This window comes from Vibrio sp., from assembly GCF_984391705.1.
In genome coordinates, this window is the sequence record NZ_CFHWOM010000021.1 from 1 (window position 1) to 56,370 (window position 56,370).

Below are 56,370 nucleotides of genomic sequence, written 5' to 3' on the forward strand. Positions count from 1 at the left end.
TGAACGGCGAATTATAATTCAGGATAGTCATTTACTAGCGTGTCGGTTCGCAGGTCCTTGGTGAATTTAAAGATCGACTAAGCATGTAGTACCAATGATGAATGGTTTTTGGACGCGGGTTCAACTCCCGCCAGCTCCACCAAACGTTTGGAAAGGCGCTAACTCTTTGAGTTAGCGCCTTTTTTGTATTTAACAACTTAAACTTATCGCTGTTGGTACTAAAAATAGGTACTAAACCTGAGTCTTCTCAAACCGATGAAACTAAATCCAAAACATCAATTATTCCAACACAAAAATGCCGAATGATTTGTTCCTTGATGTCTTTGATTCTCTACTAGAATGCTTTCACCGTTTTGTAAGCACACATCGCTCTCGCTTTCTCTACCCCTTGCGTTTTGTTTTGCAGGTAGCACATTCGGTACGACTCGACATAACGGTTAAACAGTTTCGTCGCTTCAAGCTTAGGTTTGGAAACTAATTGGTTTACGAACTGCCTTGAGCCAACTTCAAAGTGCTGAGTATCGATAGGTGTGTTCCAATCCCCGCCCCAAATTAGAAAACCATGATAAGCAAAGAGATCAACCACCTCTTCCGCCATGCCTGTTCGGCTTAGTTCTGAGCGAGCACGAAACTGAGTTCGGTTGATGTACTTGGTCGCTGACTGAATCGGCTTAACCTTAATCGTACCGTTATCACCAAACTCTAAGAATGGGTTTTGCACTGGGTTAATGTCAATCGCGACACCATAGGCATGTTTAGACCAGCTGGAACCACCGGTTATTGGCCTCGCGTTGAAAGCACTGCTGTTATTGGCGTTCATTGAGGCATCATCATCGCCTTTGAACTCTCGCATTAAGCGAGCAGAGTGTAGAGGGAAATTTCGCTGCTTGAGATCAGAAAATATTTTCTCAACTGAAGGCGCAACGACATCAAGAACAATCACACTCCCCTGCTTTGACTGCCCCTGAAAATCGATAAACTCAAAGTCTACTTTGGATAGGCGTTCACACCCCACTGGCGCGCCGTGAGCTAACACGCTTGTCTTACTCATCATGTCACATTGCCATTGTGAGATAGGAGCGACTTTAGCAAGGCTTGAAGCACTAAATATCGAAGCAGCGAGCATCATAGAAGCTGGCTTGAGGTTAAACATGGCATTCCCAAAAAAGATAGACTTGTATCGAGGTAGTGTGCCTTGAATATCGAATTTTGCAATGCTCTCTAGCCAAGTCGCAGGCTGCTAATCGTTATTTAATACGTCGATTACATCCACACTAAATTGAGGTATTCATCGAATGAGTATTTCCCTGAATACAAAAAAGAGCCTGCTTACATAGCAGGCTCTTTGGTTGATATAGAAAGCTATTTTTTACGCACTTCAGAAGTATTGCTGTACCCTGAAACTTCACCAGATTTATACGCTTGAACACGATATGCATAATTGCCGTTTGGCAATGAGCCGAATTCACTGTCCGTAAAGCTGGTTTCATTCGCACCGACTTGACCTATTGGTGCAAAATCAATTTGACCTTTGCGTTTTAAGCCTCGCTCAATATAGAAACCTAATTCGTCGCCAGAATTATCTGACCAACTCAGATTAACATTGCCTCCGCTTGAAGCCGCAACAAGATTGGTCGGCGCAGCTAAGCCACCTGGCTCAGGCTCTGGATCAGTATTGGAATCCACCGTTACTTTAATGGTATCCGAAGTGGCTTCATCGTTTGTGTTTCTCGCAGTGATACGATAGCTGAACTCCCCTGTATTTGGCACGGTATCAACATAACTGGTTGAATCCATGGGTAGCACGGCAACTTGTTCAAACCGGACTCGGCCACGATATTTAGCCCCGCGCTCGACCACATATTCATCTTCATTGGCGCTATTATCTTGCCAGGTAAGTGTCACGGATAAGCCGTCAACACTCGCGGTTAATCCTGTTGGCGCATTAACCACAAATGGATCGACTATCGTCACCATCACATCGGTACTATTTGCTGAGCCCGCATTATCTGTAACCGTTAAAGTCACGGTGTAAGTCCCTGCGGACGCGTAGGCATATTCGGGGTCCATGGATGAGCTGGTAGCACCATTGCCAAACTCCCATAGGTAGCTAACAATGTTGCCGTCAGGGTCGGTTGAGTTAGATCCAATGAAGAAAATAGCCTCACCGATGTCGTAGCTACTTGAAGGATTACTGATCTCAAGCACCGGCGTTGGAAGCATGTTCGTGACTTGAATATTAGTTAACGCAGAGTCACTAAGCCCATCATCATCAGTTACCGTTAAGCTCACTTGGAAGCTGCCTGCTTGATCATAGGTGTGCGTAGCCATCATACTCGCGGATGTGTTGCCATCACCAAAGTCCCATAGATACGACACAATAGTACCGTCTCCATCTGTTGAACCCGAGCCATCAAAATCTACCGAACTGCCAAATGGCACAGAGTTACTGCTCACCACAATATCAGCCACAGGTGCCTCTAAGTTATTGAGGTTCATTGCGTACATCACAGCAGCGTATGCATCAACAAGACCATGACCAAACACATTATCATCACCCGCTGCGCCAATATCGACCGCGGTAGAGAAAAGCCCTGTTTCAATTTCCGCTGGGGTAATCGCAGGGTTAGCTGCAACCATCAACGCAGCAATACCAGCCGTCAGCGGAGAAGAAAATGAGGTACCACTATAGTAGACGTACTGGTTATCTGGGTAGGTCGTTGCGATATCGACGCCAGGTGCAGTAATGTCTACGTAATTACCCCAGCTTGAAAAACTGGCTCTGCTGTCATCTCTGTCTGTTGCGCCAACGCCAATAAAGCTGGTGAAATCTGGATAGGAGTGCTCTTGGCCGCTATTACCAGCCGACATAAACAGTAAGCCATTTTTCGAACGCAGATATTGGGCTGCCGCATCTATGGTGTCATATTGAATACCACCATAGCTTAGATTGACCACTCGCGCGCCATTATCAGCGGCGTACTCAATACAAGTCGCCATAGTAGAAATATAAGCTGAGCTGTTACCATCACTAATGGCAATTCGAACTGGAATAATATCTACCTCCCAGTTCGCACCTGCAACGCCAATACCATTATTGCCAACCGCGCCTAGCGTACCCGCGCTCCCTGTACCATGGCCATTAGCGTCGTAAATATTGGTCGAGCCATCATGGGCGTTAAAAGCAAGATCTGTACGTAGATTAGGACCTAAATCAGGGTGATTCACATCAAAGCCAGTATCACATACACCGACTAAAACTGTGTGGCTCCCAGTAGTAATATCCCATGCTTGCTGACTATTAACGTTGTTGTGGTGCCACTGATTAGCAAAAAAAGTGTCATTTGGCTGTAGAGTAGGTTCGACCACATAATCCGGTTCAGCAAACTCAACATAACCACTCTTATCAATGATGTTGGCAATCGCTGTTTCTCGGCCATGATGCTCAAACGTCGCAATCACTATTTGGCTGCCTTCCAGTGTACGCTCTGAAACCAGTCCCTGACTTTTCAATAAGGCGTTAAGCCCTTTGAGATCACTGGGGGATGCGTTTGCGTCTATTTTGTAAATTACTGTGCCCGGTCGAAGTTCTACTGACTCATCCTTTTGTGCTAGTGCACTGGTTGCCAAAGGGAGGAGTAGAATTAACAACCACTGCTTCCATCGAAAGTTCATGTATATCACTTGACGCATATCCAATCTCCCATCCATTTCTTGGCGTTATAAATAGTTTGGTCAATAGTGTTGGATATGTAAAACAGGCTCTTTAAGCAAATCCTTTACTTTTATAGCCATAGATACGGTTTTCTCCATTTGGGCACTTTTAAACCCTAATAAAGTCATTCACCTAGAGGGCTCGGTAACAGCGATCTTTTGGCAACATATGTACAAAAATAAATAAAATAATTTTCTTAAACTTTAGTTTTAGTTCCATTAACCATTTTTTAATCATGGTTAATAAATCAGCGAAAAATGCATACTCTTTCATAGTTAACCTATGCAAATCGTACATATACTATTAATGATGACCAAACAGAGAGCTGCTATGCGCTTTTTATCCCCTCCGAGAATTCTAGCTATTGATCATGTGGTATTAAGAACATCAAAACTTAGTGCCATGCTTGAGTTCTATATCGATGTACTAGGCTGTACACTTGAACGAGAGCGCCTCGACATTGGCCTAACCCAACTTCGCGCAGGCAGTGCACTGATCGACTTGGTGACCGTCAGCAGTGAGTTGGGAAAACTTGGTGGAAAAGCACCCAGTCAAAATGGCAGAAACATGGATCACTTTTGTCTACAGGTTACTGCGTTTGATGAGCAGCAGCTGCTCGACTATTTTGCTAGAAAACAGGTTCAAGTAACGGAGTTTACTGAACGCTACGGTGCCCAGGGATTTGGTCGTTCTATCTACCTCACCGATCCTGAGGGCAACATCGTTGAGATAAAGCCGAGTAAACCAATAACGGATAACGGCGAAAACCCTGATAGTTTATCTTAAGGTCCCCCACTACACTCTCAATAATTCTTCCTTTATAGAGCAAACCATGTCCAAGATTGAACTTATAAATGGCGATATCACAAACGCCAATGTTGATGCGATAGTCAATGCTGCAAATACACGAATGCTTGGGGGCGGCGGAGTAGATGGGGCAATACATCGCGCTGCGGGGCCTGAACTTTTGCGAGCCTGTTACGCAGTAAAAGAAAGCAACGGGGTTCGCTGCCCTTTTGGCGAGGCACGTATTACTGCTGCGGGAAACCTGAATGCTCAATTTGTGATACACGCGGTGGGGCCAATATACGATAGATTTGCAAACCCTAGCGAAGTGTTACGGTCAACCTATCAATGTGCTCTTAATCTAGCTGTTGAACACCGGTGTGAAAACGTAGCTCTTCCTGCAATTTCTTGTGGTGTTTATGGTTATCCGCCTAAAGAAGCCGCCCAAATAGCCCTCACTGTATGTAAGCAAGAGGAGTATCGCCACATGACCCTCTCTTTCTATCTATTTGGCGAAGAGATGCTATCGATTTGGCAAAAAGAGTTAGAAGCTTTAGGCGAATAAGTATATCTCAGCCAAGCCGGGCAGATTCAATAATCAGAGCCTCATCAATGTCTGAGGTTTTGGCTCGGCGTATAGTCAAAACCTTATTGCTCTGATCCAGAACTAGGAACCGCCCATGCTTACCCACGCTCAACTGACTGACTTACGAAAGGAGCTTCATCAACACCCTGAATTATCGTGTTGTGAGGCAAATACAGCTGCACGCGTTGAATCACTATTCGAGCAATTTTCGCCGGATGAAACCTATCGAAACTTGGGCGGTCATGGTTTAGCCTTTGTGTTTAATGGCGCGCAGGCGGGCCCTACTACATTGATTCGTAGTGAACTCGATGCGTTGCCCATCCAAGAAATCAATCAGTTTGATCACCGCTCAGTCGTGGATGGGGTTTCCCACAAATGTGGTCACGACGGTCATATGGCGATTGTTTCATCGCTAGGAGCAGCGTTAAGTCATCAAAGACCGAAACAAGGGCGCGTTGTGCTTTGCTTTCAACCCGCAGAAGAAACCGGAACGGGTGCCATTGATGTGGTAAAAGATGCGCAATTTGCCAAGATTCTGCCAGACTACGCCTTTGCATTGCACAATTATCCGGGGCTAGCGCTTGGCAAGGTGGCAGTAAGAAGCGGCACCTTCAATTGCGCCTCTCGTGGGCTGATCATCAAATTGAGTGGAAAAACCTCACACGCAGCCCATCCAGAAGATGGCATTAGTCCAGCGATTGCCATGTGCCAAATTATTCAACAGCTCAACCTACTGCCAACACTACTTACACAGCAAGGGCTCAAGGGTAAAAGTTGGGTGACGGTTATCCACGCCAAACTTGGGGAAGTGGCGTTCGGCACCTCCCCAGGTGAAGCGGTGGTTATGGCAACGTTACGCAGTGAAACAAACTTGTGCATGCAAACCTTGGTTGAGCAGGCAGAAACTTGGGCTCGTTTGTATGCTAAGGAGTCTGGGCTTGAGGTGAGCTTTTCTTACGATGATGTCTTCCAAGCGAGTGTGAATAGCGATGAAGGATGCGAAAGAGTCTTGGCTGCATGTCGCCACACAAATACTGACTATATATTGATGGACGAGCCAATGCGCTGGTCAGAAGATTTCGGCCAGTTTACCGCGGTCGCGAAACAAGGTGCCATGTTTGCCCTAGGCGCAGGAGAAACTAGCCCACAGCTTCACAACCCGGACTACGACTTCGATGACCAACTGATTCCGATTGGCAAAGCGCTGTTTTTAGATCTAATTAAGCAAATCAATGGATTAGACTGAATCTCCAAATAGAGCCCAAGTTTCGGCTCAGGCTCTATTGTTCAGCTTTTAACGAACGACAAACACCGAACATGGCGCATGACGCACCACTTTGGCGGCATTCGAACCCAACAAATAGGAACGTAACCTAGGTTTGGCAGACGCCATCACGATGGCATCCGCATTTGAACGTTTGGCTTGAGCCACGACTTCATCAAACACAACGCCATTTCTGACGATGCTTTTGCCCCGATGTGGCCGAGGAACAAGCTGTTCAAGCATGGTTTGTACGCGGTCAAAAGCACTAAGGTGGTGTTCAGAAAACGCGTTTCCTGTCACCGTCGGAACCATACTGTGGTGCACTCTGGCATCATCCACATACAGCATGTCGATCACCCCGTCTTCAGCAATCAATTTGAGTGCCATTTCGACCTCTAGTTTAACAACATCTGGGTAAGCCAAATCTACAGGCATTAAGATTCGTTGCAGGCTCATATCAATTTACTCCCATCACTTTATTAGGCAGCCACATCACCACTTCAGGGAACAGCATACAGAGCACCAATACACAGAGCTTGAGCAAGATAAATGGCAATATCGAACGGTAGATATCCATCATACTCACCCCCGGTGGCGCAATACCTTTGAGATAGAAGAGGGCAAACCCATATGGCGGTGTTTGGACCGCGATTTCGATGTTCAAAATCATCAAAATACCAAACCATATTGGGTCATAGCCCAGCGATACGACAATCGGTGTGAAGAGTGGTGCACACATTAAAACAATGATCAGCTCATCAATGATGAAGCCCAGCAGCAGCATGATAACCTGCAGTAATATGATGACGCCAAGCGGAGGCAAGCCGAGATCTTGGGTAATTTGCGCCACCATATTTTGCACGCCACTGAGCATGTGGAAATTACTAAATAAAGATGCGCCAAGAATGATCCACATCGACACGCTGACCAACATGGCCGTTTCAAACCCAGAAGACTTAAACATCTCAAAACGGAAGCGTTTAAAGATCACCGCAAGCAAAATGGCGCCAACCACACCAATTGCTCCCGACTCTGTGGGCGTCGCAATCCCCGTTATAATGCTGCCAAGTACAGCAACAATCAGCAACAATGAGAACAAACCATCACGAGCCGTTCGCACCTTCTCTTTGCCTGTCATGCTGCTTTCCACACCTGTGCCTAACGGCGCTTTTTTTGGATTGAGCTTGCAACTAATAATGACATAAGCAATCAGTAAGCTGATCGAGATAAGCGCGGGGATGATGGCGGCAAGAAACATACGCCCAACCGAGTTTTGCGTCGTCGCGGCATACATTATCATCGGGATGCTCGGCGGGATCAGAATCCCCAAACCACCGCCCGCCATAATGACCCCGAGAGCCAATCGCTTGTCATACCCTCTTTCAAGCATTGGCTTGAGCGCGATACTGCCTGAAGTCATGATGCCCGCACCGATGATGCCAACCATCGCCCCAATCATTGAGCAAACGCCGATCACGCTGATCGCCAGCGATCCTCGCAAACGGCCTATCACCATTTGGCTGGCGTTGAACATCGCATCCCCAATACCAGAGCGAGTCAGCAATTGCCCCATGTAGATGTAAAGCGGAATAGCGAGCAAGATAAAACTGAAAAAATTACTTTCTATCGTAGTGGGTACAAGGTTAAAAATTCCCTCTCCCCACGTCATGTACCCCATTCCCATAGCAATGCCGCCCAGAGCAAGGCCAACCGGCGCACCGAGTGCAAAACTAAATAAAATACAGCCGATTAACAGCAGGGTTAATACTTCAATACTCATACATCCCCCGCCTGTTCAAGTAAGCTTTCGCTTGGTTGTTGCTCTTCAACCTGCTGTTCAATCAGCGACTTTCCCGTCACCACGTAGTAAAGGTCTTGGAGCATGTCACTGGTAAATTGAACAATAAATGCGCCGCATGCCACCATCATCATCACCCAGAAATGAGCCATAGACGGAGCCCACTCAGATTGGCGTCGATAGTTAAACTCAATCGCTTCTTCAAACTTGCCCAGTGCCATCATCAGCACAACCGACAAGAAGAAGATTGCCAGTGAATAAGAAACGAGATTAAACAGCGAGCGAACGCGCATAGAAACGGAAAGGTAGAACACATCCACATTGATGTGCGCTTTATTCTGCTGGGCTAACGCGCCACCCAACGCAGCAATATAGCCAAACAGAAACAATGACACGTCATATGCCCAAATAGTGGGTTTACCAAGCACGTAACGAGAGAACACTTCAAAGGCAACGGTGAGTGCTAATATCGGCATCAATACCGATGCGGACACACCAATCCAATAAACCAAGCGATTAATACCAAGGCAATACGCTGCCAAAACCTTACTTAACATAGACGCTATCCCTGCCAGCAAATGAGAAAAGGGGGCAAGCCCCCTAGATTGACCACTTCGCCTGTAATTCGACATCTACCCCAAGATTTGAACAAAGCGAAGTGGGCAAATTATTAGGGTGTGTTAACCTTTAGCGGTTAAATTTTGTTCGAGATAAAAGCGTTTATTTGCCGAGAGAAGCGAACGACTAGTTGTTTTCCGCCTAGTTACACCAAGCAAAATACCTCTCAACAAAAAGTAAAACGCTTTTAGCCGAACCCTTCGGGCAGCATTTGTGGGCGCTTTCTACAGCGTTATCGGCTTATCAGGTAGAGTAACTACAGTTCAAAGCCTCTGCCTTGTATAAAACACCCACAAACAGCTGCAAAAGTCAGCTCAAAAGGTCAGCACACCCTAGTTATTTTGTACAATCTTAATTAGACGTTGGCTGTACTTGTCTGAGTCGGCGTATTCGGTCCACAGTGAGCCTGCCGCATCGTTCCATTTCGCCACATCTTCAGCACTTGGCTCTGGGCTCCACTTCATGCCTTTCGCTTCCATATCTGCGATAGCTTGAGACTCCCACAGTCTCGACTTCGTCATCTGCTCACGAGCGTGTACTGCGCTAGCCGCTCGAACGATCGCTTGTAGATCTTCAGGAAGTTTGTTCCACGCGCTTTTGTTCACCACGATTGGCAACGCTTGAGCGCCAGCAATCGGTAAGCGGTACATGTACTTCGCAACTTCGACGTGGTTACCATCTCGGTGGTCGATGAGGTTACTGCCAATTGAGCCATCAATAACCCCAGTGGCTAGGCTGGTGTAGATTTCACTCCAAGAAAGTGAGGCAGGTGAAGCGCCCAAATTGCGAAGGAACTTACCGTATGCACCCGGCGCGCGGATCTTCAGCCCTTTAAACTCTTCAACGGAGTTAATCGGCTTTTTGGTTAATACGTAAACTGGCAACTGAATGTAAGGTTCTAGCCAAACAAGGTTTTGTTTGTCATAAGCCTCTTCTAAAACGTCACCCCAACCTTTTTCGTGAAATAGCGCGCTGAGTTCACCGACATCGTCCGTCATTCCCGGTAGACCAACTTCCACCACGCCGGCAGGAAACTCACCCGCATGCATTGGCTGAAAAGGCGCTCCCATAGTCATTAAGCCAGATTTCACCGAGCCAAGAACGCCAGTTTGTCCAACGCCTTCTCCGGCATAGATAACTTGTACTGAGATTCGGCCGTTCGACATCGCTTCAATATTTTCCGCAAAGCTTTTATACACCTCACCATAAGCGGTACCGCGTGAATAAAGGTTTACAAAACGCCAGTTATGCTCAGCGGCAAAGGCTTGCGACGCAGTAAAAAAGGTACTGGAAATGGCCAGTGCGTACCCTGCGACCGTCTTGGTAATGCTTTTTGAGTGCAGCTTGCGTAAGGTTTTAAACATGAAGGTTCTCCTTGAATTATTCCTGTTTACTCTGACTGAGTCAGGCACAGTATTGACGTGACATTTCTCTTCCTCGTTGTCACCTTGTTAGAAATAATTACAATTCATTTACATTTATTAAATTCATATTTATCCACCTAAAGTTTTACCATCATCAAACCTTTTCATTTTTGGTGCTTATCTATGCATCTGTTGCAAAATACAAAAACAAAAAAAGCAGCACCGAAGTGCTGCTAAAAGCATGAACCCCAAGGGGCCTGAACAAACTAACAATGATAGGGAAACTGTTTTAAACGAGCTGATTACAACCCGTGACAGAGGTATTTGATCTCTAAATAATCATCAATACCGTATTTGGATCCTTCACGCCCGCTACCAGACTCTTTCACTCCACCAAACGGCGCAACTTCGGTTGAGATAATGCCTTCATTGATGCCGATAATGCCGTATTCCAGCGCCTCACTCACTCGCCATACGCGGCTATGGTTTTGGGTATAAAAATAGGCAGCCAGACCAAATGGGGTGTCATTGGCTCGGCGGATCACATCTTCTTCATTATCGAAGCGGAATATCGTAGAGACCGGGCCAAACAACTCCTGATGCGCAATATCCATCGCTTCGGTCACATTAGTTAAAATCGTCGGTTGATAATAGTGCTCACCGACCGATGAGACCGCGCCGCCTAGCACTAACTGGGCACCTTGTTGCTGCGCCGTTGCCACCAGCTCGTCCACTTTGTCGATGGCTTTTTGATTAATCAGAGGCCCGATGTCCGTTCCCTCAGCGAGACCTTGGCCAACTTTCAGCTCACTCACGGCTTGGGTATAGCGCTGTACAAATTCATCGTAAATCGCATCATGGATGTACAAACGGTTGGTACAAACGCAGGTTTGACCGGCATTACGATACTTGGAAATCAACGCGCCCTGCACTGCTTTGTCTAGATCTGCGTCCTCAAAAACAATAAATGGCGCGTTACCGCCTAGCTCAAGGGAGACCTTTTTCACCGTATCAGCCGCTTGACGCAAAATCAGTTTGCCAACGGGAGTGGACCCCGTAAATGACACCTTACGAACTAAAGGATGGCAGCACAGTACCTCGCCAACTTCGGCTGGGCGAGACGTAGTCACCACGTTAATCACCCCTTTAGGAATGCCTGCTTGCTCAGCAAGAGAAGCCATCGCCAATGCACACAGCGGCGTATCTTCACCAGGTTTTACCACCACAGTACAGCCCGCCGCGAGCGCAGGGCCGACTTTGCGGGTGATCATCGCAACCGGAAAGTTCCACGGCGTAATGGCACTCACAACACCGACGGGTTGTTTTATGGTCATGTAGCGATTGTTAGGGTTGGCAGCAGGAATCACATCGCCGTACATTCGCTTCGCTTCTTCAGCGAACCATTCGATAAACGACGCGCCATACATCACTTCTCCGTAGGCTTCCTTATAAGGTTTGCCTTGCTCACTGGTCAGCAACTTAGCGAGCCCATCCGCGTTTTCAACAATCAAGTCAAACCAACGTTTGAGTAATCCCGCACGATGCTTCGCTGTGGTTTTACGCCACTCTTGGAATGCGGTATGTGCTGCGTTAACCGCGGCTTCCGACTCCACTTTTCCCATATCTGGAACAGTGGTAATGACATCTCCGGTCGCGGGATTGAGTACCTCGACTCGCTTACCATCGTTAGCATCGACCCATTCTCCGTTTATCCAACCTTGGGATAGAACCAAATCTCTCATCACTTAGATTCCTACTGTTATAAATATTATCAACGTCAAAGATTAATCAATCTAAATCGCGCATAATCACCAAAACACATAACAAAATAATAACAAACAGCCGAGGAATATAAATGCCCTTGGCTAAACATGAAGTTTTATGAGCCTAAAACTATGACTAAAAACCCTTCGCCTGTCGGTCAAATTGGTGACTACGAAATCAAACAACTCAAAATCTTTAAAGTTGTCGCAGATTGCGGTGGCTTTTCTGCGGCGGAAACCGAGCTGAATATCAGCCGCTCCACCATCAGTATCCACATTTCAAACTTGGAGTCTCGACTTAATCTCATCCTCTGCCGCCGTGGCCGTTCTGGCTTTGCGTTAACCGAAGAAGGCGTGGTTGTCTATGAAGCGACAGTCAAACTGCTCGGCGAACTGGAGGATTTTCGAAACACGATCAATCACCTAGACATACAGCTGTCAGGCAGCCTGACAGTCCTGTTTAGTGACACCATCAGTTTAGATCAACGAGCCTGCATTCCTGAGGTGGTTGGTAAGTTTTCAAAATTGGCACAAGAAGTTTATCTCACCGCTGAAGTCGCTCGGATGACAGAAATTGAGCGCATGGTGATGCAAGAAGAGGCTGATATTGGCTTTATTCCTTTTCACCGTGAGTTGGATGGATTGGAATACGAACATATCTATACCGACATTTGCTACCTTTATGCGAGTAAAGAGAATCCGTTGGCGGCGCTGTCTGATGACGAACTGACTGATGAGATCATTGACGGCTTCCCCGTCGCCTATGCAGGAATGAAAACCCAAGAGCGCATTAACGGCCATCTTGCCAACATGAACCTCAAAGCCACTGCATACAACTATGAGTCTCGCATGGCGCTGTTGCTCTCTTCGCGCTTTATTGGTTACTTGCCAGAACACTACGCCAAACCTTACGTTGACTCTGGTGAGCTGGTAACAATCGCACCAGAGCGTCGCTACTACCACCTTGAGATCATGGCCATTACCAAAAAGACCAATGCGCTTAACAAGGTACGCTCACTATTTATTAAGACCATGCGCGATTACTACCGCAAGCATAATAAATAGCGGTGCGCCGTGTGCACCAAAAAGCAAAAAGCCTGAAGTGATATTCAGGCTTTTGACTCATGGGAATTTAATCGTTATGCGACCTCTGGGATAAGCTCACTTGCATCTTGCTGAGGATTGCCTATCCCCTGTTTGGTGGCAATTTTGTCACAAATATAACCGCCGATAGGAATGGCGGAGGTGGCCGCAGGCGATGGCGCATTGCATACATGTAAGCTGCGATCACTTTCCGCAAACAAAAAGTCATGCACTAAGGTGCCATCTTTTAACACGGCTTGTGCGCGAATACCCGCTGGGTAGGGCTGCAGGTCCTCTACGGTGATCTGCGGGCAATATTTATTAACCAGCTTTAAATAGCCCGGTTTCCACCACGAGTTTTTTGTTTCAATTAAGCCTGTTTTGAAGTGTTTGGCGCTCACTTTCCAAAATCCGCTGAAACTCACCATGTCGAGCACATCACGCAAGTTGAAATTAATTTTGCCGTAACCTTCACGCTTCCAGCCTTGAACCGCGTTGGGGCCAACCGTCACTGAACCATCGATCATCCGTGTTAAGTGAACACCCAAAAACGGCAAATCAGGATCAGGGATCGGGTAGATAAGGTGATTAACGATGTTGTTGTACTTCTCAGGCAAGCGATAGTACTCACCGCGATAAGGCACAATTTGGAAATCGGTTTCGAGGCCCAGCATACGGGTTAATCTGTCGGCCATTAGCCCAGAGCAAACAACCAAGAACTGACCATGAAAATCGACGCTATGCTGCTGACACTCACCATGGACCGTAATCTTCTCGGGCGTTTCCACCAGTCCCGTCACTTGAGTGTTGAGCTGTACTTCGCCACCCGCGGCAACGAACTCCTGCGCCATTTTTTCCGTCACTTGGCGATAGTTGACAATACTGGTGGTCGATACTGCAATCGCGCCTAAGCCCACGATGTTCGGTTCGCGCCTTTTCAGCTCAGCTTGATCGATCAGTTCTACGTCTAAGCCATTTTGATGGCAACGTTCGTACAGCGCTTGCATCCGCTCGACTTCTTGCTCTGAGGTAGCCACCAGTAACTTGCCACAGTTCTCCACTGGAATATCGTGTTTGGCGCAAAAATCCGTTGTCGCTGCCACGCCTGCTTTACAAAACTCTGCCTTTAAACTGCCCGGAACATAGTAAACGCCCGCATGAATCACGCCGCTATTGTGACCAGTTTGATGGTGCGAAAAGCCCGATTCTTTTTCGATCAGCAATATCGTTTTCTCTGGATAGCGACTTTGTAACTGCCACGCTGTCGAGACACCCACAATGCCACCACCAATTACGATGTAGTCATACATTTTTTCCACGCTTACCTGCTCCTTCACTGCCGTTGTTATTGTTGTTTATAGCGAAACGACTTCACCACTCCCCAGCAAAGCCGTTTGACTATACGCCCCATTTCTGAGGCTAGCCGCTAACGCGTAAAGTGACCGCGTTGGCGCAACAGTTCACGCTTCAAGCCTTCGTGTGCGACGAACTTATCGCGACCATGCAGCCAACAGTGGTTTTGTACCACCAGCATGCTGCCAACGTTGACACGAACATTGAAACAGTTGCTGTCACTCTCTAGTGACTCGCTCATCTGATGCAAATAGAGCCCTTGCTGCATGTTCTGTGGTTGAGCAAACTGGTCAATGAACAACATGTGCGGTTTACCATTCTTGTCCTCTTCAAAGAACACTGGATGCTCGATGGTGTAGCCAACGTTTTTACTCGGTGGCGCCCCCCAAACAATGTTTTGCTTCGCCATTGGGTGATGATAAAAACGCTCAAGGTCTTGCCAATCATCCACATGAAGCAGCAGCGAGTCCCCCATCTGCATGTTCTTCTCATCCATTTTCATCATCAGGACAAAATCGGTACGCTCATTCACGTAAGTACCATCATTGTGCAGCTCCATACGACGATGCGCTTGACGCAAGTAACTATCACTGTTGTCGTCATTTTTTACTGTGAAGCGCGCGTAATATTTGCCATACATGGCGTCGAAGTTAGGAATCCCGATAAGGTGAGAAATCGCAGTGGATAAGATGACAAAGAAGTCGCGCTGCTCATCACTGTCGTCAAATGCCGCTTTCGCCTCTTCAGACGGCTCCAGTAGAAACGCGCCAGTTTCACGATCTTCCATCGTTTCAACTAAGAACTTACCAAGTTGATAATCACACGCTTTGTCCAATGCATCAGCCACTGCAAAGCGGAGAAATGGCTTGTATTCCAACGATTGCAAATTGTAGTTTTGGATTAAATCGCTAAAGGCATCCAAGGTTTCTTTGGCTAACGTCACCACTTGTAAACGTGGGCTTTCTGGGTGCAAAGAGATGGTAAACCCGCTACGTTCTTCGACGTTTTGATTAAAAACCTTCGCAATGTTCATTGTTTCACTTCCTTATTTGGCTGAGCAGCAAACCTGCCGTAGTCGTCATTTGTTGTTTTGGCTAAGCGTCGACACTTGAGTTAACAAAACTATAACGATTGCGAGATCATATTAACAATATATGGTATGTATAGTTTTCATATACAAAATAGATAGTGAGTTAATAATGGATCTCAAACGCTTGCACTATTTCAATCAACTGGCCAAGACCGGTAACTTCACCAAGGCGGCGGATCAACTAGGGATTGCGCAGTCCGCTTTAAGTACTAGTATCAAAAAACTTGAGCAGCAGCTCGGTCTAAAACTGGTGAACCGCACCGAACGACAAATGAGCCTGACCGCCGAAGGCCAAGTGCTACTGCGCCACGCCAAAATCATTTTGGAAGATGTCGAACAAGCGGAAAAAGAGCTCCAAGAGCTCAAAGGGCTGACAAGCGGAGTGATCAAGTTTGGTGCCCCGGCAATGCTCGCCTCTTACTTTCTGCCCGATGCGTTAGAGCAGTTCAAAAAAGCCTACCCTGGTATTCAAATCAACATTCACGAGGCAGGGACCGCAACATTGGCACAAATGCTGGTTAACGGTGAGCTTGACTTGGCCCTTATTCGTGGCGATCGCGAGCACGAACAAATCCGCCAAAGTTTGCTCGCTCAAGATCAAATCGCCGCTTGTGTACCTATCTCTCACCCTTTCGCAAAGCGCAGCGCCATCACCCTTGATGAGTTTTGCCAACAACCTTTAGTGCTGTTTAAAAACGGCTACTTTTTGCGTGAAACGGTGAACAGCTATTGCCAGCAAAACAAACTCACCCCGCAAGTGCATTTTGAGACCAACCTCCCTGAACTGCTCAAATCCATGGTTAGGCGACAAGTCGGAATTGGCACCTGCCTGCCCATTTTGGTCGCCGATGATCCCGAGCTAAAAGCGATCCCATTTGACCCGCCGATCCCTTTGCAACTGGGCATTGGTTGGAAATCGAGCCACTATCTATCGACCGCTGCAAAAGCCTTTGTCGATTTTCTCCAAGGCACGATAAAGCAAAGCGAAACAGAGAAAGTTTGATGCCTCTAAACCTTTATATTTATCGCACGTGATTTTACCGCTCTACTGGCATCGATAACATCTCTGCAACATTAACAACCGCAGAGCTTGTCGAACATGGAAAGAAAAGTCAGTTACGATGCCTTCTGGATGCCATTTACCGCGAACCGCGATTTCAAACAGAACCCTCGTATCATTAATCGTGCTGAAGGCATGTATTGCTACTCAGACCAAAATACCCAACTGCTTGACGCTACCGCCGGCCTTTGGTGTGTCAACGCCGGTCATGGGCGCAAAGAAATTGGCGAGGCGATGGCAAAACAAGTGGCCGAGTTGGATTACAGCTCGCCGTTTAACTTTGGTCACGACATTGGGTTTGAGTTCGCCGAGCGATTGGTTAAATACACACCGCCGGGGCTAAACAAAGTCTTCTTTACTAACTCTGGTTCTGAAGCCGTCGAAAGCGCCCTAAAAATCGCACTGGCTTACCAACAAGCCAAAGGCAACACCGGAAAGTTCAAATTGATTGGTCGCGAGCTTGGCTACCATGGCGTGAACTTTGGCGGCATTTCTGTGGGAGGTTTAACGCCAAACCGCAAAGGCTTTGGCCCACTGCTGCCAACCGACCATCTGGATCATACGCTCGATATTGAACGTAACGCCTTTAGCCGCGGCCTGCCTGAACATGGGGTAGAAAAAGCCGAGCAACTAGAAAGACTCATTCAATTCCATGGCGCAGACTCCATCGCAGCCGTGATTGTTGAACCTATCTCAGGAGCGGGCGGTGTTATCCTCCCGCCAAAGGGTTACCTGCGCCGTTTACGCGAAATCTGTACTCAACACGATATTGTTTTGATTTTCGATGAAGTGATTACCGGATGGGGGCGCCTTGGCTCTGCATTTGCGGCCGAGGAGTTTGATGTGATTCCTGATTTGATTACCTCAGCGAAAGGCATCAGTAGTGGCGTTGTGCCACTCGGCGCGGTATTCGCTCAAGACGAGATCTATCAAACGGTCGTCAACAGTGCCCCACAAGGCAGCGTTGAGTTCTTCCATGGTTACACCTATTCCGGTCATCCGGTGGCTTGTGCGGCGGGTTTGGCGACGCTCGATATCTACGAGCAGGAAGGACTACTTAATAGAGCCAGTGGTGAAATCGGCCAATACTTTGAGCAGGGTCTGCACTCACTTAAAGGGGTCGGCTCTATCGTCGACATTCGTAACTATGGCTTGATTGGCGCGGTACAGTTTGCCCAGCCCGCTCATGGTAAGCCGATTGGTTTCGATATTTTGAAGCGTTGTTATGACAAGGGCGTTATGGTGCGCAGCATGGGTAACACCATCGCCTTGTCGCCGCCGCTTATCATCGAAAAACAGCACATCGATGTTATTATCGACACCCTTGGTCAAGTCGCCAAAGAACTGCCAAGCGAATAGACAAGAGACGAAAAACGCCCCAAACGGGGCGTTTTGCTTATTGAGAGTACAAACTGCGGATGGGCTCGGGCTCAATGTAATCAATGAACTCACTACTGATGAGCTGATCGAGCTTATCTTTGTTTCCCTTCACCACAAACACCTCTTGCTTGCTCAGGGTTTCCACAATCTCCAGTTGATGTTGCTGAAGAAGCGCACGCGCTTGCTCTTCTTTTTCTGGATAATACTTCACAAAGAAACGAGGCATTTGCTGCTCAGCCTCTGCGACGCGGTCATCCACCGGAGGAAACGCCGAGTTGCCCGCGACAACCAGTGTCGTTACACCACCAGCAAGCACCATAAACAGCGCACTTGCCACGATTTGCTTCTTCATATTGACTCCTTACTGAAAGGATAGTGTCCAACTGTTGATCGTACCGGTATCTTGGCGAGCACTGTCGACTGCTTTAAGCTCCCACTTACCTTTGGACTCAAAACCAGTGAAATCCACTTGGTAGCTGGTGTTAATATCGTTTGCCGAACCACCCGTATTTTCGTGCAGCACCACTTGACCGCCAGTTGGCGACGTCAGCGTTACTTTAAGGTCACCAATGTAGCTGTGGCTAATATCAACATCAATCGAAACCGTGCCTGAATCGCCCGAGCGCAAAACATCAATATCGCTAACAACACCTAACGCACTGTTATCTGGGATGCTCACCGCGTTGGTATTGCTGTAGCTTGATGGCGCTTCACCACCAGAGTTGCCACCGCCCGTACTGCCATTGTGAGTTGCCGTTAACGTCGCACCAGAATAGGCAGAGTAACCATCAATCAGAACTTGATAAGTGCCTGCTGACGTCACATTGAGCGTGCAGCTCTCATTGTTACCACTTTCCCATGAACGACAGTCGTAAGTGCGCGTTGTTGGCGTGCCTTCAAAGCGTACGTACATGTCTGCATCACCACTGCCGCCTGCTAGCGTAAAGCTGGCTTGCGTGGCATCGGCTGGAACGTCAAAGGTAAATAAGATGCCTGATTTAGATGCGCCTGATAGCGGGCCTTTTGCAACACCGTTTTCCAGAACATTGTCCGTCTGACCACCATCTGGACCATTACAGCCCGCGTCTAAATATGTCTTGGCGGCATCAGCATTCACTAGACCATAACCAGTACGGTTATCACGACCTGCGACATCAATATCTGTCGCACTCGCGGTTAGCGCTTTACGCACTTGCTGCGCGGTACAGGTTGGATGGTAGCTCCATACCAAGCCAGCAACACCCGCCACGTGCGGCGTTGCCATTGATGTACCGTTGTAGTACTCGTAATCTTCCCCTGTCGTCGTCGATACCGTCACCTCTTGACCTACTTGGCCAGCAAGCTCGAGACCAAACTCTCGGTCAACCGTAATCGACACCAAGCGGTAGCGATCGTAATCATCGAGTACAAATGGGTTCTGTAAACCTGGCAAATCAGCGTTACTGTAAACAATCGCCGCTTTCGCGCCTGCGTTGTAACACGCTTTGACAGGATCAATTTCCGGGCGAACGCCGCTGCGTTGGTTTTCGATACGTTCAGTCAAACAGACTTTGTCGCTCATATCACCACAGTTGTAACTGCCCGATGAGATATCACAACTTGCCAGCGCGCCAGTCACGCTGCCAGCAACAGGATCCGACACATAGCTGCCCGATGTTTTGCTCTTACGGTTATGTGGCACCACACCGCGATCAAAGTTGCTCACACCGCCGATGGTAATATCAGAAAGAACCCCCTCGCCAACCGTAACGGTCGACAGTACCGCAACACCCGGAGCTGCGATGTCGACTTGGTCAGTCGCTTGAGAGAACGCTGCGTGATCGTTATTAGTATCGACCGCTGCAACTGACATCACCGCATCGTAAGACGCAGGATAGCTGTGTGCGGTATTACCAGAGTTACCCGCCGCCGCGATCAGCAATACGCCTTGGTCATACAGATCTTGCAACGCGTTTTGTTCCGTGCGGCTCGACTGACTGCCCCCTAGACTCATGTTGACCACATCTGCATTGTTGTCCGCACAGGTTTGAATCGCTTTAACTAGGCTTGACGAGTAGCCCCAACCCGATTCATTGAACACTTTTACAATGTGCAGATTAACGTTTTGATTTGGCATCACGCCTTTCACACCTTCCGTGTTAGCGATAGCCGCGATGGTGCCCGCAACGTGAGTGCCGTGCGCATTGTTGTTACCTGGAGAACTCCAAGAGCCCGTGCCACTGTCGTTGGTTCCAGTCACACGGTTACCGCTCAAATCGTTGTGGCTAAGATCGTAGCCCGAGTCGATAATACACACAGTGCGATTTCCCGCATTGGCGTCACTAAGAAGCTGCGCGTTCACCGCGTTAAAACCCCATGGTGTTGTCTCACTCAGTAGGTAGCGCGGCGGATCCACCTCGACATACTCAACTTGCGTGTTACCACGTAAGTTAGACACTTCACTGTCATCCATCTCGACGCTGTAAATCGTGTCTGAGCCTAGCCTCTCAACCTGACGTGCTTGCACCGCTTGCAATATATTTTCACGCACCTCTGTTGGGGCCATTAAAGCCTCACCTGAGCGTGAAAACGGCACTGGCGCATCTTCCTTAAATTTAACGATGTATTTAGTTGGCAAGTCTGCCTCATTAAACCCCATTAGAGGTGAAGCATTCACCACTGAAGAGCCAAACATGGCCACTGCGATTGATGAAAGGGTGAATAACCCTTTGGTTTTATTATTGATGTTGTGCATCTGCTCGTTTCCTTATTGAGCTATTTTTATTCATTTATTTGCCATGCCTACTCATTGAAAATGAAATTGCATAGGCGCATTAGCTATAAGGCGGATTGATGAAATAACCAATAATTTATAGAGCAAATACACTATATACAGACTGAATATCACCAAATAAATAAAAAGAGTGAACACTCAACAAGGAAAATAAGATTTACAAAGCAATTACTTAGTAACGCTAAAAGTGGGTAAATATACAACTAGCTGAAAAGCGAGGAACTCTTTGGTATCTGCGAATAGTGATAACAACCGACAGCTCGAACAAAAATTGTTGCAATTTCGTTAAATAGAATTAAAACTCTAACCTTATTCAACCTATTGAGTTCTGCCGCTGTAGAGGGAGAGCGGATAAGGAGAGAGTTGTGCTTGCTGTTGTTCGTTTAATACTGGCGACGTTTTTTGTCGTCTTTACCACTTTGTTTGCCTTTATCTATTGCTTGTTTAGCCCTCGAAATCCGAAACATGTCTATTTCTTCTGTCGCTGGTTTAATCGTCTGCACAAAATAGTCGGGTTAAGGCTCATTCAACGAGGTCTAGAAAAGGCACCGACTCCGAAAAACAGTGTATATATCTCCAATCACCAGAGCGTATTTGATTTTGTCACTGACCCAGGGATGTTACGACCTCGAGCGGTATCCCTCGGCAAGCGAGATCTATTGTGGATTCCTTTTTTTGGCCAGCTTTATTGGATCACAGGTAACATTTTGATTAATCGTGAAGATAAGTCCAAAGCTCGCGATACCATCAAGCAAGTCGCCGAAGCAATTCATCAACGAGATTTATCCGTGTGGGTTTACCCTGAAGGAACACGCAGCAAAGGACGCGGATTACTGCCTTTTAAAACTGGCGCATTTCGTATGGCCATCGAAGCTGGCGTGCCGATAACTCCAATGTGTACCAGCACTACACACAACAAAATTCAGCTGAATCGAGCGAACAACGGCATCGTAATAACCGAGATGTTAGAACCGATTGATGTTTCAAACTATGAACTCAAGGATGCTCGTGCACTTGCTGATCACTGTCATCAACTGATGGCTGAAAAGATCGCTCAACTTGACGCAGAAGTCGCGCAGTTGGAAGCGCAACAGATAAATAGCCGAGAAACTCCAAGCCCTTCAGCTTGATAGTTCGACTTCCGATGGTGCGCCAAGGCACAACATCCAAATGACCAACAAGCCTAGTGGCTTGTTAAAGTGTGAAACGTTCGTATTTTTAGCAAGTTAAGTTGCTTTAATCTGACGCAATAAGCACTGTTCAAGCAACCAACATAGGAGTTGCTCATGGATGTTATTCATCATGGTGGTAAACATACTGTAACCGGTTCGTGCCATGAGTTACGAGCCGACGATCAAGCCATTTTAATTGATTGTGGCTTATTTCAGGGCGCAGATAGCCGACCATTAGACATTGACTTCGACACTAAGCCTATCGATGCCCTACTCCTGACTCATAGCCATATTGATCATATAGGTCGTCTTCCTTGGTTACTCGCCCGTGGATTTAGCCAGCCGATCTATTGCACCGAGGCAACCGCTGAACTAGTGCCGTTAATGCTCGAAGATAGCTTAAAGCTACAAATGGGCTTAAAACGTAAGCAGGCTAAGCGACTACTGGAACGAATTCAATCTTTGTTGGTCACGCAACCATACAACCATTGGTTTCCGATTGATAAACGTTGCCCAAATGGGTTGTATGCTCGATTCCAGCCAGCGGGCCATATTCTCGGCTCTGCTTACCTTGAAATTCAAGTGAGCAATGGTGAAGTTGTCGTTTTCTCAGGTGATCTTGGCCCAAGTAACACACCACTGTTACCCGATCCGATATCACCTGAGCGAGCTGATTATCTGTATATTGAAACTACCTACGGAGACAGTCTGCACGAAGATATCGCGGCACGTAGTGAACGTTTAAAGAGTATCATCGATCGTTCACTTCAAGATGGCGGTACTATTTTAATTCCTGCGTTTAGTGTTGGCCGAACTCAAGAGTTATTGTTCGATATAGAGCAATTAATTCATGCGCGCCAAATTGACATCACCATGCCCATCATTCTTGATTCTCCAATGGCACAGAAAGTGACCAAATACTATCGACGCTTTAAAGCTTTGTGGGGACAAGAAGCAAAACAGCGACTACAAGCCCACCGCCATCCACTTGCTTTTGAGCAATGCATTACAGTAGAAGATTATCGAACCCATATGCGATTAGTTAACCGACTGCAATCAACCGGTGAACCTGCCCTTGTGGTTGCTGCTTCAGGTATGTGCCAAGGGGGGCGAATCATGGATTACCTGAAAGCTCTGTTACCCGATGAACGTACCGATGTGATTTTAGCGGGTTACCAAGCGGAAGAAACTTTAGGGCGCGCCATTCAATCGGGGGCAATGGAAGTTGAGATCGACCAAGAACCTGTGCAAGTTAACGCGCAGATTCACACTATGTCGGGCTACTCTGCTCACGCTGATCAACGTGATTTGCTCAAGTTTATTACCGGAATAGAAATCAAACCAAAGCAAGTACATTTGATCCATGGTGAACCCGATGCTCAAGCCCGTTTTTCCCATGAGCTCAAGCAACAAGGATACAAAGTTCAGTCAGCAGATTAGCCTGACTGAACTTATCTTTCTCTGATTACCAGCTCGCTTCTTTCATGTGAACTTTTGCGCCAAGCTCTAGGCTAAAATCGGAACCGAATTGAGGGTAGTGCTTTACCATCGCATCGATCACCTCTGCGCTATTGTCACTGCGCTTCTTCGCCTCTTCAAAACGTTCAATCCACGTATGAGTAAACGAAATCGTGCTTGCATCAAGTTTACCGTCTTCCATCATATGACCCGGAACCACCAGCTTAGGTTTTAAGGCTTGCATCTCTTCCAGCTGAGTTAGCCATGCATCCACTTCTTGCTGAGATTGGGTGTCTGCCATCCAGACATGCATACCCTGAACAATACCTACATTGCCTAAGATGGCTTTCTCGCTCGGTACCCATAAGTAAGGGCGATGCGCCAGTACACCCTCCGCATCGCGAATCTCGATAATTTGGTTGTCTACGGTGATCTGACGAGCATTAATCGCAGTTGGTAACTTAGGATTCTCTGGCGCATTGAGCCCCATTTTCGGTCCCCAAAAGCTCACTTTGGTTGCGAGCTTTTTGGCAATGGCTTCTCGAACCGCCTGCGTGGTGATCACGTTGGCTTCAGGGAATATCTCTAATAATTGAGAGGCACCAAAGTAATAATCTGGATCCGCTTGGCTAATAAAGATCGTCTTCAGTGGCTTACCCGCATCCAATATTTTCGCCGCGATACGCAGGGCATCCGCTCGAGTAAAGCCCGTATCAATCAGTAAGGTTTCCGTCTCGCCAATGACTAACGTCGATGTCACGTTAAAGCTGTTTTCATCAGCGTTGTACACGTCAAACGTTAAGTCGCCTTTCGCCATCGCAACCTGAGAAGTCGCAAGTAGTAGTGCCAAAGTGGTGATGTTTTTCATAGCCTGTATCCTAATTCGAAGGTTTTCTGTTCAGTCGCCGCCATAGTAGCGACTGGTTTTATTTCGAAATAGAGCCTATTCTTTGCATCATTATTTCTTAATTCGAGCAAGTTAATGGATAAACTCACCGCAGCCAAAGTGATGCTGGATGTCGCACAGACTGAAAGTTTTACTGCCACAGCCGAACGACTCGAGATGTCTCGCCCTATGGTTACACGCTACGTGGAAGCGGCTGAAAATTGGCTAGGAGCTCGATTATTGCAACGCACCACGCGAAAAGTTTCCTTAACCAGCGCGGGAGAGCAGTTGCTACCAAACTTGCAGCAATGGGTAGAACAAGCGCAAAGAATGGAAGAGAGCTTAATGCCAGAACAAGCTATTCGTGGGTTTGTTCGCCTATCGGTGAGCATGTCTTTTGGCTTCTCTCAATTGATGCCCGCTCTGCAGGCGTTTCGCCAGCGCTACCCTGGTATAAAATTGGATATTGATGCTCAAGATCGAGCTGTCGATATGGTAGCGGAACGAATTGATTTAGCTATCCGTACCACTAATGAGCCCAATCCTGCTTTGATTGGCCGGCCTTTTTCTGTCTGTTACTCCAAGTTAGTCGCCTCTCCAGAGTATTTGGCCTGCCATGATCCAATTACCCAGCCTAATGACTTAGTTCATCATGCATGTTTGGGTTACAAAAATTTTGGTCGCCAGATCTGGCAACTTACACAGGGTGAGCTGCAGCAAGAAGTTGAAGTGAACTGTGACATTACAGCCAATGAAGCGACGGTGTTATTACACGGCTCTTTGGCAGGAATGGGAATCTCAATGCAGCCCGATTACTTGGCTCAAGAGTGGCTAGACCAAGGCAAACTTGTGTGGGTGCTACCTGAATGGCAGTTAATGACACTACAGATGTATTTGCTTTATCCATCACGCAAGCATCTATCCCCGCCAGTAAGAGCTTTGATCGACTTTATTCTTGATTACTTTAACTAACAATACATCTATTCGTACCTAGCGGAATGTGAGCCACCTGTTGAACAATAGGTGTGACAAATATCATTGATGATTCAATCATATTGCTTGGTTTCCAACTATTGTTACAACTGAATGACTGAGATCCGTTCCACACTTGGGTTGTTCTAAACCAACAACAAAGGTGTGGCTATGAGTGATACAAACAGCAATTTCGTTATTTGTGTACGTAACGTGACAGGTAAAGGTAATAGCGCCAAGTTTGGCAATGAGCCCGGTACAACCCGATACTTAGAAGTTCCAGATGAACAATCTCCTCACCCAGAAAACCACAAATTGACCCGAACTGAATGGGTCAAACGCTTATTGGCCCGGGCGCGAACTGGTGAACATAAAGTTATCGAAAAGTCCCCTGTGTCAGGCTATACCTTTGGCGACATATTGATCTTTGTTCACGGCTACAACAATTCCATCACCGCCATCATGAATCGCCATAATCTACTACAAAAACGGCTTAGAGAAGTCGGCTATCAAGGTGCGATTGTCAGCTTCGATTGGCCTAGTGCTTCTTTTACTCTTAACTATTTAGAAGACCGCTGCGATGCTAAGAAAACTGCCTTGAAGTTAGTCAAAGATGGGATTGCTATTTTAGCCAGAGCCCAATTAGATCAAGACAAAAATCATTGCGATATCGACGTCCACTTACTTGGTCATTCAACTGGCGCTTATGTCATCCGTGAAGCATTTTATGAAGCTAGCCATGATCGAAGCTTACAAAGAATCAAATGGAACGTAAGTCAAATAGCTTTTATTGGCGGTGATATCGCACGTAAATCTACCCATAGGGAAGACTGTAAATCGCAGGCGCTGTTTGAACATGCCGTGCGAATCACTAACTATCAAAGTCCTCATGATAGTGCTTTGAAAGTCTCTAATATAAAGCGGCTCGGCACCGCACCAAGAGTTGGTCGTGTTGGGCTAGATGAGGATGCCCCAGAGAACTTAGTGAATGTCAGAGTGGACAATCACTGGAAGTTACTCGATGAAGATAAAAGTGCCGTTCATCCTGACGCGAACTGGTCACACTCATGGCATTTCGATGATAAACAATTTGCCCAAGATCTACTTTATACCTTACAGGGGGATGTAGACCGAGGAAGCATTGAAACTCGCCACTACATCGGTGGTGAGCTGCACCTCAAAGTCGCTCAGCAAGAGGCTGATTAAAGCCATAAAAGGCCCATCCCAACCTTTGATGGGCCGACTTGTATTGCCGTTTACTTTCAATGCACTGCGTAACATTATAGTTACCAATCGTCACGGTAAAAATATTTACTGATCAATCCGCGTTAGCCCCATATCTTTTAAATGTCACTCTAGCTATGCTGAGAAGGTGTTTATTATTGGAACAATCAATGGATATTTTCATACTGGTGGGGCTTATCACCCTTAACGGCATTTTTGCCATGTCAGAACTTGCGCTAGTCGCAGCTAAATCGAGCCGCTTGAAAAAGCTCGCAGAAACCCAACCTGCCGCTCAGCTCGCTATTGAGCTAAAGAACAACCCAACTCGATTCCTCTCTACGATTCAAATTGGTATTACTGCGATTGGTATTTTGAGTGGTATCTTTGGTGAAGCGACCCTATCCGGCCCATTTGCAAAATGGTTAACCTTGCAAGGTTTAGAGCCTGAACTCGCATCCATCGTTTCCACTGCAAGCGTGGTCGTTTTGATCACCTATTTTGCTATTGTAGTCGGTGAACTGGTCCCGAAACGCTTTGCGCAGAGAAACGCGGAACGGATTGCCGTAATAGTGGCGTACCCTATTCATTGGTTGGCCATCCTGACGACGCCATTTGTGGTGTTATTAAGTGCCTCAACAGACGCCTTATTAAAACTGTTTCGTCAAAACGGAGACGACAACGACCAAGTGACGGAAGAAGATATTTTCGCTGTCGTAACTGAAGGTTCAGAATCTGGAGCCATTGAGCCTCAAGAGCAGCAAATGATCCGTAACCTATTGCACCTCAATGACCGTTTGGCAACATCCTTAATGACGCCAAGGTGCGATATCGAATATTTAGATGTCACCCAGCCTGTCGAACAGATTTTAAAACGTATTCGTCAGACTCAGCACTCTGTGTGGCCTCTAGTCCATGGCAGCTTAGATAAAATCATTGGTACAATCTCTTCCAAGGTCTTGCTCGACCAGTATGAAGAGTTATCGGTCGCGACATTAGTCAGACAAGCTCGTCGGCCGCGCTATGTACCTGAATCAATGAAAGGACTTCCTCTGCTGAATGATATGCAGAAAACAAACTGCGAAATGGCCTTTATTGTCGATGAATATGGCGATGTTCAAGGCTTAGTTACTCACTATGATTTGCTTGAGTCTATTGCAGGTGAGCTGGGTATGGCTCCGCAACACACTTGGGCTAAACAGCAGCAAGACGGTAGCTGGGTAATGGATGCCATGATTCCACTCAATGAGCTTAAACACCGTATTGATATCGGCATATTGGATGGCGAAGAGAGTGAAGGTTTTCAGACCCTAAACGGCTTTTTAACATGGAAAGTTGGCCGCGTACCCGAACGAGGAGAAATCGTTAAAGAGGGAGAATGGCTGTTCGAAGTGCTCGCCGTTAGCCATAACCGAGTCCTGCAAGTACGCAGCTATCACGCATAGGTAAATAAGCCCCAACTTGACGGTTGGGGCTTTGTTTTTATGCGTTAAATGCTTGTTCTAAGTCTGCAAGAATATCATCAATATGCTCAATACCCACAGATAAGCGAATCATTTCTGGCGACACACCCGCTTGTTTTTGCTCTGCTTGATCAAGCTGTCTATGGGTTGTCGATGCAGGGTGACAAGCTAACGACTTTGCGTCACCAATGTTGACTAATCGCTTAAAGATTTTTAGAGCATCATAAAAACGTACGCCTGCGTCGTACCCATCTTTGAGACCAAATGAGAGAATGGCAGAAGGTTTACCCTGCATGTACTTTTCAGCCAGAGGGTAATGCTCTGAGCTAGATAAACCGGCGTAACTCACCCAACTGACTTTCTCATGCTTGTTCAAGTATTCTGCCACTTTAAGAGCGTTCTCAGTATGGCGCTCCATACGCAACGAAAGAGTCTCTAGCCCCTGAAGTAACATAAAGGCATTCATTGGTGACAACGCCGCGCCGGTATTTCTAAGCGGGACAGTACGAGCTCGGCCAATAAAAGCCGCCTCGCCAAATGCTTCGCTATAAACAACCCCATGGTAAGACGGCTCAGGCTGGTTAAATACTGGGAATCTAGCTTTATGTTCGGCCCAAGGAAATTTACCCGAATCAATGATGATTCCACCTAAGGTAGTTCCATGACCACCGACGTATTTTGTCAGAGAATGTACGACAATATCCGCGCCGAACTCAATTGGCTTACACAGTGCAGGCGTTGCTACCGTATTGTCGACAATCACGGGCACACCTTGCGCATGCGCAAGCTCGGCGACACGCTCTAGATCAATAATATTCCCCGCTGGATTACCAATACTTTCACAGTACACCGCTTTGGTGTTTTCATCGATGAGTTCAGCCAAGCTCTCCGGCTTATCATCTTTCGCAAAACGAACTTCAATCCCCTGATTCGGCAACATGTGAGCAAACAGAGTGTACGTACCACCATAGAGCTGAGGAGTAGAGATAATGTTATCGCCTGCCTGAGCTAAGGTAAGAATGGCATAATTAATTGCAGCACTTCCCGCACTTACAACTAAGCCAGCAATTCCCCCTTCCAATGCCGCCATACGTTTTTCCAAAACATCATTGGTTGGGTTCATGATGCGAGTATAAATATTCCCTGGAACTTCCAGGTTAAACAAGTCTGCACCATGTTGAGCGTTGTCGAACTCGTAAGCGACAGTTTGATAAATAGGTGTGGCGACAGATTTTGTTGTCGGGTCAGTCTCGTAGCCAAAATGAATCGATAGCGTTTCGTCTTTCATGCGCTTTCCTTGCTAATAGGTTGGACACTTTTCATTCACTTAACCTGATTCAAAAGGAAGGTGCTGATTATTTATGCAAATATGTGGAATAACTCACATTCAAATAGCTAGGTAGCTTGAGGGCGTGTTCACAAATCCTGCAAACGTTCGACATAACAATTACAGCGAGACTCGCGTCACTTTACATTTAGAGCATTCAAACTAACATCCCCTTGAAATTCATAACCAGAATGCTTCTCAGATGAAAAAGCTTAAAACCTCATTGGCTCTTGCAGTAACCGCTACACTATTAGCAGGCTGTGGTACTACTGCCACTCAAACAACAGAACCACAAATGACCGAAGTAAAGATTGCAACTTACAACCTCTCCTTTGACCGAGCAACTTTTCAAGACTTGGTAAAAGAGATGCAATTAACACCAGAGCAACAGACCTCTTTAGTCATACGCTACCTGGACGGAACCATTGAAGGTGCCGATAAGCAAACAGCGGAGAAAGTCATTCAAATCCGCAACGTGGCCGCAATTATTCAGAAGAACCGCCCAGACGTGTTAATGATGGCCGAGTTTAACAACGACGGTACTGGCAAAGATAAATCAGCTCTAATCGGTTTTCAGACCAACTACTTATCAGTTGCGCAAAGCCTAAAAGGTGCGGGAGCCGAGGCAAACTTAGCGCCGATTAAGTATCCGTTTTTTGAATCCTACTCGACCAATACTGGCTTACTAAGTGAATTTGACTTGGACAACAACGGTCAACAAGGACAGCTACCGGGAGATGCTTGGGGATTTGGCTTCTATCATGGTCAATACGCATTTGCCCTAATGTCAAAGTATGAGGTTGATACCAAGAACACTCGGACTTTCCAAGAATTCAAATGGAAAGATCTTGCGGGCGCGACTATTCCTACCATCACCAAATGCAATGATAAATACAATAAGATCCCACAAGGCATGAAGTGTGGCGATGAATGGTATTCTGAGGCGGAATGGCAACAGGTTCGCCTATCTTCTAAGAACCATGTTGATGCACCTATCATCGTCCCAACCGAGAACGGGGAAGAAGTCATTCATTTGTTGATGTCTCACCCAACGCCTCCGGTATTCGATACTGGCAAAAACCAGATGCAGAACGCTGCAGAAGTGGCTTTTTGGCATCAATACATTCAAGACCAACCTTACTTTTATGATGATGCAGGCAACACAGGCGGCCTAGAGCAAGGCAAACACTTTGTGATCATGGGAGACCTAAACCTCGACCCAGTAGCTGGGGATGGCATTAGCTCTGTAATGCAAGAGCTACACGATGACCCGTTACTGAATCAAAAAGTGATGAATGGTGAGCTCTACCCTTCAAGCCAAGGGGCTGTAAAACACATAGAAGAAAATGGTAAGAATCACCCGAAACCTGAACATGTCACATCTACCTTCGGTTTAGGGGTAGATTATGCTATGCCATCAGCCACGCTAGAAGTCATCGACTCAGGAGTATACTGGGCAACACCAGCCGAAGAAGGCTACTCCTTGTTTAACGATAAACGTGTCGGTAAATACGGCAATGGTAAAGATGTCTCTTCTGACCACCGTATGATTTGGATTAAAGCCCAGTTTTAACATCACTACGCCCTGTCTTGAATGATGGGGCGTATTCTCTTACCAAGGGCAAAGTTCCGTTCGGCAAGTGAGCAAGAGCTAGAATGGATCTTTATACTGACAAACAATATCGATGAATTATGAACAACACTCTCTCTTTACCACTATTGACCTTCTGTCACTCAGAAAGTAGTGATCAGCTAACAAGCTTTATTGACCTATTTTCCCACCATGAAAAGAGCAATACTCAAAGAAGTCTTGAGCTATTGCGTGCACAGCTCAATGATCTGCCTCATTTAGCTGGGCACATTTTTGTCAACTTTCCGGTGCCAGCGACTTCAGAGTGTGTAACCAGTGTGATTTTGTATCGCGGGCTTATCTTCGTTGTATCCATAGATCATCATGGGTTGGAACACGATCCAAAAAGCCAATCCCAAGTGCACCACTTTGCTCGCCAATTTAAAGAGCACCACACAGCAAGCAAAGATAAGTTTATTATTCCCGTTTTACTTACCCCTAATGCACAACCACAAGGCGCTGCGATCCATGTATCAGAGGATTTAGTCGCTAATACAATGTGCGACAGCGGAGAAAACCTTGCTGCATTAATCGAGCACTTCTCTAATCAATACAAAGATGATGAAATTATTGCTGAACAATGGAAAGCGGGTAGCGAGCACTGAGTCTCGCTCCAGCACTAAACCCGATTACGACGGTATATAAAAAGCAGAGCCAGTAAACTGAGTAACCCATTACTCCCACCACCTCCACTAGAACTAGAGTCACAACCTAATTGCGCAGTCCCCCCTCCTACCCCTACGTTCGCGGTTCCTGAGCAGTTAGCTGATGTGTCTGATTCCACCTCATCTGGAGTAATAGTATCGTCCGGAGACTCTTCTGGCTCAGGTGTGGTCGTCGCGGTTAGAAACAGAGGTTTAATCACCTTTTCCGTCGGAGGTTGCGGATCATCAGTATACGACGCAATCCAATCAAGATAGTGGTTTATGTTGGTGTACCAAGCGGGAATTGTTGCAGAACTACAGACCGTGTTACTGATTGGACTAGCACTGATAATACCGACTTGATAGACGTTGGAGTCAGCCCCAGTAAAGGTCAGTGGCCCTCCAGCATCACCGATACAAGCACCAAGGCCATAGGTTTCATCATTTATACTCACTTCATCGTAAGGAAGAGAACACAGTTTAGTTTCATCAGACTCAGAAGCTATATAGAGCGATGTATCATTCGCCCCTTCGAGCGTGGAATAGCAGTTGGAAATTGGATAAAACGCCACATCAACTTCATCTAACCTTGAGTCGCTATTACCAATTACAGGGTCTTCCTCATTTGCATCACCATCTCCCCAACCGATAACTTGAAGGTTAGGCTGAATGTTATTTGCGTCCCATAATGGCTCTAGTGCTAGAAGCTCGTTGTATCGAGTACTATCAACTAGTCTAACGGGCGTCCCAGTTAACACGCGCTCAACACGCAGCAATGCAATATCATTTTGATAAGCGGTGGTCGTTGCACTGGCAGTAGGAAAGTAATCAGGGTGTATCACTACGTGAGTAACACGGAATAGATGACTAATTTCAGTATCCGCTAAGTCAGCCACACCAGAGGTAATTGATACCTCCAAAGGTTTTGCCACTTCATATTGGGTGATGTTTTCTGGGTTAGTCTGAGAGTCTTCCTGTGTTGAGCCTGACGCCACTAAGCAGTGAGCTGCCGTCAAAACCCACTGACTAGCAACGATGGTCCCACCACAATAATGATCTTCTGCCTGAACAGCCGCCCCGACAGACACCATGTAGCTGTATTCGCTGTCATATTCTATCTGGGTGATTTCGTTGCCTGCTACAATCGCATGCGTAGAAAATGGCCACACTAAACAGGCAGCCAAAAATAGACGATGTCGTAACATGTCGCCCCCTTGCCTAAACTGAACGAAAGTTCCAGCCTTACTCAACTAGTTTCTTAATCTACAGTATTGACCAGTTGTGCAGATATCGCACAAAAATATTATTTTCAATATTCATTACCGCTTCTCATCTGGATAGACCATTTAACCATGAACCTTCATGTATACTTCGCTCCAGTTATAGCCACACGAATTTAAGTATGTTTCTGACACCGTATTTTTCGCAAAATAGCGACCAGTTCCAATTCACTCGCCAGCAAGCAAGTCATTTTGCTAAAAAGGTGGCGGGTGATTTCAACCCGATCCATGACGAAGACAATAAACGCTTCTGTGTACCTGGTGATTTACTCTTTGCTGTTCTATTGAGCAAAGAAGGCATCAGCCAGAAAATGCGCTTTAATTTTTCGGGAATGGTGAATGATGGTGTTGCATTGTCGGTTGAAAACAAATGCGAAAAAGAGAGTGCAGTTGTAGACGCCAATGGTAAAGAATACCTACACATGTCTCACGAGGGTGAAGTTAACCGCAACCCTGAATTCATTGAGCATGTCGTCACTAGCTACGTTCAGTTCTCTGGCATGAACTTTCCACACATTATGGTTCCATTAATGGAAGAGCAGCAGGCTATGATTAACTGCCAGCGTCCATTGGTTATCTATGAAAGCATGGAAGTTGAATTTGACCGCTTAGATTTGACTCACCCAGAAGTTGATTTTACCGGAGCGACATTTGATGTTGATGGTAAGCGTGGTGTGGTGACTTTGAACTTTGCATTCAAAGAAGACGGTAAAGTGGTAGGTAAAGGTATTAAACGTATGGTGGCAAGCGGCCTCAAACCGTATGAGCAAGCCTCAGTCGACGACTTAGTTGAGCGCTTTAACGCTCGTAAAGATGCGTTTTTAGAGCAATTTGCTAACGCAGCGTAAAAACATCCTATCTAAAAAACGCCAGCAACTCGCTGGCGTTTTTATTCACTAAGCCCCATTGCTAACGGGTCATCTTCTTTACAAATACCACCACAAACAATGCCATTGTAAAGCTGCCCAGAAAGGCTTCAAACGCGGCGATAAAGCGAGCTACCCCAACAGGTGAAATATCGCCATACCCTAACGTCGTAAACGTCACAACGCTAAAGTACAAAGAGTTAAAAAACTCTAGGAGATAAAACTTCCACCCAGTGACTCCCTCGTAGATGGGATGAGCGCCCGTGGTATCCAAAAAGAAGTACGCTAATGCACAAACAAAGATGAGAAAAATGGAAAACAGCACAACTCTAAGGGGATCTTCTCCATAACCGCAAAACATATCGACCGTTTTGGAAATCATGCGTTGCAAGCTCCACTTAGGCATTTGGTAACGCCGAAAGCGCATTTCACGCTTAAAGAATTCCCCTGCTACCTCAAACAATCCCTGCTTTTCAGACTGCTTACGTATTGCTCGACACACTTCTTCCGCTTCTTGATATAAAGACGCAGCTAGTTTCTTATCTCTTTTCTTTAACGCTTGTTTTGCTTGCACTTCTTGCTTTAAGTTTGGCCCCCAATCTACGTTGTCTAACTTTGCTCGCCCCAATTCAGCCCCGAGTAGATTACAACTGCCTAATTTTGCGCAATGAAGATTTGCGCCAAGCATTTTGGCCTTCATCAAAGATGTGCCTCGTAAATCTAAGCCAAAGAAGTGAGCGTCGCTTAAGTCCGCACGGTAAAAATCCGCGTCACGACATGAATAGCCTTCTTTACACCCTCGGTTAACCAAATCCAAGTCAACCAGGTTTGTTTTTGCCAACTGAAATCCGTCTAGTGGTTTACCCGCTGCGGCCCATTGTTCAACCTTCGTTTTTATATCATCTTTGCTTTTATCTACATTGGGATCGTGCCAATAACAGAGGCCAGATTCCCCACACGGTTGATCGCAGCACCAGCCATCAGGATTTCGATAGCTGCATTGGCCATGTTCAGATTTCATAGTTGCTGCCCCAGAATATACGAGCCGTTATGTTGAGCTCGTTATTCTTAAGTGTAGTGGGTGCATATGGGGATGTGAGACTATTTTAGTTTTTTATCAGTAGTGCTTTGCTCTCTCAGCCACTGCTTGAATAATCTCGTTGGTGGGTTATCAACATGGGTAATCATAAAGTAGCCTGCGTTGGCTTTAATCGCAGGTAAGGGGGCAACAAGCCGATTTTGCTCAAGCTCTTCACCTAGCAGCGCCATCCGTGCCAAGGCAACGCCGACACCAGCTTCAGCGGCAGACATCGCCATATCAGTTCGATTAAAAAAATGTCCTTGATTGGTCTCAAAGTCGAGTTGATTGTGTGACGCCCAATACAACCACTCATAATCTTTCGGTGCTCCTTGCCAGGGCATCGCATCATGCAGCAAGGTCACATCCTTCCAACTTTCTGGCTGATCGACTAAACACGCATATTTTGCTAAGTAACTGGGGCTCATAACAGGCAATAAGCTCTCTTCCATCAACAGTTCGGCATCCGCAGATTTGTAAGGGATAGGGCCATAATCGATAGCGACGTCAAAATTGCGGTTATCACTGTCAACTAACGCCCCCTCTGCAAAAGTATGAATTTGGATTTCCGGATACTGTTTTTGAAAATCCTCTAACCTTGGCACCAGCCACTTAAAAGCCAATGATGGCGTGAGTTTTAAACGGATCTGTTGGCTATCAGACACTCGAGTAAGCTGATAAACGTTCTCTTCTATCGCAGAGAGATGATGAGAGACCGCCTCCACCAGCTTACGACCTTGATCGGTTAAACGAATTCCACGAGCGTGACGTTCAAAAACGCTAAAACCCAGCCTATCTTCAATAGCTTGTAATTGCTGACTCACCGCTCCTGTCGTCAAATTAAGTTCACGTGAGGCGCTGGTTAAGCTGGTATGGCGGGCGACAATACAAACAAGATTAACGCCATGCAGTAATGCTGACTTCATAAGCTTTTAGATTTACTAAACAGTGATATTAATTCTTATCGATTGTTAAGCAGATGTAAATCAAACACTCTTAGCGAAAATCTATTTTGTGGAGCGTGTGGTGAAAGTCGTTGTTTTAGGTAGTGGTGTGATCGGGCTTACGAGCGCTTGGTATTTGTCTCAGTCTGGTTATGAGGTGACTGTCGTGGACCGCCAGCCAAGAGCGGCAGAGGAAACAAGCTTCGCTAACGCGGGGCAAATTTCCTATGGCTACTCTTCTCCTTGGGCCGCACCTGGTATACCAGCTAAAGCGATAAAGTGGTTATTTGAAGAGCATGCTCCACTAAAAATTAAACCATCACTCAGCCCTGATCTCATGAGTTGGGCAAGTAAAATGTTACTTAACTGTCAGCTGGATCGATACCGAATCAACAAAGCTCGTATGCTAACCATCGCAAATCGAAGCAGAGAGTGTTTAGCTGAGTTAAATAATCGATATTCAATGAATTATCAGGGGCGCACACAAGGAACGCTCCAGATATTTCGTTCCCCATCGCAGCTGAAGGCAATCGAAAAAGATATCACTTTGCTTGAAGAAAGCGGGACACGCTATCAATTGTTCGATACCAAAGAGTGCTTGAAGCAAGAGCCAGGGCTCAGCCAAATGCAAGGGAATTTAGTTGGAGGCCTGTATCTGCCAGATGACGAAACGGGCGATTGCTATCTATTTTGCCAGCAGTTACAGAAAATGGCGCAAGATGCTGGCGTTAAGTTCCTGTACAACACAGAAATAAAACGCTTGGTTCAAACGAGCAATAATATAGCAGCAGTAGAAACGAGCGAGGGTGATATCGTCGCTGACCGCTTTGTGGTCGCTCTTGGCAGTTATTCGAAGGCTTTACTTGAATCCGTTGGCATCGATATCCCCGTTTATCCGGTGAAGGGCTACTCATTAACCTTGCCGGTTATCAATGAGTTGAGCGCACCTCAATCCACAGTCATGGATGAGACGTTTAAGGTCGCACTCACTCGTTTTGATCAACGAATTCGAGTCGCAGGCACTGCAGAACTTGCGGGCTTTGATCCCTCTCTACCTGACAAGCGACTCGCCACACTCAACCATGTTGTCTCGAATCTATTTCCAAACGGAACCGACTTATCACAAGCAGAGTATTGGACAGGTTTTAGACCCATGACTCCGGATGGAACACCGATTATAGGAAGAACCCCCATTTCAAACCTGTATACCAATACTGGTCATGGGACCCTTGGCTGGACGATGGCGTGCGGTTCAGCGGAGATCTTGACCCAAATAATGATGGGGGAAGAAGCTCGCTATCTGGAGTTAAGCTACGAACGATACCTATAGTAGAGTCTATTACTATTAAACAATAGATATACAGAATATATCATCAACACAAAGCCATTAGTCGACAATGAACACATTGTCGGCTTTTAGTGCATTTTTATCTACAAACTCTAATTAACCAGCCAATATTGACCATTAAATTCACTTATTAACATTTTTTTAGCATTTTGTGCCTAAGCTCACGCTAATTAACTTTAAAGAATAAATTTATTAACAAACCCATTACAGAAAGGGTAATATCCTGCTCAGAAAACAACCATTACAACTAAGAACAGGGAAATACTTATGCAGTCACTTGTTGATTTTTTGAATGGAATCATCTGGAGCCCGGTACTGATTTATTTATGTCTAGGCGCTGGTTTGTTCTACTCGATCATGACTCGTTTTGTACAAGTTCGTCACTTTGGGGAAATGTGGCGCTTACTTCTATCAGGAAAAAGTTCTTCAAAAGGCATCTCTTCATTTCAAGCATTAGCGGTATCACTATCTGGCCGTGTAGGTACAGGTAACATCGCTGGTGTTGCTGCAGCTATCGGTTTCGGTGGACCAGGTGCAGTATTTTGGATGTGGGTAGTCGCTTTCTTTGGTGCTGCAACTGCTTACGCAGAATCAACTCTAGCGCAAATTTACAAAGAAGAAGATAACGGCGAGTTCCGTGGTGGTCCAGCTTACTACATCGAAAAAGCAATGGGACAGAAGTGGTACGCATGGATCTTCGCGATTGCGACCATCTTCGCGTGTGGCTTCCTACTTCCAGGCGTCCAGTCAAACAGTATTGGTAATGCTGTAGAAGCAGCATTTGGTTCTGGCGAAATGATTGAAACGGCTATCGGCACATTCAGTTTTGCTAAAATCTTCACTGGTACACTGATTTCAGTCATCCTGGCCTTCATCATCTTTGGTGGTGTAAAGCGTATCGCGAACTTCACTCAGATCGTCGTTCCTTTCATGGCTCTCGCTTACATCATTACCGCATTTGTCATCATCCTGCTTAACATCGGTGAAGTACCACGTGTATTCGCAATGATTGTCGGTGATGCATTCACGCCAATGGCGGGTGTTGGTGCAGCTATCGGTTGGGGTGTAAAACGTGGTGTTTACTCAAACGAAGCTGGCCAAGGTACTGGCCCTCACGCAGCGGCAGCGGCAAGCGTTGATCACCCAGCTCAGCAAGGTCTAGTTCAGTCGTTCTCTATCTACATCGATACACTACTAGTATGTTCAGCGACAGCGTTCATGATCATCATCACTGGTGCATACAACGTTCATGGAGCAGAAGGCTTCCTAGTACAAAACGTAGCCGCAGATATTGCAGCAAACGGCCCAGTATTTACTCAGATGGCGATTGAAAGTGCCCTACCAGGCATCGGCAAGCCGTTCATTGCGATTGCGTTATTCTTCTTCGCTTTCACAACAATTCTGGCTTACTACTACATCGCAGAAACTAACATTGCTTACATCCGCCGTACATTCAAAGTAAATGGTTTGATGTTCATGTTAAAAGTCGCACTTATTGCTGTGGTCTTTTACGGAACAGTGAAAACCGCCAACCTTGCATGGGCAATGGGTGATGTTGGTGTAGGCTTAATGGCTTGGCTAAACATCGTAGGTATTTTGATCATCTTCTTTATGTCAAAACCAGCGCTAAAAGCTCTGCACGATTATGAAGAACAACAGAAAAAAGGTGTAACCGAGTTTACCTTTAACCCAGTAAAACTAGGCATCAAAGGTGCTGATTACTGGGAAGATAAATACCGTCGCAAGACAGGTAAAGAACCTTCTGCAGAAGTTGAAACTAAGCCTGTAGAGCAACCTTCAACTTAAGCGATGAATTAAATAAGAAAACGCAGTGGTAAAAAAAGGGGTTAGCCGATGGCTAACCCCTTTGTTCTTACTGTTCCCATATATTTCAGTACCGATGTTATCAGGCCAACACCCATACTTAATATTCGTCTGTTAAGCAGCAACCTGCTCTAATTCAACTTCTTGAGCGGCTTTCTTTTCACCGATAGGTAGAATCGTACGACCGTACTCATTATTTAGTACCTGTGCCATCGCAAAGTAAATTGCGCTCGCGCCACAGAAGATACCTTCAAAACCCGCGATAGTGCCAATAAGTTCACTACCAGTGAAGTCGCGCGCAGCAAGTAGGAAAAATAGGATGGTCAAAGAACCAAATACGATCTGTTTTGCTACTGGATAGCACAGCGAACCAATAAACATGAAGCCAGTGAAAACGCCCCATAGTAGTAGGTACCAACCCATAAAGCTTGCTGGACTTGCTGGTAAGCCCATGTAAGGCATTACGATTAAACCAACCAGCGTCAACCAGAAAAGACCGTATGAAGTAAATGCAGTAGTACCAAATGTATCACCACGCTTAAAGCACATCATGCCAACTAGAACTTGGCTAAGACCACCATAAAAAATACCCATTGCAAGAATCATTGAGTCAATTGGGAAAAAGCCTGCATTGTGGATGTTTAGCAGGATGGTCGTCATACCGAAACCCATCAGGCCAAGTGGAGCTGGGTTTGCCAGTTTTGTTGACATTTTGCGCACCTTTCAAAAAAGTTAATAAAAATTACGCGCGAAGTTTAATCCCCTTCAACAGAAAAGATAAACATTGAATTTGCAATCTAAGATTACGCAAATCATTTTATATAAACCCAACTGATTCCAGACATCTGTAACACATTAAATTTGTGACATTTTTACGCAATACAGCAATAAAAAAAGCCCCAAGACAATGCTTGAGGCTGATGTTTATCGTGTTCGATTTCTAACTGAATAACTTACTGACAAGAAATCTCATCCCAGAACCAATTAGATTGTGTTGGGCTCTCCCATACTCCAGGACCGTTCTTAGCAATAAAGCACTTACCCAGATAAGTCACTTTGTCTCCATTCGCTACTTGCGTCACACCTGGCTCCCATTGGATAAAGGTATCAGGAACGGGAGTTGGCTCTGGCGTTGGTTCCGGATCTGGAGTTGGGGCTGGGGTTGGCGTTGGCTCCGGCGTAGGGACTGGCTCAGTCGGTGTACCTGAGATCAACTCCCATGGGCCGCCTAGGCTTGGGTCATCGCCTTGAGTCCACCATTTAGCTTTATACGTTGCACCTTTATAAGTAACTTGCTCGCCACCGGTGTAAACCTTATTCGCGTCCCAGTCCGTTCCCGTACCAGGGCCTGTGCCAGGATCAACAGGGTCAAGTTTGTCTACTACTCGCACCTCAGGCCAACTTGAATGAGAGCCGTAGAAGTTAGTCACACATTTTTCGTAATCACCAGGGACCAGTGCTGAGTATGCAGTTTGGAAGCCCACCAGCTCACACTCAAATGAGTAACCACCAGGGCGATCAGCGTAATACTTCCAGTTACCGTCCCAGTTGGTATATAACACATCGGTAGCACCATTTAGGTTCAAGCTGCCATATGGAGTTTGTTGCCAACAAGTATTCTTCTCGTCCGCTTCCAGTGGGATTTGGTAGTGCGAAGACAAGCCTTCCCAGTAACGAATGCGATTAACTGGTTGACCTTTATTTTTGTTTTGCTCACCGCACTCAATACCGCCGTTGATAATGTTAATGGTGGTACCAAAACCATAACCAATACCTGCATCAATTTCGCGCTGAGAAGGCGACCAAGTTTTATCGATTACATGCAGCATCGCTGGCTTAGGCGCTTGTGGTGTAAGGAAGAACCAAACCGCAGAAGCTAGGTTTAACCAAGAGTCTGCAACCAAACCCGGGTTATTGAGCAATACTGACGCGTCTCCGTCAAACATCACCTCAGAGAACGCGCCATAGTTAAAGTGGTAAGAAAGCTGTTTTGCGCCACGACCAAAATAGCCTTGCCCAGCCGCACATGGCCATTTCTTGTTTTGCCAATCGTTTTGGCCACAGCCTGTTGTGTAACCTTCCTGACCTTCTGACCAGCCCATTTCACGCACGTGTACTAACGCTTGTTGCCACTCTTCAAGGGCCAATGGGTTGTCTGAAATATTATCTTTAGCAATGTGCCCACCCGTTTCTTGGGCAAAGTGAGCAAATGCGGTAACGATGGAACGTTTACAAATCGCATCAGAATCGCGGCCATCGGTATATTCTGCACAGAATGCAGGGAACTTACCTATTGCACGTAAGAAACGGGTATAGGTGTATTCCGGAGCCGCCATATGAGTGAGAAAGTCCCACTCTGCACGCGGAAAGACGCGCTCTGCTCGCTTTACGTTTTCTGGATTGCTAGCAAGACCAGAATCAATTGCCTCTACCACGCTGTTTGGCGCTGTACGTAAAGCCTGAGACCAAATTTTATACATGGGGTCGGCTGTTTTTTGATTCTCAACAGCTTGAATATCAGCACGTGAGACCACATAACCGGTTGGATTATTTGGATCGGGTTGAATGTTCATAGCAGCCCATGCAGTTGAGCTCATGCTCAGTACGCTTGCTGCCGCCAAAATATGTAGGGGTTTCATTATTATACAACTCCTTTTGTTTCGAAGTTGTATGAGGATAGATTAGGACTTCGTGCGGTAGATAAGGCCAAAAGTCAACTTGCGAGGCAACACGAAAAGCAACGTAATAAAGGTATATGCGCCGTTATAAAAGCGATAGATGTGTTCAAAAAAACCAGCCCGAAGGCTGGCTTCATATGTGCTTAATTGAGTTCAATTTTTAGCAGAATTATTCCCACTCAATTGTCGCTGGCGGCTTACCAGAAATGTCGTAAACAACACGAGAAATGCCGTCAACTTCGTTGATAATACGGTTAGAAACCTTACCTAAGAAATCGTACGGTAGGTGTGCCCAATGTGCCGTCATGAAGTCAATTGTTTCAACTGCACGTAGAGATACAACCCAATCGTACTTACGACCGTCGCCCATTACACCTACAGAGCGTACTGGTAGGAATACTGTGAACGCTTGAGATACTTTGTTGTAAAGATCAGCAGCGTGTAGCTCTTCAATGAAGATAGCGTCTGCACGACGTAGTAAGTCACAGTACTCTTTCTTGATTTCACCAAGAACACGAACACCTAGACCTGGACCTGGGAATGGGTGGCGGTAAAGCATGTTGTAAGGTAGACCTAGCTCTAGGCCAATCTTACGAACTTCATCTTTAAACAGCTCACGCAGTGGCTCAACAAGGCCCATCTCCATATCGTCTGGCAGACCGCCAACGTTATGGTGAGATTTGATTACGTGTGCTTTGCCTGTCTTAGATGCCGCTGATTCGATAACGTCTGGGTAGATAGTACCTTGAGCTAGCCATTTCGCATTTTTCAGCTTCTTCGACTCTTCATCAAATACGTCTACGAATACGTGACCGATTGTCTTACGCTTCTCTTCTGGATCCGATTTGCCTTCAAGTGCTTTTAGGAAGCGATCTTCAGCATCAACTTTAATGATGTTTAGGCCGAACTTGTCGCCAAACATATCCATTACTTGCTGACCTTCGTTAAGGCGAAGCAGACCGTTATCAACGAATACACATGTTAGCTTGTCGCCGATTGCGCGGTGAACCAGCATCGCTACTACCGATGAATCAACACCACCAGATAGACCTAGGATAACTTCGTCGTCACCTACTTGCTCTTTAATACGAGCAACAGCATCTTCGATGATTGATTCAGAAGTCCAAAGACGCTCACAACCACATACGCCAAGAACAAAGTTCTCTAGCATTTGTAGACCACCTTTAGTGTGAGTCACTTCAGGGTGGAACTGAACGCCGTAGTATTTCTTCTCTTCGTTCGCCATAGCAGCGTAAGGACATGTGTCTGTCTCGCCAACTTTCACGAAGTCTGCTGGAATTTCTACTACTTTGTCACCGTGGCTCATCCATACGTCTTGAGTTGCTTCAAGATCTTTAAACAGTGCAGATTCACCAGAAACTTTTACTTGTGCGTAGCCAAATTCACGTTCAGTAGAACCTGCTACTTTACCACCTAGCTGCTCTGCCATAGTCTGCATGCCGTAACATACACCAAGAACAGGAACACCTGAGTCAAATACATATTGAGGCGCACGTGGAGAGTTTTCTTCCGTTACGCTTTCTGGGCCACCAGATAGGATGATACCGTCTGGATTGAATTCACGAATATCCGCTTCTTCAACATCCCAGCTCCAAAGTTCACAGTAAACGCCGATTTCACGTACGCGGCGTGCTACTAGTTGAGTGTACTGAGAACCGAAGTCCAAGATCAGAATACGTTGGTCATGAATATTTTTAGTCATTTTGAGCAGTCTTATAAGCTAAGTGATTAAAACGGAGGCGAGTGTACTCGCCTCTTCTTAATGCTTCAAGGAAAAAAGCAAACGTTTACGTTGAGTGTATAGGTTTTATTTTTACGACGGTATTTCGTTTGAGAGCCAAGAGAAAGCGTGCAGTTTATAAGTATAAATGAGCACTTTCGATGCAGCTATCGAACGAAATAACCAGTAAAAATTAACCTAGACGGTAGTTTGGTGCTTCCTTGGTTATTTGAACGTCATGTACGTGAGACTCTTTCATGCCTGCACCTGAGATACGTACAAATTCAGCTTTAGTGCGCATATCTTCAATAGTTGCAGAGCCTGTTAGACCCATGCTTGAACGTAGACCACCCATTTGTTGGTGAACGATCTCTTTTAGGCGACCTTTGTATGCGATACGACCTTCGATACCTTCTGGTACCAGTTTGTCTGCTGCGTTGTCAGACTGGAAGTAACGGTCAGAAGAACCTTGAGACATTGCGCCAAGAGAACCCATACCACGGTAAGACTTGTAAGAACGACCGTTGTAAAGGATAACCTCACCCGGTGCTTCTTCAGTACCAGCGAACATAGAACCAACCATCACACAAGATGCGCCAGCTACGATTGCTTTACAGATGTCACCAGAGAAACGGATACCGCCATCAGCGATAACTGGGATACCGTATTCGTTAGCAACTTCTGCTGCGTCTGCGATTGCTGTTACTTGAGGAACACCAACACCAGTAACGATACGAGTTGTACAGATAGAACCAGGGCCGATACCTACTTTAACTGCGCTTACGCCAGCTTCGATAAGTGCACGAGCACCTGCACCCGTTGCAACGTTACCACCAATGATCTCTAGATCTGGGTAAGCTGCGCGAGTTTCGCGGATACGGTTTAGGACACCTTCAGAGTGACCGTGAGAAGAGTCGATAAGTAGAACGTCTACACCAGCTTCAACAAGAGCAGCAACGCGCTCTTCGTTACCAGCGCCAGCGCCAACAGCGGCACCAACACGTAGACTGCCGCGCTCATCTTTACATGCGTTTGGCTTACGTTCTGCTTTATGGAAATCTTTTGCTGTGATCATACCGGTTAGTTGGAACTCATCGTTCACTACCAGTACTTTCTCAACGCGTGCTTCGTGCATTTTCTCTTGCACTTCTTCACGTGTTGCACCTTCTTTAACTGAAGCTAGACGCGACTTAGGCGTCATCACTACGTCTACTTTCTTAGACAAGTCTGTTACGAAGCGAACGTCACGACCAGTAATGATACCAACCAGTTCGTTTGTTTCAGTAACAACTGGGAAACCAGCAAAGCCGTGCTTCTCAGTTAGAGCGACAACGTCAGCGATTGTTGCATCAGGGCTTACTGTTACAGGGTGAGAAACCACACCTGCTTCGTAGATTTTAACCTGACGAACCATCTCAGCTTGTTGCTCGATAGACATGTTCTTGTGGATAAAGCCAATGCCACCTTCTTGCGCGAGTGCGATAGCCAGACGAGCTTCCGTCACGGTATCCATCGACGCAGAAATCATAGGGATGTTCAGTGAAATGTTTTTAGTCAACTGAGTGCGAAGATCAGCTGTGTTTGGGAGAACAGTGGAGTGAGCTGGCACGAGTAGTACGTCATCGAATGTCAGCGCTTCTTTGGCAATTCTTAGCATTTGCAATATCTCACAATTAGAGGAGTAAAAAGAACAATCCGGTCTCATCGTTTCGCATAATGAGGGCAGTCAGTTTTGTTAACTTGACTACATTTGGATTAGATATTGCGGACGGATTATACGGCCTACGTAATCGCTTGACCACAAATTTTTTAATTTTTTTCTTGCATTTACCCCCTTGATATGTATTATATTGCCGCTAATTTCCATATTCACGTCCGCGAGATTAGCTGTGTCATCTCTGACCAATCAAAACATCTTCACTGTTTCTCGTCTTAATGCTGAAGTGCGCCTGTTACTCGAAAATGAAATGGGTATTGTTTGGTTAGTCGGTGAGATCTCAAACTTCTCTTCTCCTGTTTCTGGTCACTGGTACCTCACTCTTAAAGACTCTCGTGCTCAAGTTAAATGTGCCATGTTCCGCGGTAACAATCGCCGTGTAACCTTCAAGCCACAAAACGGTAATCAAGTACTGGTTAAAGCTCGCTTATCTCTTTATGAGCCACGCGGCGATTACCAATTGATCATCGAAAGCATGCAGCCAGAAGGTGACGGCCGACTTCAGCAGCAATTTGATGAGTTAAAGATGAAGCTGGCCGGTGAAGGCTTGTTTGCTCAAACTAATAAGCAACCATTACCTGAGCACCCAAAACGAGTTGGCGTGATCACCTCAAAAACAGGCGCAGCGCTTTACGACATTTTAGACGTATTGAAACGCCGTGACCCTTCGTTACCAGTAGTGGTTTATCCAACTATGGTTCAGGGTGAAGAAGCTGCAATCCAGATTGCTCAAGCGATTGGCTGCGCTAACAGCCGCAATGAGTGTGATGTATTGATCGTTGGCCGTGGTGGCGGTTCGTTGGAAGACTTATGGTGCTTTAACAACGAGATACTGGCGAGAACCATTGCAGCAAGTCAGATCCCGATTATCAGTGCAGTTGGCCATGAAGTGGATGTAACTATCGCTGATTTCGTCGCAGACATGCGTGCACCGACTCCTTCTGCGGCCGCTGAGCTGGTTAGCAGAGATAACAGCCACAAAGATCAAGCGCTGGTATCTCGCCTACATAAATTGCAAAGTGCAATACGCTACTATCTCGCAGAGCAAAAACAGCAGAGCTCAAGTTTAACGCATCGTTTGGAAAGGCAGCATCCTCGCCATCAGCTTCAGCGTCAAAGCCAGCAACTTGATGATCTTGACATACGTCTCCAACGGGGTATGGAGCGTTATTTATCGGCTCGCCTACAAAAAATTGAACGCCAGCAATACAAGATCCAGTTACATTCACCAATCAAAAGGCTCAATGAGCAGAAGTCTTCACTACAACGACTAGAGCAGAAACTGCTGGATGCAATGGATAGAAAGCTGCTAAATACTCGCCATCAACTGGCTTTAGCCGCAGAGAAACTCGATACGGTAAGCCCATTGGCAACTCTAAAACGTGGTTACTCTATTACCCAAAATGAATCAGGTAAGGTGATTACCCAATCATCAGAAATGCAAACGGGCGACACTTTGGTCACCCGCTTATCTGATGGCGAAATCCGTTCTACCGTTCAGTAGCCCATTACTAGAAGTAGAGTTATTCGCCGACTTTAAGAAACTCAAATCGAATGCGTGACTTTGATTTAAGTTCGTTGCAACTATTACAGAAGTAGTTGGCTGCTCCACACGCTTGCAACTTTTCTAGCTCTGCATGGCATTCAGGGCAAAAGCCCACTTTTTTAAAATCTACGTCGCACTGATTGCAATGATACTGACCTTGCCACTCCAGCTCTTGTTCACAACTTGGACAATTATTTTCGTTCATCAGTAAACCTACTCGTGTTTTTATACTCTTCACTTTAGTGACTTATTCAAACCATACTATGATCTTGCTCATTACCTTATCTCCTTTCTAAGATCGATATAAGATCATCGGCAAAATCCATTTTGATCAGCGATCTGCCCCGTTAAGAATATTTATATCACCACATACCGAAAGCATAAGTTACATGTGCTGCATTTGGATTTATATCAGAACAAAAACCCAAATACACCAAAAATAACACCATTATTAGAATTTAATAAAAAGATCTCTTTCGAGATTATTAAGTTACATATTCCTGTTTTTCGACCACTATGTCGTTGATAAACATTCAGGCATTCTTCTTTATCGGTGTTGCTTGGTGGAAATTACTCGGTATGTGATGACAATAAAAAAGCCCGCTATAACAGCGGGCTTGTTCAACACCTAATGACTATTGCTTTGCTACCACTCGGGTATTCATCTCAATGTTCTGCTCATCCAGCGCCGTTAAACTCACCACTATTTGCTCAAATTCACTGAGTGAATCCGCATGTGTGCCTCCACATGGGATCTGAGCAATACTCGCTTCCCCGAGATCGCATTGCCAGTATCGAGAATCGGTTAGCGCTTCACCTTGGCAATCAATCTCAATAGCCGAGCCCATTTGCAACCACTCACAAATTTGCTTGTTTACGTTAGACTCAATCGATTTCAGGTCTGCAAGCATATCACCGCTATTTAGCCCGCGTTTACGCAAGGTTTTCCCTAAACGGTAGGTATCTAAACACTTATCTTCGGTAACGAAACTGCTCTCTTGCGCATAACTGTTAAAGTCATAATTACCATGTGGATCTTTACGGTCAGCATCTTTACGCCAATACTGCCCTTCTACCAATACCTTGTTGAGTGCCAAATAGGCAATATGCCCCGCACTGTGACCTCGGCTCAACGCATCTTGGTAATGCTTATCGACGTTAAGCTCAACGTTTTCACCAACAGATAGCTCCAATGCGCCTTTGTTTAAGCAGTGGACGACCACAAACGCCCAGCCAGCTTCATTACGCTTCACTGGGATGGCTTTACCGACATACAGCTCATTTGACGCTAGTTCTACCGCCCCAACTTGGCAATCAACGACTGGACAACCATTAAGTTGACCGCGATCGGCAGGATGATCTGGCCAAATATGGCTCACTGGGTGAAATGGAGTTTTATCAGTCACCACGTAGAGCAGGTCTCCCTCTTGCTTGAGCAGTTGAACCTTTGCGTTAAGCTGCCAGAGGTTGTGGCAAAATTGGGTTATGGTTGGAGTAACTTGCATGTCTTAACCTATAAATACAAAAAAGCGCCACTGGAGAACAACGGCGCTTTTACAATATATAAAATCTCTAGAAATTATCCGCTAGAGTTACTTCTTACGATTCTTCATCACACTCATTAGGCGCTTGCGTTTGCGCTCTTGAGAGAGTGTCATCTTATTCGACTTGCCTTCAAACGGGTTATCGCTGTTTTGGAAGATGATACGAATTGGCGTGCCCATGATCTCTAATGACTTACGGAAGTAGTTCATCAGATAACGTTTGTACGAATCAGGCAAATCATTTACCTGGTTACCATGAATAACAACAATCGGTGGGTTGTAACCACCAGCGTGCGCATATTTCAGCTTAACACGACGACCACGAACCATTGGCGGCTGGTGATCTTCTGTTGCCATCTTCATGATACGAGTCAGGACAGATGTACCAACACGCGTCGTCGCCGACTTGTACGCTTCTTGTACTGATTCAAATAGATGGCCAACACCTGTACCGTGCAATGCCGAGATAAAGTGAATGCGTGCAAAGTCAACGAAACCTAAACGGCGGTCTAGCTCTTTTTTCACGTGCTCTTTCACGTCCATATCCAAACCATCCCACTTGTTTACTGCGATAACAATTGAGCGGCCAGCATTAAGAGCAAAACCAAGCAAGCTTAGATCTTGGTCTGAGATGTTTTCACGAGCATCGATAACAAGAAGCACGACGTTCGCATCTTCTACCGCTTTAAGCGTTTTAACAACCGAGAACTTCTCTACTGTTTCATTGATACGAGTACGGCGACGAACACCTGCTGTATCGATCAGTACGTATTCACGACCATCACGTTCCATCGGAATATAGATAGAATCACGCGTTGTGCCTGGCATGTCGTAGACAACCACTCGCTCTTCGCCAAGAATACGGTTAGTAAGTGTCGATTTGCCTACGTTTGGACGACCAATGATTGCAAGCTTGATTGGTTGATCCTGCAGGCGAGTAAACTCTTCTTCAGCTTCTTCTTCGCTGTAATCTAGCTTCTCTTCCTCGTCTTCAAACTCAGTCAGATCTTCTAGTTCACCTTTGCTCTCATCCAATAGCTTTTCAGCAAACGGATTCAATGCAAGATCGATCAATGCAGTCACACCACGGCCGTGAGCTGCTGCAATTTGGTACATGTTCTCTACACCAAGTTGCCAGAACTCTGCACTTGCTGCATCTGCATCGATACCATCAACTTTGTTCACGACTAACATTGATGGTTTTTCAAGTTTACGCAGGTGCTTGGCAATCGCTTCATCTGCTGCCGTTAAGCCCGCGCGGCCATCAACCATAAATAGCACAACGTCAGCTTCATCGATCGCTGCGAGCGACTGCTCTGCCATTTTGGTTTCTACGCCTTCTTCCGTACCATCAATACCGCCAGTATCGATAACGATAAATTCGTGTTCACCAAGCTTCGCTTGGCCATATTTACGGTCACGAGTTAAGCCAGGGAAGTCCGCAACCAAAGCGTCACGAGTGCGAGTCAGTCGGTTAAACAACGTTGATTTACCAACGTTTGGACGCCCTACTAGAGCAACAACAGGTACCATAACAACCTCTACAATATACTTTTCTTTATGTAGTTATAGGTAACAATTCGCCTAATTTCATTCCCATAGCGATTTACCTATAACCACACATAACTTCTTGTTTTCAAAACAAACAAACGGCTCCCAACTGTTACCAGCTAGGAGCCGAATGTGAATTATATCACACGATTACTCGTTGATCGTCAGTTTCTTTACATTGCCATCGCGTGTCGTTAGCACGTAGCCGCCAGGAATAACCACTGGTGGAACAGCAAAGCCGCTACTATCAACTTGCTGTTTAGCAACGAACTCGCCACTATTGCGATCAACCCAGTAAAGGTAGCCTTCAGTGTCACCAACAACTACATAACCGTTGATAACCGTCGGCGCTGTTAACAAGCGATGTTCTAAACGCTCGTTTTTCCATAGCTCAGTGCCGCTTCGAGCATCAAATGCAGCCAGATGATCTTTATCTGTTACAACGAACAAACGGCTGCCATCACTAGCAATATCTGTTGCTGACGAATAGTTACGTTTCCAAGCAGGTTTACCTGTACGTAAGTCAATCGCAGTCAACTGACCGTTGTAACCAATGATGTAAAGCGTGCTACCTAGAACAAGCGGTGTCGCATCAACATCAACAAGTCGATCAATTTCAGTCGCACCTTGAGGAAGGCCAATTGGTTGTTGCCAAATTAGCTGACCACGCTCTGCAATCGCGGCAGCAAGACGACCATTTGCCGTCCCCCAGAATACACCGCCAGATACGGTAACTGGAGCACTGTTGCCACGTAAGGTGAGGTTTGGCACTTCCGTGCTGATAGCCCACTTTTGAATACCATCGTTTTGGTCAAGCGCGAGTACTGTACCTTTATTGGTATGTACAATCACTAAGTTGCTGTCTGTTGCCGGTGCAGCAAGTACTTCGCCGTCAACTTCTACACGCCAATTGAGTTCACCCGTTTCTTCATCAAGTGCGATCACCTCACCATTTTCACTACCGATAAACAGTTGGCTGTATCCAGCCGTGAGCCCACCAGACAAACGCGGTGAAACATCATCGACTTCTATGGTTTGTTCCCAAAGCGTCTTACCCGTTTCAGGGTCTAATGCTTTCACTTTGCCATCACGGCTCGCGACAAATACTTTATCGTAAGCGTACTCTGGCGAAAGCTTAGAGTAGTAAGAGTCAACACCATTACCAATTGAGTTACTCCAAAGGCTATCGGGAGTAAACTCACTATCAACCTGAGGAACAGGCGCCATGACAATGGTATCTTCTTCACTTGCACAACCTGCTAGTACGCCAGTTAATACGGCAACAGCAAGTGCTTTTTTCAGCATTTCCTTCATGCTTGTCGCCCTTACTTGGCTAAGTCATCCAACTTCATTTGCAGTGTTTGGCTTGCATCACCTGACTGCTGTGCTTCAGTATAAGCTGCGTACGCCGCTTGAGTGTCACCCTTACGTAGCAGGATATCACCTTTCTGTTCAGCAACACGACCAGCCCAACTCTCATCTGCAATTGCTGCAAGATCACTCAGCGCCGCATCAAAATCACCTTGCTCTGCTTTTAATCGCGCCAAACGGTAGTTGATTACAGCCAAGACTGCTTCATCTTTAGTCGCCGTTTTCGCCCACTCAAGCTGAGCTAGTGCTTCATCTAAATTGCTTGCTTCAACTTGCACTTTCGCCAACTGAAGAGCTGCTAACACTGCATATTGTGTGTCTTTATTAGCATCAATAAAGCCTTGAACAGCCGCTTCACCTGCTGCACCTTTCGCCGCAAGCTCTTGAACCGCTTGCGTGTAGCTTTCCGATGCTGCTTCTTGAGCCGCTGTTACAGAGTCTTGGTAGTAACGCCAACCGAATAGGCCACCAAGGCCAAGGACAGCGCCAAAAATGACCGCTTTACCGTTCTCTTTCCACCAATCTTTGATTGCTTCTACTTGTTGTTCTTCAGAATCGTAGAGTTCCACTTCCTGTCCTCTTACATCAAAAGTGGCAGCCTTCATAACTGCCACTCAAAAATCATAAAATTAAACTAGTTCAGCCAGTTTAGCGATAACGTCTGCTTGGCTCATAGTATCTTGTGTACCGCCAATCAGATCTTTAAGTACCACAGTGTTATCTGCGACTTCGTTCTCGCCGAGAACGAGAGCTACTGCAGCGCCTACTTTATCAGCACGTTTAAACTGCTTCTTAAAGCTACCGCCGCCAAAGTGGCTCATTACACGTAGTCCAGGAACTTGCTCACGTAATGTTTCAGCAAGCTTCATGCCTGCTAGCATTGTGCCTTCACCCGCCGTCACCATATACACATCTACACTGCGACGAACTTCTGTGAGCTCAAGCGTTTCTAGCATAAGCACTAGACGCTCTAGACCCATCGCGAAGCCAACTGCTGGCGTTGCTTTGCCACCTAGCTGTTCAACTAGACCATCGTAACGACCACCGCCACATACGGTACCTTGAGCACCTAGGCTTTCCGTGATCCATTCGAATACAGTACGATTGTAGTAATCCAAACCACGAACTAAACGCTCGTTAACTGTGTATTCGATACCTGCAGCCTCAAGAAGTTCACAAAGACCAGCAAAATGTTCTTTCGACTCTTCGCCTAGGTAGTCAGACAGACGTGGCGCATCGCCAAGGATGGCTTGAACATCTGGGTTCTTAGTGTCCAGTACACGCAGTGGGTTAGTGTGCATACGACGCTTACAGTCGTCATCTAAAACATCAATGTGTTGCTCTAAGAATGCGATCAGTGCAGTACGGTAGTTCGCGCGATCCTCAAGAGAACCGATAGAGTTAAGCTCTAGACGAACGTGCTTATCGATGCCTAGCTCACGCCATAGACGTGCTGTCATCATAATAAGTTCTGCATCAACATCTGGGCCATCTAGACCAAACACTTCCACACCACATTGGTGGAATTGGCGGTAACGACCTTTTTGTGGACGCTCGTGACGGAACATTGGACCCATGTACCACAGACGCTGCTCGTCACGGTTGATAAGACTGTTTTCAATACAAGAACGTACACAACCGGCTGTACCTTCAGGGCGTAGCGTTAGGCTATCACCGTTACGGTCTTCAAAGGTGTACATTTCTTTTTCAACCACGTCGGTCACTTCACCGATAGCACGACTGAATAAATGAGTCATCTCAACGATTGGCATGCGCACTTCGTTGTAACCGTATGCGCTAACTACGTTCTTCACTGTGTTTTCAAGTTTTTGCCACAGTGGTGATTGAGTTGGAAGGCAATCGTTCATGCCTCGAATTGCTTGGATTTTCTTTGCCACAGTTTCTTACCGTAAATAGGTTAACGTAACGAATTACGTTGAGATTAATCTTGTACTTTAATATCGATGCGATTCGCTTCATCCAGCGTTGAAGCCTTCGCTCGGATCTTCGCTTCAAGTTGATTCACGAGATCATTGTTGTCAAAACGCTCTTTTTGGCGCTTGCCATCTTCGTAGAAAGCGCTCTTTTTGTTACTGCCCGCAAGGCCTAAATGAGAAACTTCTGCCTCACCCGGACCATTTACGACACAACCGATAATGGATACGTCCATCGGAGTAATGATGTCTTCTAGACGCTCTTCTAGCGCGTTAACGGTACCGATAACATCAAATTCTTGACGAGAGCAGCTCGGACAAGCGATAAAGTTTATGCCGCGAGAGCGAATGCGCAGTGATTTTAGAATATCAAAACCAACTTTGATCTCTTCCACCGGATTCGCTGCTAGTGATATACGCAACGTATCACCGATACCTTCAGCAAGCAGCATACCTAAGCCTACCGATGATTTAACAGCGCCTGCACGAGCCCCACCTGCTTCGGTAATACCTAAGTGAAGTGGCTGATCGATTTTCTTGGCCAGCAAGCGGTATGAATCAACCGCAAGGAATACGTCTGACGCTTTAACACTCACTTTAAACTGGTCAAAGTTAAGGCGGTCTAAAATATCAACGTGGCGCATCGCCGATTCAACCAAAGCTTCCGGCGTTGGCTCACCATATTTCATCTGGATATCTTTCTCCAGAGAGCCACCGTTAACACCGATACGAATTGGAATGTTCTTGTCACGTGCACAATCCACTACAGAACGAATTCTGTCTTCGTTACCGATATTACCCGGGTTGATACGTAAACAGTCTACGCCGTATTCCGCCACTTTAAGCGCGATTCGGTAGTCAAAGTGAATATCCGCGACCAATGGGATGTTTACTTGCTGTTTGATCTGCTTGAACGCTTCTGCTGCATCCATTGTAGGAACAGACACGCGAACGATATCTGCACCGACATTTTCCAATGCGCGAATTTGAGCAACAGTTGCTTCCACATCTGTTGTTCGAGTATTTGTCATAGACTGCACCGCAATCGGTGCGCCGTCACCAATAGGCACATCGCCCACATAGATACGAGTCGATGGGCGACGTTTGATCGGAGATTCGTATTGCATAGTAATTTCTAAGGTAAGGTGAATCTTGCTACTTTGCCTGAAGTATACCCAGAAAGGTCGACAGGTTCACTTGCTAATGTCATTGAAACGTTTTCAGGAGCGCCTAAAACCACTTTATATGGTAGTTCACCCGTTAATTCTAACGTTTGTCCTGCTTTTTTAACGCCAGTAGAAACTGTCTGGCCAGACTTATCTTTCACTTGAATCCAGCAGTCGCCTTCAAACGTCATTGTCAGTAAGTTGGCGGCTACCGCAGGCTTAACTTCTGCAACCGGCTGACTCTCTTCGACTTCAACGGATGTTACAACTTCACTATCTGACGTCATTTCAGGTGACGGCTCTTGGATTGCTTCTACACTCGGCTCTTGCTCATTCTCAGAAACGGGCAACTCTTCAACAGCTTCAACCGCGTTGCTTTCATCCAATTCAGGAGCAATTACAGCAGGAAGCTCCGCCATCTGAGCATTTTCAAGTTGTTGCTCAAGTTCTAACTCTTGTTCAGTGGCTTCAGTTAAATCAACAATTGTTGTTTCTTGATTCTGCCACCACCAAACCGATGAGATACCGATAATAACGATTAAGATCCCCCATGTAATCGTCATGATACGGCTATCGTGCCTCTCGCGTTTCGTTTGACGGGAAAAGCTCTGCATTGGCTGCTCTTCTACTTCAGCACTTTCTGAGCATTCGTACGCAGCAAGTACTTCCGCTTCATCGATTCCAACCGCTTTTGCGTAAGAGCGCAGGTACCCTTTAGTAAAGGTAGCCACCAGATCGGAAGAAAATTGATTGTTTTCGATACTTTCAATGATTGAAACACGCAATCTGAGGCGATCAGCGATTTGCTTTTGGCTAAGTCCTAGTTGTTCTCGTTTCTGTTTAAGCAGAGTTCCTGCTTCTACCGCAGACAATGTCTGCTCTGATGCTGTCATGTCTTTTTCAGCTGTCATAGTCGTAATAATTCTCTTGACTGAATGAGTACGGTTTCCATCACTTTGATTATTATTTATTGGTAGTGACGCCAAATCCCGACTCAATGATTATTCGCTTGGACGTTGTACTCCAAATCAAACAACACTCCACAAAATTTCAAAGATGACTCTTTAGAGTGTTAACTTTCAATTCTAATAGATATCAAGGATGAAACAACACAAGAGATGTGCATAATTTACAGTCAGCTCAAGGTTTTTCCTTAATTTGACAGAAGATCTGTGTATTGGTGTAACAAAAAAGCCAGAGCAAGGCTCTGGCTTTACAACTTTAGACTTAAGTATTACACGGCTTTTACTTCGATCGCTTCACCTTTTGCGGCTTTGATCAGAGCAGTTCGTTTAGTACGGTCGATAACATCACCGACTAATTGACCACATGCAGCGTCGATATCATCACCACGAGTCTTACGAATTGTCACAGTATGTTCGTATTGCATTAGTGTTTTCTGGAAGCGGTCAATACGTGAGTTACTTGGCTTCTTGTATGGAGAACCTGGATACGGGTTAAATGGAATCAAGTTAATCTTACAAGGCGTATCTTTCATTAGCTCTGCAAGTTCACGTGCGTGGTCCATATCATCGTTTACATGGTCAAGAAGTACGTACTCTACCGTCACTTTACCGCGGTTCGCATTAGATGACGCGATGTAACGACGCACTGAAGCTAAGAAATCTTGAATATCCCAACGATCGTTAATCGGCATGATTTCACTACGGAGTTTGTCATTTGGTGCGTGAAGAGAAATTGCCAATGCTACGTCAATCTTACCCGTCATTTGATCAAGACCTGATACAACGCCAGATGTCGAAACCGTTACACGACGTTTCGATAAGCCAAAGCCTAAATCGTCCAACATGATTTCCAAAGCAGGGATCAGATTCTTCATGTTAAGCAGTGGTTCACCCATCCCCATCATTACTACGTTAGTAATAGGACGACGACCTGTTTCTTTTTCCAAACCAACTTCACGCGCAGCACGCCATACTTGGCCAATGATTTCAGAAACTTTCAGATTACGGTTAAAGCCCTGTTGAGCCGTTGAGCAGAACTTACATTCAAGCGCACAACCAACCTGAGAAGATACACATAGAGTTGCTCGATCATCTTCTGGGATATATACCGTTTCAACATCTTGATCACCAACCTTCATTGCCCATTTAATGGTACCGTCTGAAGAGTGCTGTGCTTCAGCAACTGTCGGTGCTTTTATCTCACAACGATGTTGCAGTTTTTCACGTAGCTTTTTATTAATGTTGGTCATGTTGTCGAAGTTATCGACACCGAAATGGTAGATCCACTTCATGACTTGATCTGCTCGGAACGCCTTCTCGCCGAGTTCATCAGCAAAGAACTTACGCATACCTTGGCGATCAAAGTCGAGTAGATTGATTTTTTCAGTGGTCATGTGGCCTCTCAAGCGAC

Annotated in this window: 46 protein-coding genes and 1 other RNA gene; 18 read left to right on the forward strand and 29 right to left on the reverse strand. The window is 46.1% G+C overall.

Annotation, left to right across the window (positions count from 1 at the left end; all coding sequences use genetic code 11):
- Window positions 1–142, forward strand: a transfer-messenger RNA (tmRNA) gene (ssrA, locus tag AC4MRV_RS12375); the annotation flags it as partial.
- 192 nt (window positions 143–334) lie between these two features.
- On the opposite strand, the gene AC4MRV_RS12380 is transcribed toward ssrA, so the two are convergent.
- Entirely contained in the window at window positions 335–1,129 is a 795-nt protein-coding gene (locus AC4MRV_RS12380; RefSeq protein ID WP_491187680.1) for a M15 family metallopeptidase, read from the reverse strand.
- 233 nt (window positions 1,130–1,362) lie between these two features.
- On the reverse strand, window positions 1,363–3,693 hold the full coding sequence (locus AC4MRV_RS12385; RefSeq protein WP_491187644.1) for a S8 family serine peptidase: 2,331 nt from the start codon (window positions 3,691–3,693) through the stop codon (window positions 1,363–1,365).
- A gap of 352 nt (window positions 3,694–4,045) precedes the next feature.
- Here AC4MRV_RS12385 and AC4MRV_RS12390 point away from each other — a divergent pair, with 352 nt between their 5' ends.
- From AC4MRV_RS12390 to AC4MRV_RS12400, 3 genes are all read left to right on the forward strand, one after another.
- Complete coding sequence (locus tag AC4MRV_RS12390) at window positions 4,046–4,501, forward strand: VOC family protein (RefSeq protein WP_491187645.1); 456 nt, start codon at window positions 4,046–4,048, stop codon at window positions 4,499–4,501.
- Window positions 4,502–4,547: 46 nt separating this feature from the next.
- A complete protein-coding gene (locus AC4MRV_RS12395; RefSeq protein WP_491187646.1) occupies window positions 4,548–5,066 on the forward strand; it encodes an O-acetyl-ADP-ribose deacetylase in 519 nt (172 codons plus the stop codon).
- A gap of 115 nt (window positions 5,067–5,181) precedes the next feature.
- Window positions 5,182–6,333 (forward strand): amidohydrolase, encoded by a 1,152-nt coding sequence (locus AC4MRV_RS12400; protein ID WP_491187647.1) that lies wholly within the window; start codon window positions 5,182–5,184, stop codon window positions 6,331–6,333.
- A 48-nt stretch (window positions 6,334–6,381) separates the two neighbouring features.
- Here the strand turns inward: AC4MRV_RS12400 and AC4MRV_RS12405 are convergent, their stop codons facing one another.
- From AC4MRV_RS12405 to AC4MRV_RS12425, 5 genes are all read right to left on the reverse strand, one after another.
- On the reverse strand, window positions 6,382–6,807 hold the full coding sequence (locus tag AC4MRV_RS12405) for a universal stress protein (RefSeq protein ID WP_038215381.1): 426 nt from the start codon (window positions 6,805–6,807) through the stop codon (window positions 6,382–6,384).
- Window position 6,808: 1 nt separating this feature from the next.
- On the reverse strand, window positions 6,809–8,131 hold the full coding sequence (locus AC4MRV_RS12410) for a TRAP transporter large permease (RefSeq protein ID WP_005471561.1): 1,323 nt from the start codon (window positions 8,129–8,131) through the stop codon (window positions 6,809–6,811).
- Window positions 8,128–8,706 carry a TRAP transporter small permease subunit gene (locus AC4MRV_RS12415; RefSeq protein WP_038215379.1) on the reverse strand — a complete coding sequence of 193 codons (579 nt, stop codon included), beginning with the start codon at window positions 8,704–8,706 and terminating at the stop codon, window positions 8,128–8,130. Before AC4MRV_RS12415 ends, AC4MRV_RS12410 begins: the two co-directional genes overlap by 4 nt.
- 393 nt (window positions 8,707–9,099) lie before the next feature.
- On the reverse strand, window positions 9,100–10,131 hold the full coding sequence (locus AC4MRV_RS12420) for a TRAP transporter substrate-binding protein (RefSeq protein ID WP_491187648.1): 1,032 nt from the start codon (window positions 10,129–10,131) through the stop codon (window positions 9,100–9,102).
- Window positions 10,132–10,433: 302 nt separating this feature from the next.
- A complete protein-coding gene (locus AC4MRV_RS12425; RefSeq protein ID WP_491187649.1) occupies window positions 10,434–11,873 on the reverse strand; it encodes an NAD-dependent succinate-semialdehyde dehydrogenase in 1,440 nt (479 codons plus the stop codon).
- Window positions 11,874–12,026: 153 nt separating this feature from the next.
- On the opposite strand from AC4MRV_RS12425, the gene AC4MRV_RS12430 reads away from it, so the two are divergent.
- Window positions 12,027–12,959 carry a LysR family transcriptional regulator gene (locus AC4MRV_RS12430; protein WP_038215375.1) on the forward strand — a complete coding sequence of 311 codons (933 nt, stop codon included), beginning with the start codon at window positions 12,027–12,029 and terminating at the stop codon, window positions 12,957–12,959.
- Window positions 12,960–13,033: 74 nt separating this feature from the next.
- On the opposite strand, the gene lhgO is transcribed toward AC4MRV_RS12430, so the two are convergent.
- Together lhgO and glaH are read right to left on the reverse strand one after the other, a co-directional pair.
- On the reverse strand, window positions 13,034–14,287 hold the full coding sequence (gene lhgO, locus AC4MRV_RS12435) for an L-2-hydroxyglutarate oxidase (protein ID WP_491187681.1): 1,254 nt from the start codon (window positions 14,285–14,287) through the stop codon (window positions 13,034–13,036).
- Window positions 14,288–14,403: 116 nt separating this feature from the next.
- Window positions 14,404–15,363: a glutarate dioxygenase GlaH gene (gene glaH / locus AC4MRV_RS12440; protein ID WP_491187650.1), complete on the reverse strand. Its 960-nt coding sequence runs from the start codon at window positions 15,361–15,363 to the stop codon at window positions 14,404–14,406.
- 166 nt (window positions 15,364–15,529) lie between these two features.
- Between glaH and AC4MRV_RS12445 the strand changes: the two genes are divergently transcribed.
- The gene (locus AC4MRV_RS12445) at window positions 15,530–16,423 is read left to right on the forward strand and encodes a LysR family transcriptional regulator (protein WP_491187651.1); all 894 of its coding nucleotides are present in this window, start codon (window positions 15,530–15,532) and stop codon (window positions 16,421–16,423) included.
- A 96-nt stretch (window positions 16,424–16,519) separates the two neighbouring features.
- On the forward strand, window positions 16,520–17,839 hold the full coding sequence (gene aptA / locus AC4MRV_RS12450; protein WP_491187652.1) for an omega-aminotransferase AptA: 1,320 nt from the start codon (window positions 16,520–16,522) through the stop codon (window positions 17,837–17,839).
- Window positions 17,840–17,876: 37 nt separating this feature from the next.
- Here the strand turns inward: aptA and AC4MRV_RS12455 are convergent, their stop codons facing one another.
- Together AC4MRV_RS12455 and AC4MRV_RS12460 are read right to left on the reverse strand one after the other, a co-directional pair.
- Window positions 17,877–18,212, reverse strand: coding sequence for an ATPase (locus AC4MRV_RS12455; protein WP_491187653.1), 336 nt, complete (start codon window positions 18,210–18,212; stop codon window positions 17,877–17,879).
- Window positions 18,213–18,221: 9 nt separating this feature from the next.
- Window positions 18,222–20,594 carry a S8 family serine peptidase gene (locus tag AC4MRV_RS12460; RefSeq protein WP_491187654.1) on the reverse strand — a complete coding sequence of 791 codons (2,373 nt, stop codon included), beginning with the start codon at window positions 20,592–20,594 and terminating at the stop codon, window positions 18,222–18,224.
- Between the two features lie 404 nt (window positions 20,595–20,998).
- Between AC4MRV_RS12460 and AC4MRV_RS12465 the strand changes: the two genes are divergently transcribed.
- A complete protein-coding gene (locus tag AC4MRV_RS12465; RefSeq protein WP_491187655.1) occupies window positions 20,999–21,763 on the forward strand; it encodes a 1-acylglycerol-3-phosphate O-acyltransferase in 765 nt (254 codons plus the stop codon).
- A gap of 156 nt (window positions 21,764–21,919) precedes the next feature.
- On the forward strand, window positions 21,920–23,245 hold the full coding sequence (locus tag AC4MRV_RS12470) for an MBL fold metallo-hydrolase (RefSeq protein ID WP_491187656.1): 1,326 nt from the start codon (window positions 21,920–21,922) through the stop codon (window positions 23,243–23,245).
- 25 nt (window positions 23,246–23,270) lie between these two features.
- Here AC4MRV_RS12470 and AC4MRV_RS12475 read toward each other — a convergent pair whose 3' ends face one another.
- On the reverse strand, window positions 23,271–24,131 hold the full coding sequence (locus AC4MRV_RS12475) for an MBL fold metallo-hydrolase (protein ID WP_491187657.1): 861 nt from the start codon (window positions 24,129–24,131) through the stop codon (window positions 23,271–23,273).
- Between the two features lie 114 nt (window positions 24,132–24,245).
- Between AC4MRV_RS12475 and AC4MRV_RS12480 the strand changes: the two genes are divergently transcribed.
- From AC4MRV_RS12480 to AC4MRV_RS12490, 3 genes are all read left to right on the forward strand, one after another.
- A complete protein-coding gene (locus tag AC4MRV_RS12480; protein ID WP_491187658.1) occupies window positions 24,246–25,121 on the forward strand; it encodes a LysR family transcriptional regulator in 876 nt (291 codons plus the stop codon).
- Window positions 25,122–25,292: 171 nt separating this feature from the next.
- Window positions 25,293–26,327 carry an alpha/beta hydrolase gene (locus tag AC4MRV_RS12485; RefSeq protein ID WP_491187659.1) on the forward strand — a complete coding sequence of 345 codons (1,035 nt, stop codon included), beginning with the start codon at window positions 25,293–25,295 and terminating at the stop codon, window positions 26,325–26,327.
- A gap of 188 nt (window positions 26,328–26,515) precedes the next feature.
- On the forward strand, window positions 26,516–27,787 hold the full coding sequence (locus AC4MRV_RS12490) for a hemolysin family protein (RefSeq protein ID WP_491187660.1): 1,272 nt from the start codon (window positions 26,516–26,518) through the stop codon (window positions 27,785–27,787).
- A 37-nt stretch (window positions 27,788–27,824) separates the two neighbouring features.
- Here AC4MRV_RS12490 and AC4MRV_RS12495 read toward each other — a convergent pair whose 3' ends face one another.
- Window positions 27,825–29,093: an O-acetylhomoserine aminocarboxypropyltransferase/cysteine synthase family protein gene (locus tag AC4MRV_RS12495; protein WP_491187661.1), complete on the reverse strand. Its 1,269-nt coding sequence runs from the start codon at window positions 29,091–29,093 to the stop codon at window positions 27,825–27,827.
- A gap of 241 nt (window positions 29,094–29,334) precedes the next feature.
- Between AC4MRV_RS12495 and AC4MRV_RS12500 the strand changes: the two genes are divergently transcribed.
- The gene (locus tag AC4MRV_RS12500) at window positions 29,335–30,705 is read left to right on the forward strand and encodes an endonuclease/exonuclease/phosphatase family protein (protein ID WP_491187662.1); all 1,371 of its coding nucleotides are present in this window, start codon (window positions 29,335–29,337) and stop codon (window positions 30,703–30,705) included.
- A 119-nt stretch (window positions 30,706–30,824) separates the two neighbouring features.
- Entirely contained in the window at window positions 30,825–31,367 is a 543-nt protein-coding gene (locus tag AC4MRV_RS12505; RefSeq protein WP_491187663.1) for a hypothetical protein, read from the forward strand.
- A gap of 14 nt (window positions 31,368–31,381) precedes the next feature.
- Here the strand turns inward: AC4MRV_RS12505 and AC4MRV_RS12510 are convergent, their stop codons facing one another.
- Window positions 31,382–32,611 (reverse strand): S1 family peptidase, encoded by a 1,230-nt coding sequence (locus AC4MRV_RS12510; protein ID WP_491187664.1) that lies wholly within the window; start codon window positions 32,609–32,611, stop codon window positions 31,382–31,384.
- A gap of 197 nt (window positions 32,612–32,808) precedes the next feature.
- Between AC4MRV_RS12510 and AC4MRV_RS12515 the strand changes: the two genes are divergently transcribed.
- Complete coding sequence (locus AC4MRV_RS12515) at window positions 32,809–33,534, forward strand: DUF3581 domain-containing protein (RefSeq protein WP_491187665.1); 726 nt, start codon at window positions 32,809–32,811, stop codon at window positions 33,532–33,534.
- A gap of 61 nt (window positions 33,535–33,595) precedes the next feature.
- Here AC4MRV_RS12515 and AC4MRV_RS12520 read toward each other — a convergent pair whose 3' ends face one another.
- A complete protein-coding gene (locus AC4MRV_RS12520; RefSeq protein ID WP_491187666.1) occupies window positions 33,596–34,573 on the reverse strand; it encodes an ion channel in 978 nt (325 codons plus the stop codon).
- Between the two features lie 80 nt (window positions 34,574–34,653).
- Window positions 34,654–35,556 carry a LysR substrate-binding domain-containing protein gene (locus AC4MRV_RS12525; RefSeq protein ID WP_491187667.1) on the reverse strand — a complete coding sequence of 301 codons (903 nt, stop codon included), beginning with the start codon at window positions 35,554–35,556 and terminating at the stop codon, window positions 34,654–34,656.
- 100 nt (window positions 35,557–35,656) lie between these two features.
- Between AC4MRV_RS12525 and AC4MRV_RS12530 the strand changes: the two genes are divergently transcribed.
- Window positions 35,657–36,904 (forward strand): D-amino acid dehydrogenase, encoded by a 1,248-nt coding sequence (locus tag AC4MRV_RS12530; RefSeq protein ID WP_491187668.1) that lies wholly within the window; start codon window positions 35,657–35,659, stop codon window positions 36,902–36,904.
- A gap of 285 nt (window positions 36,905–37,189) precedes the next feature.
- Complete coding sequence (locus AC4MRV_RS12535) at window positions 37,190–38,728, forward strand: alanine/glycine:cation symporter family protein (protein ID WP_491187669.1); 1,539 nt, start codon at window positions 37,190–37,192, stop codon at window positions 38,726–38,728.
- Window positions 38,729–38,860: 132 nt separating this feature from the next.
- On the opposite strand, the gene AC4MRV_RS12540 is transcribed toward AC4MRV_RS12535, so the two are convergent.
- The 4 genes from AC4MRV_RS12540 to guaB all read right to left on the reverse strand — a co-directional run bounded on the left by AC4MRV_RS12540 (window position 38,861) and on the right by guaB (window position 44,822).
- Window positions 38,861–39,457: an acetate uptake transporter gene (locus AC4MRV_RS12540; protein ID WP_491187670.1), complete on the reverse strand. Its 597-nt coding sequence runs from the start codon at window positions 39,455–39,457 to the stop codon at window positions 38,861–38,863.
- Window positions 39,458–39,699: 242 nt separating this feature from the next.
- Window positions 39,700–41,385, reverse strand: a complete 1,686-nt coding sequence (locus tag AC4MRV_RS12545; protein ID WP_491187671.1) for a chitinase — start codon at window positions 41,383–41,385, stop codon at window positions 39,700–39,702.
- A gap of 208 nt (window positions 41,386–41,593) precedes the next feature.
- On the reverse strand, window positions 41,594–43,147 hold the full coding sequence (guaA, locus tag AC4MRV_RS12550; protein ID WP_134835710.1) for a glutamine-hydrolyzing GMP synthase: 1,554 nt from the start codon (window positions 43,145–43,147) through the stop codon (window positions 41,594–41,596).
- Between the two features lie 211 nt (window positions 43,148–43,358).
- Window positions 43,359–44,822, reverse strand: a complete 1,464-nt coding sequence (gene guaB, locus AC4MRV_RS12555) for an IMP dehydrogenase (RefSeq protein WP_491187672.1) — start codon at window positions 44,820–44,822, stop codon at window positions 43,359–43,361.
- A gap of 232 nt (window positions 44,823–45,054) precedes the next feature.
- Here guaB and xseA point away from each other — a divergent pair, with 232 nt between their 5' ends.
- Window positions 45,055–46,386, forward strand: coding sequence for an exodeoxyribonuclease VII large subunit (gene xseA / locus AC4MRV_RS12560; protein WP_491187673.1), 1,332 nt, complete (start codon window positions 45,055–45,057; stop codon window positions 46,384–46,386).
- A 19-nt stretch (window positions 46,387–46,405) separates the two neighbouring features.
- On the opposite strand, the gene AC4MRV_RS12565 is transcribed toward xseA, so the two are convergent.
- From AC4MRV_RS12565 to rlmN, 9 genes are all read right to left on the reverse strand, one after another.
- A complete protein-coding gene (locus tag AC4MRV_RS12565) occupies window positions 46,406–46,633 on the reverse strand; it encodes a zinc ribbon domain-containing protein (RefSeq protein WP_491187674.1) in 228 nt (75 codons plus the stop codon).
- A 430-nt stretch (window positions 46,634–47,063) separates the two neighbouring features.
- On the reverse strand, window positions 47,064–47,933 hold the full coding sequence (locus tag AC4MRV_RS12570) for an alanyl-tRNA editing protein (protein WP_491187675.1): 870 nt from the start codon (window positions 47,931–47,933) through the stop codon (window positions 47,064–47,066).
- Window positions 47,934–48,020: 87 nt separating this feature from the next.
- Entirely contained in the window at window positions 48,021–49,505 is a 1,485-nt protein-coding gene (gene der / locus AC4MRV_RS12575; protein WP_331398527.1) for a ribosome biogenesis GTPase Der, read from the reverse strand.
- 168 nt (window positions 49,506–49,673) lie between these two features.
- Window positions 49,674–50,837, reverse strand: a complete 1,164-nt coding sequence (bamB, locus tag AC4MRV_RS12580; protein WP_491187676.1) for an outer membrane protein assembly factor BamB — start codon at window positions 50,835–50,837, stop codon at window positions 49,674–49,676.
- A gap of 11 nt (window positions 50,838–50,848) precedes the next feature.
- Window positions 50,849–51,463, reverse strand: a complete 615-nt coding sequence (locus AC4MRV_RS12585) for a YfgM family protein (protein ID WP_491187682.1) — start codon at window positions 51,461–51,463, stop codon at window positions 50,849–50,851.
- 60 nt (window positions 51,464–51,523) lie between these two features.
- Complete coding sequence (gene hisS, locus AC4MRV_RS12590; protein ID WP_491187677.1) at window positions 51,524–52,792, reverse strand: histidine--tRNA ligase; 1,269 nt, start codon at window positions 52,790–52,792, stop codon at window positions 51,524–51,526.
- A gap of 44 nt (window positions 52,793–52,836) precedes the next feature.
- Window positions 52,837–53,955, reverse strand: coding sequence for a flavodoxin-dependent (E)-4-hydroxy-3-methylbut-2-enyl-diphosphate synthase (gene ispG, locus AC4MRV_RS12595; protein WP_491187678.1), 1,119 nt, complete (start codon window positions 53,953–53,955; stop codon window positions 52,837–52,839).
- A gap of 8 nt (window positions 53,956–53,963) precedes the next feature.
- A complete protein-coding gene (gene rodZ / locus AC4MRV_RS12600; protein ID WP_491187679.1) occupies window positions 53,964–54,905 on the reverse strand; it encodes a cytoskeleton protein RodZ in 942 nt (313 codons plus the stop codon).
- Between the two features lie 323 nt (window positions 54,906–55,228).
- Entirely contained in the window at window positions 55,229–56,353 is a 1,125-nt protein-coding gene (gene rlmN, locus AC4MRV_RS12605; protein ID WP_491187683.1) for a dual-specificity RNA methyltransferase RlmN, read from the reverse strand.
- Between the last annotated feature and the right edge of the window lie 17 nt (window positions 56,354–56,370).

Bases quoted from the DNA above. Each gene is read 5' to 3' on its own strand.
- AC4MRV_RS12470 (WP_491187656.1), top strand. From the start codon at position 21,920: ATGGATGTTATTCATCATGGTGGTAAACATACTGTAACCGGTTCGTGC.
- AC4MRV_RS12420 (WP_491187648.1), bottom strand. From the start codon at position 10,131: ATGTTTAAAACCTTACGCAAGCTGCACTCAAAAAGCATTACCAAGACG.
- AC4MRV_RS12380 (WP_491187680.1), bottom strand. From the start codon at position 1,129: ATGATGCTCGCTGCTTCGATATTTAGTGCTTCAAGCCTTGCTAAAGTC.
- AC4MRV_RS12445 (WP_491187651.1), top strand. From the start codon at position 15,530: ATGGATCTCAAACGCTTGCACTATTTCAATCAACTGGCCAAGACCGGT.
- guaA (WP_134835710.1), bottom strand. From the start codon at position 43,147: ATGACTAAAAATATTCATGACCAACGTATTCTGATCTTGGACTTCGGT.
- AC4MRV_RS12410 (WP_005471561.1), bottom strand. From the start codon at position 8,131: ATGAGTATTGAAGTATTAACCCTGCTGTTAATCGGCTGTATTTTATTT.
- guaB (WP_491187672.1), bottom strand. From the start codon at position 44,822: ATGCTAAGAATTGCCAAAGAAGCGCTGACATTCGATGACGTACTACTC.
- AC4MRV_RS12510 (WP_491187664.1), bottom strand. From the start codon at position 32,611: ATGTTACGACATCGTCTATTTTTGGCTGCCTGTTTAGTGTGGCCATTT.
- AC4MRV_RS12520 (WP_491187666.1), bottom strand. From the start codon at position 34,573: ATGAAATCTGAACATGGCCAATGCAGCTATCGAAATCCTGATGGCTGG.
- rlmN (WP_491187683.1), bottom strand. From the start codon at position 56,353: ATGACCACTGAAAAAATCAATCTACTCGACTTTGATCGCCAAGGTATG.
- AC4MRV_RS12425 (WP_491187649.1), bottom strand. From the start codon at position 11,873: ATGAGAGATTTGGTTCTATCCCAAGGTTGGATAAACGGAGAATGGGTC.
- aptA (WP_491187652.1), top strand. From the start codon at position 16,520: ATGGAAAGAAAAGTCAGTTACGATGCCTTCTGGATGCCATTTACCGCG.
- AC4MRV_RS12570 (WP_491187675.1), bottom strand. From the start codon at position 47,933: ATGCAAGTTACTCCAACCATAACCCAATTTTGCCACAACCTCTGGCAG.
- AC4MRV_RS12455 (WP_491187653.1), bottom strand. From the start codon at position 18,212: ATGAAGAAGCAAATCGTGGCAAGTGCGCTGTTTATGGTGCTTGCTGGT.
- AC4MRV_RS12485 (WP_491187659.1), top strand. From the start codon at position 25,293: ATGAGTGATACAAACAGCAATTTCGTTATTTGTGTACGTAACGTGACA.
- AC4MRV_RS12515 (WP_491187665.1), top strand. From the start codon at position 32,809: ATGTTTCTGACACCGTATTTTTCGCAAAATAGCGACCAGTTCCAATTC.
- AC4MRV_RS12505 (WP_491187663.1), top strand. From the start codon at position 30,825: ATGAACAACACTCTCTCTTTACCACTATTGACCTTCTGTCACTCAGAA.
- AC4MRV_RS12525 (WP_491187667.1), bottom strand. From the start codon at position 35,556: ATGAAGTCAGCATTACTGCATGGCGTTAATCTTGTTTGTATTGTCGCC.
- AC4MRV_RS12390 (WP_491187645.1), top strand. From the start codon at position 4,046: ATGCGCTTTTTATCCCCTCCGAGAATTCTAGCTATTGATCATGTGGTA.
- ispG (WP_491187678.1), bottom strand. From the start codon at position 53,955: ATGCAATACGAATCTCCGATCAAACGTCGCCCATCGACTCGTATCTAT.
- AC4MRV_RS12415 (WP_038215379.1), bottom strand. From the start codon at position 8,706: ATGTTAAGTAAGGTTTTGGCAGCGTATTGCCTTGGTATTAATCGCTTG.
- glaH (WP_491187650.1), bottom strand. From the start codon at position 15,363: ATGAACATTGCGAAGGTTTTTAATCAAAACGTCGAAGAACGTAGCGGG.
- AC4MRV_RS12430 (WP_038215375.1), top strand. From the start codon at position 12,027: ATGACTAAAAACCCTTCGCCTGTCGGTCAAATTGGTGACTACGAAATC.
- AC4MRV_RS12480 (WP_491187658.1), top strand. From the start codon at position 24,246: ATGGATAAACTCACCGCAGCCAAAGTGATGCTGGATGTCGCACAGACT.
- AC4MRV_RS12405 (WP_038215381.1), bottom strand. From the start codon at position 6,807: ATGAGCCTGCAACGAATCTTAATGCCTGTAGATTTGGCTTACCCAGAT.
- AC4MRV_RS12535 (WP_491187669.1), top strand. From the start codon at position 37,190: ATGCAGTCACTTGTTGATTTTTTGAATGGAATCATCTGGAGCCCGGTA.
- AC4MRV_RS12460 (WP_491187654.1), bottom strand. From the start codon at position 20,594: ATGCACAACATCAATAATAAAACCAAAGGGTTATTCACCCTTTCATCA.
- AC4MRV_RS12545 (WP_491187671.1), bottom strand. From the start codon at position 41,385: ATGAAACCCCTACATATTTTGGCGGCAGCAAGCGTACTGAGCATGAGC.
- AC4MRV_RS12395 (WP_491187646.1), top strand. From the start codon at position 4,548: ATGTCCAAGATTGAACTTATAAATGGCGATATCACAAACGCCAATGTT.
- AC4MRV_RS12540 (WP_491187670.1), bottom strand. From the start codon at position 39,457: ATGTCAACAAAACTGGCAAACCCAGCTCCACTTGGCCTGATGGGTTTC.
- bamB (WP_491187676.1), bottom strand. From the start codon at position 50,837: ATGAAGGAAATGCTGAAAAAAGCACTTGCTGTTGCCGTATTAACTGGC.
- AC4MRV_RS12385 (WP_491187644.1), bottom strand. From the start codon at position 3,693: ATGCGTCAAGTGATATACATGAACTTTCGATGGAAGCAGTGGTTGTTA.
- AC4MRV_RS12400 (WP_491187647.1), top strand. From the start codon at position 5,182: ATGCTTACCCACGCTCAACTGACTGACTTACGAAAGGAGCTTCATCAA.
- AC4MRV_RS12500 (WP_491187662.1), top strand. From the start codon at position 29,335: ATGAAAAAGCTTAAAACCTCATTGGCTCTTGCAGTAACCGCTACACTA.
- lhgO (WP_491187681.1), bottom strand. From the start codon at position 14,287: ATGTATGACTACATCGTAATTGGTGGTGGCATTGTGGGTGTCTCGACA.
- AC4MRV_RS12490 (WP_491187660.1), top strand. From the start codon at position 26,516: ATGGATATTTTCATACTGGTGGGGCTTATCACCCTTAACGGCATTTTT.
- der (WP_331398527.1), bottom strand. From the start codon at position 49,505: ATGGTACCTGTTGTTGCTCTAGTAGGGCGTCCAAACGTTGGTAAATCA.
- rodZ (WP_491187679.1), bottom strand. From the start codon at position 54,905: ATGACAGCTGAAAAAGACATGACAGCATCAGAGCAGACATTGTCTGCG.
- AC4MRV_RS12565 (WP_491187674.1), bottom strand. From the start codon at position 46,633: ATGAACGAAAATAATTGTCCAAGTTGTGAACAAGAGCTGGAGTGGCAA.
- AC4MRV_RS12495 (WP_491187661.1), bottom strand. From the start codon at position 29,093: ATGAAAGACGAAACGCTATCGATTCATTTTGGCTACGAGACTGACCCG.
- AC4MRV_RS12475 (WP_491187657.1), bottom strand. From the start codon at position 24,131: ATGAAAAACATCACCACTTTGGCACTACTACTTGCGACTTCTCAGGTT.